This window comes from Pelagibacterium lacus, assembly GCF_003345525.1.
Lineage (GTDB): Bacteria > Pseudomonadota > Alphaproteobacteria > Rhizobiales > Devosiaceae > Pelagibacterium > Pelagibacterium lacus.
The window spans coordinates 56649-112664 of record NZ_QQNH01000003.1 but is presented as its reverse complement, the minus strand read 5'-3'; the positions used below and the strand labels follow the sequence as shown (position 1 = coordinate 112664).

At 66.4% G+C, this 56016-nt stretch carries 56 protein-coding genes and 1 riboswitch (1 of these 57 cut by a window edge); of the genes, 18 read left to right on the top strand and 38 right to left on the bottom strand.

What is annotated here, in order from left to right; genetic code table 11:
* Nucleotides 1-285: 285 nt before the first annotated feature.
* The 4 genes from DVH29_RS03515 (at nt 286) to DVH29_RS03500 (ending at nt 2702) form a co-directional block, all read left to right on the top strand.
* Nucleotides 286-753 (top strand): pilus assembly protein N-terminal domain-containing protein, encoded by a 468-nt coding sequence (locus DVH29_RS03515; protein WP_114644779.1) that lies wholly within the window; start codon nt 286-288, stop codon nt 751-753.
* A 136-nt stretch (nt 754-889) separates the two neighbouring features.
* Nucleotides 890-1447: a TadE/TadG family type IV pilus assembly protein gene (locus tag DVH29_RS03510; protein ID WP_114644778.1), complete on the top strand. Its 558-nt coding sequence runs from the start codon at nt 890-892 to the stop codon at nt 1445-1447.
* Complete coding sequence (locus DVH29_RS03505) at nt 1444-1992, top strand: TadE/TadG family type IV pilus assembly protein (RefSeq protein ID WP_158541544.1); 549 nt, start codon at nt 1444-1446, stop codon at nt 1990-1992. Before DVH29_RS03510 ends, DVH29_RS03505 begins: the two co-directional genes overlap by 4 nt.
* A gap of 83 nt (nt 1993-2075) precedes the next feature.
* The gene (locus DVH29_RS03500) at nt 2076-2702 is read left to right on the top strand and encodes an HAD family hydrolase (protein WP_114644776.1); all 627 of its coding nucleotides are present in this window, start codon (nt 2076-2078) and stop codon (nt 2700-2702) included.
* Nucleotides 2703-2763: 61 nt separating this feature from the next.
* On the opposite strand, the gene upp is transcribed toward DVH29_RS03500, so the two are convergent.
* From upp to DVH29_RS16335, 14 genes are all read right to left on the bottom strand, one after another.
* Nucleotides 2764-3393: a uracil phosphoribosyltransferase gene (gene upp, locus DVH29_RS03495; RefSeq protein ID WP_114644775.1), complete on the bottom strand. Its 630-nt coding sequence runs from the start codon at nt 3391-3393 to the stop codon at nt 2764-2766.
* A 19-nt stretch (nt 3394-3412) separates the two neighbouring features.
* Nucleotides 3413-4630, bottom strand: a complete 1218-nt coding sequence (locus DVH29_RS03490) for a phosphopentomutase (RefSeq protein ID WP_114644774.1) — start codon at nt 4628-4630, stop codon at nt 3413-3415.
* A complete protein-coding gene (deoA, locus tag DVH29_RS03485) occupies nt 4630-5949 on the bottom strand; it encodes a thymidine phosphorylase (protein WP_114644773.1) in 1320 nt (439 codons plus the stop codon). Before deoA ends, DVH29_RS03490 begins: the two co-directional genes overlap by 1 nt.
* Nucleotides 5946-6374, bottom strand: a complete 429-nt coding sequence (locus DVH29_RS03480; protein WP_281270799.1) for a DUF5615 family PIN-like protein — start codon at nt 6372-6374, stop codon at nt 5946-5948. Before DVH29_RS03480 ends, deoA begins: the two co-directional genes overlap by 4 nt.
* On the bottom strand, nt 6325-6552 hold the full coding sequence (locus DVH29_RS03475; protein ID WP_114644771.1) for a DUF433 domain-containing protein: 228 nt from the start codon (nt 6550-6552) through the stop codon (nt 6325-6327). The genes DVH29_RS03480 and DVH29_RS03475 overlap by 50 nt, the downstream gene beginning before the upstream one ends.
* 61 nt (nt 6553-6613) lie before the next feature.
* On the bottom strand, nt 6614-8983 hold the full coding sequence (locus DVH29_RS03470; RefSeq protein ID WP_114644770.1) for an aldehyde dehydrogenase family protein: 2370 nt from the start codon (nt 8981-8983) through the stop codon (nt 6614-6616).
* 15 nt (nt 8984-8998) lie between these two features.
* The gene (deoC, locus tag DVH29_RS03465) at nt 8999-9988 is read right to left on the bottom strand and encodes a deoxyribose-phosphate aldolase (protein ID WP_114644769.1); all 990 of its coding nucleotides are present in this window, start codon (nt 9986-9988) and stop codon (nt 8999-9001) included.
* On the bottom strand, nt 9985-10776 hold the full coding sequence (locus DVH29_RS03460; protein WP_114644768.1) for a purine-nucleoside phosphorylase: 792 nt from the start codon (nt 10774-10776) through the stop codon (nt 9985-9987). The genes deoC and DVH29_RS03460 overlap by 4 nt, the downstream gene beginning before the upstream one ends.
* Nucleotides 10777-10811: 35 nt before the next feature.
* A complete protein-coding gene (locus DVH29_RS03455; RefSeq protein ID WP_439331610.1) occupies nt 10812-11222 on the bottom strand; it encodes a cytidine deaminase in 411 nt (136 codons plus the stop codon).
* A gap of 8 nt (nt 11223-11230) precedes the next feature.
* On the bottom strand, nt 11231-12193 hold the full coding sequence (locus tag DVH29_RS03450; protein WP_114644766.1) for an ABC transporter permease: 963 nt from the start codon (nt 12191-12193) through the stop codon (nt 11231-11233).
* Nucleotides 12194-12196: 3 nt separating this feature from the next.
* The gene (locus DVH29_RS03445) at nt 12197-13321 is read right to left on the bottom strand and encodes an ABC transporter permease (protein ID WP_245944864.1); all 1125 of its coding nucleotides are present in this window, start codon (nt 13319-13321) and stop codon (nt 12197-12199) included.
* On the bottom strand, nt 13318-14919 hold the full coding sequence (locus tag DVH29_RS03440) for an ABC transporter ATP-binding protein (protein WP_114644764.1): 1602 nt from the start codon (nt 14917-14919) through the stop codon (nt 13318-13320). The genes DVH29_RS03445 and DVH29_RS03440 overlap by 4 nt, the downstream gene beginning before the upstream one ends.
* Before the next feature lie 26 nt (nt 14920-14945).
* Nucleotides 14946-15953, bottom strand: coding sequence for a BMP family lipoprotein (locus DVH29_RS03435; RefSeq protein WP_114644763.1), 1008 nt, complete (start codon nt 15951-15953; stop codon nt 14946-14948).
* 170 nt (nt 15954-16123) lie between these two features.
* Nucleotides 16124-16594, bottom strand: a complete 471-nt coding sequence (locus DVH29_RS16335; RefSeq protein WP_158541543.1) for an SRPBCC family protein — start codon at nt 16592-16594, stop codon at nt 16124-16126.
* A 157-nt stretch (nt 16595-16751) separates the two neighbouring features.
* Between DVH29_RS16335 and DVH29_RS03425 the strand changes: the two genes are divergently transcribed.
* The 3 genes from DVH29_RS03425 to DVH29_RS03415 are packed head-to-tail and all read left to right on the top strand — an operon-like array spanning nt 16752 to nt 20472.
* Nucleotides 16752-17990, top strand: a complete 1239-nt coding sequence (locus DVH29_RS03425; RefSeq protein WP_245944863.1) for a cell surface protein — start codon at nt 16752-16754, stop codon at nt 17988-17990.
* Between the two features lie 36 nt (nt 17991-18026).
* Entirely contained in the window at nt 18027-18959 is a 933-nt protein-coding gene (locus DVH29_RS03420; protein ID WP_114644760.1) for a DUF6384 family protein, read from the top strand.
* A 31-nt stretch (nt 18960-18990) separates the two neighbouring features.
* Entirely contained in the window at nt 18991-20472 is a 1482-nt protein-coding gene (locus tag DVH29_RS03415; RefSeq protein WP_147275995.1) for a coiled-coil domain-containing protein, read from the top strand.
* Nucleotides 20473-20504: 32 nt separating this feature from the next.
* Here the strand turns inward: DVH29_RS03415 and DVH29_RS03410 are convergent, their stop codons facing one another.
* The 3 genes from DVH29_RS03410 to DVH29_RS03400 are packed head-to-tail and all read right to left on the bottom strand — an operon-like array spanning nt 20505 to nt 23501.
* Nucleotides 20505-21551, bottom strand: a complete 1047-nt coding sequence (locus DVH29_RS03410) for a sensor histidine kinase (protein WP_114644758.1) — start codon at nt 21549-21551, stop codon at nt 20505-20507.
* A 4-nt stretch (nt 21552-21555) separates the two neighbouring features.
* The gene (locus DVH29_RS03405; RefSeq protein WP_114644757.1) at nt 21556-22002 is read right to left on the bottom strand and encodes a response regulator; all 447 of its coding nucleotides are present in this window, start codon (nt 22000-22002) and stop codon (nt 21556-21558) included.
* A 5-nt stretch (nt 22003-22007) separates the two neighbouring features.
* A complete protein-coding gene (locus tag DVH29_RS03400) occupies nt 22008-23501 on the bottom strand; it encodes a sensor histidine kinase (RefSeq protein WP_114644756.1) in 1494 nt (497 codons plus the stop codon).
* Between the two features lie 136 nt (nt 23502-23637).
* Here DVH29_RS03400 and DVH29_RS03395 point away from each other — a divergent pair, with 136 nt between their 5' ends.
* A complete protein-coding gene (locus DVH29_RS03395; RefSeq protein WP_439331605.1) occupies nt 23638-24363 on the top strand; it encodes a VWA domain-containing protein in 726 nt (241 codons plus the stop codon).
* On the top strand, nt 24360-25091 hold the full coding sequence (locus DVH29_RS03390) for a DnaJ domain-containing protein (RefSeq protein WP_114644755.1): 732 nt from the start codon (nt 24360-24362) through the stop codon (nt 25089-25091). Before DVH29_RS03395 ends, DVH29_RS03390 begins: the two co-directional genes overlap by 4 nt.
* Here DVH29_RS03390 and DVH29_RS03385 read toward each other — a convergent pair.
* From DVH29_RS03385 to DVH29_RS03365, 5 genes are all read right to left on the bottom strand, one after another.
* The gene (locus DVH29_RS03385) at nt 25085-25519 is read right to left on the bottom strand and encodes a GNAT family N-acetyltransferase (RefSeq protein ID WP_114644754.1); all 435 of its coding nucleotides are present in this window, start codon (nt 25517-25519) and stop codon (nt 25085-25087) included. The two genes, DVH29_RS03390 and DVH29_RS03385, sit on opposite strands and share 7 nt — an antisense overlap.
* Nucleotides 25519-27333 (bottom strand): phosphogluconate dehydratase, encoded by a 1815-nt coding sequence (edd, locus tag DVH29_RS03380; protein ID WP_114644753.1) that lies wholly within the window; start codon nt 27331-27333, stop codon nt 25519-25521. Before edd ends, DVH29_RS03385 begins: the two co-directional genes overlap by 1 nt.
* A gap of 48 nt (nt 27334-27381) precedes the next feature.
* Complete coding sequence (pgl, locus tag DVH29_RS03375) at nt 27382-28080, bottom strand: 6-phosphogluconolactonase (protein ID WP_114644752.1); 699 nt, start codon at nt 28078-28080, stop codon at nt 27382-27384.
* Between the two features lie 131 nt (nt 28081-28211).
* Entirely contained in the window at nt 28212-29693 is a 1482-nt protein-coding gene (zwf, locus tag DVH29_RS03370) for a glucose-6-phosphate dehydrogenase (protein ID WP_114644751.1), read from the bottom strand.
* Nucleotides 29694-29708: 15 nt separating this feature from the next.
* Nucleotides 29709-30596 carry a glucosamine kinase nucleotide-binding domain-containing protein gene (locus tag DVH29_RS03365; RefSeq protein ID WP_158541542.1) on the bottom strand — a complete coding sequence of 296 codons (888 nt, stop codon included), beginning with the start codon at nt 30594-30596 and terminating at the stop codon, nt 29709-29711.
* 170 nt (nt 30597-30766) lie between these two features.
* On the opposite strand from DVH29_RS03365, the gene cobU reads away from it, so the two are divergent.
* The gene (gene cobU / locus DVH29_RS03360) at nt 30767-31297 is read left to right on the top strand and encodes a bifunctional adenosylcobinamide kinase/adenosylcobinamide-phosphate guanylyltransferase (protein ID WP_114644749.1); all 531 of its coding nucleotides are present in this window, start codon (nt 30767-30769) and stop codon (nt 31295-31297) included.
* On the opposite strand, the gene cbiB is transcribed toward cobU, so the two are convergent.
* Genes cbiB through cobA form a run of 4 tightly spaced genes read right to left on the bottom strand, consistent with a single transcriptional unit; the run spans nt 31294 to nt 35837 of the window.
* Nucleotides 31294-32250, bottom strand: a complete 957-nt coding sequence (gene cbiB, locus DVH29_RS03355) for an adenosylcobinamide-phosphate synthase CbiB (protein WP_114644748.1) — start codon at nt 32248-32250, stop codon at nt 31294-31296. The two genes, cobU and cbiB, sit on opposite strands and share 4 nt — an antisense overlap.
* Nucleotides 32247-33716 (bottom strand): cobyric acid synthase, encoded by a 1470-nt coding sequence (locus DVH29_RS03350; RefSeq protein ID WP_114644747.1) that lies wholly within the window; start codon nt 33714-33716, stop codon nt 32247-32249. Before DVH29_RS03350 ends, cbiB begins: the two co-directional genes overlap by 4 nt.
* Entirely contained in the window at nt 33713-35011 is a 1299-nt protein-coding gene (locus tag DVH29_RS03345) for a cobyrinic acid a,c-diamide synthase CobB (protein WP_114644746.1), read from the bottom strand. The genes DVH29_RS03350 and DVH29_RS03345 overlap by 4 nt, the downstream gene beginning before the upstream one ends.
* On the bottom strand, nt 35004-35837 hold the full coding sequence (gene cobA / locus DVH29_RS03340; protein WP_439331609.1) for a uroporphyrinogen-III C-methyltransferase: 834 nt from the start codon (nt 35835-35837) through the stop codon (nt 35004-35006). The genes DVH29_RS03345 and cobA overlap by 8 nt, the downstream gene beginning before the upstream one ends.
* Before the next feature lie 61 nt (nt 35838-35898).
* Between cobA and DVH29_RS03335 the strand changes: the two genes are divergently transcribed.
* Nucleotides 35899-36639 (top strand): cobalt-precorrin-6A reductase, encoded by a 741-nt coding sequence (locus tag DVH29_RS03335; protein ID WP_114644744.1) that lies wholly within the window; start codon nt 35899-35901, stop codon nt 36637-36639.
* On the opposite strand, the gene DVH29_RS03330 is transcribed toward DVH29_RS03335, so the two are convergent.
* From DVH29_RS03330 to DVH29_RS03320, 3 genes are all read right to left on the bottom strand, one after another.
* Complete coding sequence (locus tag DVH29_RS03330; RefSeq protein WP_158541541.1) at nt 36636-37625, bottom strand: cobalamin biosynthesis protein; 990 nt, start codon at nt 37623-37625, stop codon at nt 36636-36638. The genes DVH29_RS03335 and DVH29_RS03330 overlap by 4 nt on opposite strands.
* A 67-nt stretch (nt 37626-37692) precedes the next feature.
* Nucleotides 37693-38730: a LacI family DNA-binding transcriptional regulator gene (locus tag DVH29_RS03325; protein WP_147275994.1), complete on the bottom strand. Its 1038-nt coding sequence runs from the start codon at nt 38728-38730 to the stop codon at nt 37693-37695.
* Between the two features lie 63 nt (nt 38731-38793).
* Complete coding sequence (locus tag DVH29_RS03320; RefSeq protein ID WP_114644741.1) at nt 38794-39237, bottom strand: MerR family transcriptional regulator; 444 nt, start codon at nt 39235-39237, stop codon at nt 38794-38796.
* 88 nt (nt 39238-39325) lie between these two features.
* On the opposite strand from DVH29_RS03320, the gene DVH29_RS03315 reads away from it, so the two are divergent.
* Nucleotides 39326-39973, top strand: a complete 648-nt coding sequence (locus DVH29_RS03315) for a cation efflux transmembrane domain-containing protein (RefSeq protein ID WP_114644740.1) — start codon at nt 39326-39328, stop codon at nt 39971-39973.
* Nucleotides 39974-40017: 44 nt separating this feature from the next.
* Nucleotides 40018-40506, top strand: coding sequence for a hypothetical protein (locus DVH29_RS03310; protein ID WP_114644739.1), 489 nt, complete (start codon nt 40018-40020; stop codon nt 40504-40506).
* Between the two features lie 24 nt (nt 40507-40530).
* Here DVH29_RS03310 and cobO read toward each other — a convergent pair whose 3' ends face one another.
* Genes cobO through cobW form a run of 3 tightly spaced genes read right to left on the bottom strand, consistent with a single transcriptional unit; the run spans nt 40531 to nt 46055 of the window.
* Nucleotides 40531-41175 (bottom strand): cob(I)yrinic acid a,c-diamide adenosyltransferase, encoded by a 645-nt coding sequence (gene cobO / locus DVH29_RS03305; RefSeq protein WP_114644738.1) that lies wholly within the window; start codon nt 41173-41175, stop codon nt 40531-40533.
* Nucleotides 41172-44993 (bottom strand): cobaltochelatase subunit CobN, encoded by a 3822-nt coding sequence (gene cobN, locus DVH29_RS03300; protein WP_114644737.1) that lies wholly within the window; start codon nt 44991-44993, stop codon nt 41172-41174. Before cobN ends, cobO begins: the two co-directional genes overlap by 4 nt.
* Nucleotides 44994-44999: 6 nt before the next feature.
* Nucleotides 45000-46055, bottom strand: coding sequence for a cobalamin biosynthesis protein CobW (cobW, locus tag DVH29_RS03295; protein WP_114644736.1), 1056 nt, complete (start codon nt 46053-46055; stop codon nt 45000-45002).
* Between the two features lie 56 nt (nt 46056-46111).
* A riboswitch (cobalamin riboswitch) is annotated at nt 46112-46335 on the bottom strand.
* A gap of 83 nt (nt 46336-46418) precedes the next feature.
* Between cobW and DVH29_RS03290 the strand changes: the two genes are divergently transcribed.
* Both DVH29_RS03290 and DVH29_RS03285 read left to right on the top strand, forming a co-directional pair.
* Nucleotides 46419-47396 carry an aldo/keto reductase gene (locus tag DVH29_RS03290; RefSeq protein ID WP_114644735.1) on the top strand — a complete coding sequence of 326 codons (978 nt, stop codon included), beginning with the start codon at nt 46419-46421 and terminating at the stop codon, nt 47394-47396.
* Between the two features lie 96 nt (nt 47397-47492).
* Nucleotides 47493-47873 (top strand): DMT family protein, encoded by a 381-nt coding sequence (locus DVH29_RS03285; protein ID WP_114644734.1) that lies wholly within the window; start codon nt 47493-47495, stop codon nt 47871-47873.
* 4 nt (nt 47874-47877) lie between these two features.
* On the opposite strand, the gene znuA is transcribed toward DVH29_RS03285, so the two are convergent.
* Entirely contained in the window at nt 47878-48825 is a 948-nt protein-coding gene (gene znuA / locus DVH29_RS03280; protein ID WP_114644733.1) for a zinc ABC transporter substrate-binding protein ZnuA, read from the bottom strand.
* Nucleotides 48826-48921: 96 nt separating this feature from the next.
* On the opposite strand from znuA, the gene DVH29_RS03275 reads away from it, so the two are divergent.
* Genes DVH29_RS03275 through DVH29_RS03265 form a run of 3 tightly spaced genes read left to right on the top strand, consistent with a single transcriptional unit; the run spans nt 48922 to nt 50946 of the window.
* Entirely contained in the window at nt 48922-49758 is an 837-nt protein-coding gene (locus tag DVH29_RS03275; RefSeq protein WP_114644732.1) for an ATP-binding cassette domain-containing protein, read from the top strand.
* Nucleotides 49751-50554 (top strand): metal ABC transporter permease, encoded by an 804-nt coding sequence (locus DVH29_RS03270; protein ID WP_114644863.1) that lies wholly within the window; start codon nt 49751-49753, stop codon nt 50552-50554. The genes DVH29_RS03275 and DVH29_RS03270 overlap by 8 nt, the downstream gene beginning before the upstream one ends.
* On the top strand, nt 50551-50946 hold the full coding sequence (locus DVH29_RS03265; protein ID WP_114644731.1) for a Fur family transcriptional regulator: 396 nt from the start codon (nt 50551-50553) through the stop codon (nt 50944-50946). The genes DVH29_RS03270 and DVH29_RS03265 overlap by 4 nt, the downstream gene beginning before the upstream one ends.
* A 78-nt stretch (nt 50947-51024) precedes the next feature.
* Here DVH29_RS03265 and DVH29_RS03260 read toward each other — a convergent pair whose 3' ends face one another.
* The 5 genes from DVH29_RS03260 to DVH29_RS03240 all read right to left on the bottom strand — a co-directional run.
* Entirely contained in the window at nt 51025-51750 is a 726-nt protein-coding gene (locus DVH29_RS03260) for an SIMPL domain-containing protein (RefSeq protein WP_114644730.1), read from the bottom strand.
* 91 nt (nt 51751-51841) lie between these two features.
* Nucleotides 51842-53497, bottom strand: coding sequence for an ABC transporter ATP-binding protein (locus DVH29_RS03255; protein ID WP_114644729.1), 1656 nt, complete (start codon nt 53495-53497; stop codon nt 51842-51844).
* Nucleotides 53497-54435, bottom strand: a complete 939-nt coding sequence (locus DVH29_RS03250; RefSeq protein ID WP_114644728.1) for an ABC transporter permease — start codon at nt 54433-54435, stop codon at nt 53497-53499. Before DVH29_RS03250 ends, DVH29_RS03255 begins: the two co-directional genes overlap by 1 nt.
* A 1-nt stretch (nt 54436) precedes the next feature.
* On the bottom strand, nt 54437-55423 hold the full coding sequence (locus DVH29_RS03245) for an ABC transporter permease (RefSeq protein WP_114644727.1): 987 nt from the start codon (nt 55421-55423) through the stop codon (nt 54437-54439).
* 184 nt (nt 55424-55607) lie between these two features.
* Nucleotides 55608-56016, bottom strand: the 3' end of a protein-coding gene (locus DVH29_RS03240) for an ABC transporter substrate-binding protein (RefSeq protein WP_114644726.1). It continues 1169 nt past the right edge of the window; only the last 409 of its 1578 coding nucleotides appear in the window; the start codon falls outside the window, past its right edge; it ends in the stop codon at nt 55608-55610.

Here is a 56016-nt window from a genome sequence, read left to right as displayed (position 1 = left end):
GCGTCCACTGTGTGACGGCATCGTTCGACGCCTCACACATCGAACTTGGGGCCACGCTAGTCCCGAGCCCTTGAAATTGAGTTAATCGGCGGGCCAGGTTGCGGGGTTCTCGCCGAAATACTCCATATGACTATCAAGCGGTAAACTGAAGCGTTCAAAGTTTAACTATTCGCATACGGGTTTGCTTGAGCCCGGCAAGTCCAGCCCCGCCCGGCGCGTTTGCCAAATATAAACCATTGCCGGCCATATTCGGATAACCATGTTGTCTCGATACGGATCACGATCATGCCCCATTTTGTGCGCAGCGCTCTTTCGGTTGCGGTGCTGTCCCTCCTGGGAATGGCGCCGGTCATCCCCGTTGCGGCCCAGTCGGCGGCCGACGCGCTGGTCACCGTCAACGTCAACATGGCGCGTGTCCTGCGCATCAATGCCCCGGCGGCGACGGTGATCATCGGCAATCCCGGCGTGGCCGACGTCACCATACAGGACCCCCAGACCCTGGTGCTGACCGGCAAGAGCTATGGCCGCACCAATATGATCATCCTCGATGCCAATGGCGATCCGATCGCCGATACCGTGGTCGAGGTCGCCCAATTGGCGTCCGACACGGTGACGGTCTTCATGGGCTCGGCGCGCACCTCGATCGCCTGCGCCCCCAATTGCCAGCCCGTCATCATGATGGGCGACGATACGAGCTTCACCACGGAGGCGCTCACCTCGAGCTCGGTCGTGCAGTCGATGGCGGGACAATAGGCATTTTGCACTTTCGGTTAAGTCCTGGTTTACGCTGGTTTCAAGCCGTTCGCGCCGGCGCGCTTTCCTAACGTTCGGTTAGGGTTGCCCTGCGTAGTCTATCCCCGTTTCCGCCATCACCGGGATTCAGGGCCGCATGCGTATCGGGACAGCGTCATCCAGCTCCAGAAAAACCAGCCTTTCAGGGTTGTTGCGCCGCTTCGCGCGCTCGACCCGTGGCGTGACGGTGATCGAATTCGCCATTGTCGGTCCCATTTTCTTCGGCCTGATCGGCGCCACCATCGAGACCGCCATCACCTTTTTCGCCGGCTATGCGCTGGACACGGCGGTCATCGACAGCTCGCGCCTGATCCGCACCGGGCAGGGCAGCTATACCCATACGGCGAACGATTATCGCGCCGCGCTGTGCGGCCAGCTCTATGGCATGTTCGATTGCGACGAAATCCGCATCGGGGTAAGTAAAATCGATAACTTCTCCGATTTTTCGGCGACCTACCCCATCGACCCTAATTCCGGCGCATGGTCCTATTCCCAGCCCTATGAAGTGATCGGCGACGACGCCTATGTGATGATCGAGGCCTATTATAAATGGCCGACCTTCTTCAACATTCCCGGCCTCAATGCCGGCCAGACCGCGGATGGCAAGCGCCTTCTGGCGGCGGCGCACGTCTTCAGGACGGAGCCCACGCTATGAGCTGCAACCCGCTGTTTTCCCTTCGCCGGCTCCTTCGCAATCAGGCTGGCATCGCCGCCGTCGAATTCGCGCTCATCGCGCCCCTGATGCTGCTCACCTATCTGGGCGCGACCGATCTGACCCAGGCCATCGCCATAGATCGCAAGCTCGGCCAGGTCGCCTCGACGGTCAGCGATCTGGTGGCGCAGGAAGCCGCTCCCATCTCCCAGCAGAAGGCGCAGAGCTATTTCAATGCCGGGCTGGCCATCATGCGGCCCTTCGATTTCGACAGCACCGAATTGCGGGTCGTGGTCGTCCCGGTGAACGCCGCCGGAGCCCCCGGCAATGTGACGCACGCCACGTCCTCCAACTGGACGGGCGGCGCGGTAGCCGGGCTCGAAGATGACGTCTACAACCTCGCCGCCGGGCGATATGCCGTTATCGCGACCGCACGCTACGACTACACACCGATGTTCGCGACGGTGTTCAACGCGACCATGACGCTCGAACAGCGCTCGGTCCACATGGTCAGGCGCGACCTGGACACGTTCAGCATCATCCCCTAACGGCGCTTTCCAGCCGGCCATTGCAACCTTGGCCCGGGTCTGACAAGAGGGAACCATCGTTACCCCTTGCGGAGGTCTCCCCCATGTCAGAACCCCTCATCCCCGTTTTCGATCTGGGCGGCGTCTTCGTCGACTGGGACCCCATGTATCTGTTCCGCAAACTGTTCGAGACGGAAGAGGAGGCACGCTGGTTCGGGGAAACCATCTGCACCAAGGACTGGAACCTCGAATTCGACGCCGGCGACATCTTTTCCGAAGGGGTTGCCAAGCTCATCACCCGCTTCCCCCGCTATTGGCGCGAGATCCAGGCCTATGACACGCGGTGGAAGGAAACCCTTGGCGGGGTGTTCCAGGGCACCATCGATATCCATGACGAACTGATCGCCGCCGATATCCCCACCTTCGCCATCACCAATTTCTCCTGGGAGAAATGGGTGTCGATGCTCGACGAGTGGACCTTCCTCGAAAAGTTCGACGGCGTGGTGGTGTCGGGGCTGGAAAAGCTGGTCAAGCCCGATCCGCGCATCTTCCGGCTGTTCTGCGACCGCTATGCGCTGGCGCCCGAATCCTGCGTGTTCATCGATGACAACCCGGCCAATATCGTTTCGGCCCGGGCCGTGGGGATGGAGACCATCCACTTCTCCTCCCCCGAGGCCCTGCGGGCCGAACTGATCAGCTACGGCCTGCCGCTCGCGGAGAGGGCGTCCTGAGCGTTTCCAGAATTAGTGGGCACCACTTATTCGGTTCGGGAACGCGACAAAACAAAGCGACCTAACGCGTGCCGTACATGCGGTCCCCGGCATCGCCCAGGCCGGGGACGATATAGCCGTGATCGTTGAGCTTTTCGTCCAGGCTCGCGGTGAAGATCGGCACGTCCGGGTGGATCCTGGTGAAGCGCTCGACGCCTTCGGGCGCCGCGAGCAGGCACAGGAAGCGCAGATTGTTGGCGCCGCGATCCTTGAGCTTCTGCACGGCGGCGATGGCCGAATTGGCCGTCGCCAGCATGGGATCGACGACGATGATCAGCCGGTCGGCGGCGTCGGAGGGCATCTTGAAATAGTATTCCACCGCCTCGAGGGTTTCGGGGTCGCGATAGAGCCCGATATGGGCCACGCGCGCCGAAGGCACCAGGTCGAGCATGCCTTCGAGCAGCCCTTCCCCGGCTCGCAGGATCGAGGCGAACACCAGTTTCTTGCCCTTGAGCGCCGGGGCCTTGGTGGGACCAACGGGGGTCTCGATATCGATCTGCTCGGTCTCGAGGTCGCGGGTCACCTCATAGCACAGCAGATGGGCGATCTCGCGCAGCAGGCGGCGGAAGCTCGCCGTCGAGGTATCCTTGCAGCGCATGATGGTCAGCTTGTGCTGGACCAGCGGGTGATCGACGATGGTCAGGTTCTGCATGCCGGGTCTCGTTGTGGTTTCAGAGGGCGCTGGTGCCATGCTTGCCCGGGGCGAGCCCGAGCCAATGGGCGATGGTTTCGCCAATATCGGACAGAACCGGGCGCAAGCCAATGCTGCCCTTGGGGAGTCGGCGGCTGAACAGGAGGATCGGCACCTGCTCGCGGGTATGGTCGGTGCCCTTCCAGGTCGGGTCATTGCCGTGATCGGCGGTGATGACCAGCAGGTCGTCATCCCGCAGCCGCGCGATCAGTTCCGGCAACCGCCGATCGAACTGTTCCAGCGCATCGGCATAGCCGCCCGGATCGCGGCGATGGCCGAATTCGGTGTCGAAATCGACGAAATTGGTGAAGATCAGCGCGCCGTCCGCCGCCATGTCCAGCGCTTCCAGGGTGCGGTCGAACAGGACCATATTGCCGGCGGCCTTGATCTTGTGGGTGACGCCGCGCCCGGCATAGATGTCGGAAACCTTGCCGATGGCATAGACCTGCCGCCCCGCCGCCTTGGCGCGGTCGAGCAGCGTCTCCTCGGGCGGGTCGATGGCGAAATCGCGCCGGTTGCCGGTGCGCTTGAAGCTCGCCGCGTCCTCGCCAAGGAACGGCCGGGCGATGACGCGGCCGATTTTCATGGGCGCGGTGAAGCGGAACACCGTCTGGCACAGCTCATAGAGCCGCTCGAGGCCGAAATGGGTTTCATGCGCGGCGATCTGGAACACCGAATCCACCGAGGTGTAAAAGATCGGCTTGCCGGTCCGCAGCGATTCCTCGCCGAAATCCTCGATCACCTGGGTGCCCGAGGCATGGGTATTGCCGAGCGAGCCCGTGATGCCCGCCGCCGCGTAGATCCGATCCAGCAGGTCTTGCGAGAAAGCCGGATCCTTATCGGGGAAATAGCCCCAGGCGAAGGGCACCGGCACGCCGGCGATCTCCCAATGGCCCGATGGCGTGTCCTTGCCGATGGACACCTCGCGGCCCACGCCCCAGCGGCCGCCGAGCGGGATATTGCCCAGCCCGGGAGGAACCCGCCCGGTCGAGAGTTCGGCCGCGGCGCCCAGCCCCAGCCCGTCGAGATTGGGCAGATAGAGCAGCCCGGTGCGAATGCCCGCGACATCGCCCCGCCCCTGGGCGCAAGCCTGGGCAATATGGCCCAGCGTATCGGCGCCCTCATCGCCGAAATCGGCGGCATCGGGGGCGCCGCCAATGCCGAAACTGTCGAGAACGCAGAGAATGGCGCGCGGCATCACAAATCTCCTTGGGGAGCGATATACTGGTAGAGAACGGGCCGGGCGGCGTGGGGTTCGCCGATGGCATAGGCCTTGCGCAGCCGGGCTTCGGCGGCGTCGGCGCTCGCCGCGTCGCGCGCGTGGAGACGCGCGATGGGAGTGTGCGGGTCGACCCTGTGGCCCAGCCCGGCCAGCCGGTCGAAGCCAACGTGATAATCGATGCTGTCGCCGGGATTGACTCGCCCGCCGCCGAGGACCACCACCGCCATGCCCACCCCGCGCGTATCGATGGCGCGGATATGGCCCGAGGCCTCGGGAAAGACGTCGCGGACGATGGGGGCCGGGTCGGGCGCATAGCGCGCCAGATCATGCGTCGCGCCCAGAGCGCGGGCCATGGCAAAGAATTTCTCCGCCGCCTTGCCGCTATCGAGCGCCGCCCGGGCCTGCGCATGGCCGGCATCGGCGTCCGATGCCATGCCGGCCAGGGCCAGTCCTTGCCCGGAAAGGGCCAGGGTCACCTCCTCGAGGCGGGGATCGCGCCGGGCGCCGGTAAGGAAATCGATGGCGTTCTTTACCTCCAACCAGTTGCCGGCGGCGCTGGCCAGCGGTTCGTTCATGTCGGTGATCAGCGCCCGGGTCGTAAGGCCCGCCCCATTGGCCACCGCCGTCAGGCTCTCGGCCAGACCGACCGAATCGGCGAGGGTCTTCATGAAGGCGCCCGATCCGGTCTTGACGTCGAGGATCAGCGCGTCGAGCCCCGCCGCCAGCTTCTTGGAGAGGATGGAGGCGGTGATCAGCGAGATATTTTCTACCGTCGCGGTGACATCGCGAATGGCGTAGAGCCGGCGGTCGGCCGGGGCGAGGTCGTCGGTCTGCCCGATAATGGCGCAGCCCACCTGCCGCACCACCCGGCGCAGGGTGTCGATATCGGGATTGGTGGTGTAGCCGGGGATGGAATCGAACTTGTCGAGCGTGCCGCCGGTATGGCCGAGCCCGCGCCCGGAGATCATCGGCACATAGGCGCCGCAGGCGGCAAGGATGGGGGCGAGCATGAGCGAGACATTGTCGCCCACCCCGCCGGTGGAATGCTTGTCGATGGTCGGCCCGTCGAGCCCCGACCAGTCCAGCACCCGCCCGCTATCGCGCATGGCGAGGGTCAGCGCGATGCGCTCGTCGATATCCATGTTGCGGAAATAGACCGCCATGGCAAAAGCCGCCGCCTGGGCATCGTTGACCCCGCCATCGGTCAACCCGGCGATGAAGCCGGCGATCTCCCCGGCCGTCAACGTCTCCCCATCGCGCTTGCGGGCGATGACTTCCTGGGGGAGAAGGGTCATTGGACGTCCTCACCATGATCGATGGGCAATGTGGTGACGCGGACGCGCTTGGCGCCGATGGTCACCCAAGCCCCCGTTTGTAGCTCATGCTCCGTCCGGGCGACCGTGCGGCGGAAGGTCTCGAGCAGGGTGGCCGGCCGCAGATCGCCAAGCCGCAATTGAATGACGCTAGGCAATCGGGTGCGATCCGCGGCGAGGAGCTTGCCGAAATCGAGGTCGGCGGTCACGAGAACATATCCATGCTCCCGTGCATAATCGGCAATGTCGCCATCGGGCGCGGACGCCTTTCCCAATACGCGCCAATGCACCGCATCATATCCGGCTTCGCCTAAAGCATCGATCCAGGCGGGAGAGAGGTTCATGTCGAACAGGAACTCATGCGATCTCGAGATCGATCTCGCGGTCTTCGGTTCGCCATGCGGCATAGCGCAGGGCCTGCAAGATGTCCTCGCGCTCCAGATCGGGATAGAGCTCGAGCAGTTCCTCTATGGTCACGCCCGCGCCGATCTGGCCGACGATCATGCCCACAGTCAGCCGCATGCCGCGGATGCAGGCCTTGCCACCCATGAGACCCGGCCTCCGGGTAATCCGGTCAAATGTCATTCAACCTCTCCAAAAGCCCAATATAGGCGGCAAGCGGCCGTCCCACCAGTTTCCAGCCCCCTCACGCCCCATAGGGCACCCAGACATTCTTGATCTGCGTGGCCTTTTTCAGGAGGTAATCGCCGGCCAGTTCGGGAGCCGACCAGTCATAGGCGAGGCCGCGCGTCGTCCAGCTCTGCTTGACATTGCCTGCCGAGAGCCGCTCGATATCGGCGCAATCGCCGAACGATCCGGCGAACCAGATGCCGTCCACCCCGTCATGTTCGGCGAGGACCTTCGCCAGATCCGGCGCGGGGCCGGTGACGATGTTGACGACGCCGGCCGGCATGTCGGAGGTCTCCAGCACCTGGTAGAAATCAGTCATTGCCAGCGGGTGGGGACTGGAGGGGATGAGAACCACCGTATTGCCCATGGCGATGGCCGGGGCCAGCAGCGCGATGGCGCCGAGTAGCGGGCTTTCGGCCGGGGCGGCGATGCCCAGCACGCCCAGCGGCTCGACCATGGCCACCGCCATCATGCGGACCGGGGGATTGTGCACCGCGCCGTCGAACTTGTCGGCCCAGCCGGCAAAGCCGAACAGGCGCTCGACCGAGAGATCGACCTCGCGGGCCGCAGCCTCGGCCGAACTCCCGGTCATGGCCTGGATGCGATCGGCGAACTCAGCCCGGCGATAATCGAGATTTTCCCCGAGATAATAGAGGATCTGCGCGCGGTTGTGCGCGGTTGTGCGGGCCCAGTTCAATCCGTTGCGCGCCGCTTCCACGGCATTGCGGATATCCTTGCGGTTGCCCTCGCCCACTTCGCCCAGATGCCGCCCATCGGCCCCGACAACGCCCATGGCATAGCCGGAATCCGGGCGCGCCTGCTTGCCGCCGATATAGAGCTTGGCGGTGCGGTCGATGCCCGCCGCCTCGCCCCGTCCAGCCGCGGCGGGCAGCTTGGGCGGCTTGGCGGCGGAAAGTTTTTTCTCCCAGCCCGGCTTGAGGTAGGCGCCCATGCCTTCCTTGCCGCCCTCGCGCCCGAAGCCGGATTCGCGATAGCCGCCAAAGCCCACGGCGGCGTCGAACTGGTTGGTGGAATTGATCCACACCACGCCCGCCTTGATCTGCGGTGCGATATCGAGGGCGAGATTGACGTTTTCGGTCCACACCGAGGCGGCGAGGCCGTATCGCGTGTTGTTGGCCAGCGCCACGGCCTCCTCGGGGGTCCGGAAGCTCATGGCGACCAGGACCGGGCCGAAAATCTCCTCGCTGGCCAGCGAATGGGCCGGGGAAATGCCGGTGACGAGCGTCGGGCGCAAATAGCAGCCATCGCCGGGGATTTCGGTATCGGGGGAATAGAAGTCCCCGCCCTCCAGCCGGCCGGCCTTCAGGAGATCGAGCACCCGCTCGACCTGTACCGGGGCGACCAGCGCGCCGATATCGATGGATTTGTCCAGCGGATCGCCGGTGCGCAAGGTCTGCATGCGCGCCTTGATCTTGGCGATGAAGCGTTCCTCGATCGATTCCTGCACCAAGAGGCGCGAGCCGGCGCAGCAGACCTGCCCCTGGTTGAACCAGATGGCATCGACCAACCCCTCGACGGCGCTGTCGAGATCGGCGTCCTCGAAGACCACAAAGGGCGATTTCCCCCCCAGCTCGAGGCTGAGCCCCTTGCCCGAACCGGCCGTGGCGCGGCGGATGATCTTGCCCACCTCGGTGGAGCCGGTGAAGGCGATCTTGTCGATATCGGGATGGGCCGTGATGGCCTCCCCCGTCTCGCCGGCGCCGGTGACAATATTGACCACGCCCTCAGGCAGGCCGATGCGCTGGCAGATTTCGGCGAACAGCAGCGCGGTGAGCGAGGTGAATTCGGCCGGCTTGAGCACCACCGTATTGCCTGCCGCCAGCGCCGGGGCAATCTTCCAGGCCAGCATGAGCAGCGGGAAATTCCACGGGATGATCTGCCCGCACACCCCATAGGGAACATGGCCGGGGAATTCGGTCCCGATATGCTGGGCCCAGCCCGCATGGTGATAGAAATGCCGGGCGACCAGCGGGATGTCGATATCGCGCGTCTCGCGGATCGGCTTGCCACTGTCGAGGGTTTCGAGCACGGCGAACAGCCGGCTCTCCTTCTGAATCTGCCGGGCGATGGCGTAAAGATATTTGGCGCGCTCAAATCCAGAAAGGCCCGACCAGCCGGCAAAAGCGGCGCGGGCGGCCTTGACGGCCTTGGCCACATCCGCCGCCGTGCCGTCGGTCACGTCGGCGAGCTTTTCGCCATTGGCGGGATTGACCGAGGCGAAGGTCTTTCCCGGCTTGGTGAACCCACCGCCGATGAAATGCCCGAACGTCCTGCCGTGCCTGTCCAGCCACTCCAGCGCCGGGCCGGCGGCCTCGGGGGCCGGGCCGTATTCGAGGGTCTGGAAGATTTCAGCCACCTTGCTCATGATTTGCACAATCCCTCAGGCCATCGCGAAGCGGTAATCGGCGGCGTAGTGGCCGGTGACGCCATGTTCGATCTGCCGCTCGATATCGGTCAGGAGCGACGAGGCCCCGAAGCGGAACAGGTGCGGCTGCAGCCAGCGGGCGCCCAGTTCCTCCTTCATCAACGCCAGATAGACCAGCGCGTCCTTGGCCTTGGAGATGCCGCCGGCCGGCTTGTAGCCGATCTCGATGCCGGTCTCCTCGAAAAACCAGCGGATCATGCGGATCATGGCCAGCGAGGTCGCCAGCGTCGCATTGGTCTTTTCCTTGCCGGTCGAGGTCTTGATGAAATCGGCGCCGGCCAGCATGCAGACCAGCGAGGCCTTGGCCACATTGGTGAGGGTGGCCAGTTCCCCCGTCCCCAGAATGGTCTTGATATGAGCCTCGCCGCAGGCGGCCCGCATGGCCTTCACCTGGTCGTACAGCCCCCGCCAGTCGCCATTGAGCACCATGCCGCGTTCGATGACGATATCGATTTCCCGCGCCCCGTCCTCGACCGAGGCCTCGATCTCGGCCAGGCGGATTTTGAGGGGCGTCAGCCCGTGCGGGAAGGCGGTGGAGACCGCGGCCACCGGGATCGCCGTGCCCTCGAGCGCCCGCACGGCGGTGGCGACGAAATTGTGGTAGACGCAGACCGCGGCCGGCGTGATGCCGAGATGGCGCACGCCCATCGCCTCGACCAGGTCGGCGCGGATGGGATTGCGCGCCTTGGCGCATAAGCGCTCGACGCGGCCCGGCGTGTCGTCGGAATTGAGCGTGGTGAGGTCGATCAGCGAGACGGCCTTCAACAGCCAGGCAAGCTGATAGTCCTTCTTGACGGTGCGGCGGGTCCCGATGGTCGCCGCGCGGCGTTCGAGGGCGGAGCGGTTCATCCGCACGCGCTCGACCCAGTCGAGATCGAGCGGGAAGCCGGGATTGCGCTTGTGGCTCACGGCCTGCGCCTTGGTGTCGACGACCTTGAGACTCATATCTCCTCCACCAGCGCCGGGATGAGGCGCTTGAGCTTTTCCGCCCCCAGCCGGGCCACCTCCTTGGTCTGGGCGTGCGAAATGGTTTCCTGCGCCATGCCGGCGCCCATATTGGTGATCGAGGAGCAGGCCCAGACCCTCAGGCCCAGGAAACGCGCCAGGATCACTTCGGGCACCGTTGACATCCCGACCGCATTGGCGCCCAGGGTCTGGGCCATGCGGATTTCGGCCGGCGTCTCGAAGCTGGGGCCCGAGAACCACATATAGACACCCTCCTTGAGGGCGATTTCGAGGCGGGAAGCGGCCGCATGGGTCGCGGCGCGCAATTCGGGGTCATAGGCGTCGAGCATGTTGACGAAGCGGCGGTCGGTCTCTTCCCCGATCAGCGGATTGGGCCCGAAGGCGATGTGGTCGGCCAGCAGCATCAGGCTGCCCGGCGGCACGTCATGGTCGAGCGAGCCGGCCGAATTGGTGAGCAGCACCGTCTTGGTGCCCAGTTCGGCGAGGGTTTCCAGCGCCGGCCGCATGGCGGCGGCGTCTCCCTGCTCGTAATAATGCTGCCTTCCGGTGAGGATGGCGAGGCGCTTCTCGCCCATCTGTCCGATCAGCAGGTCCTTGCCATGCCCCGACACGCCGCCGCGGGGAAAGCCCTTGAGCTCGGCAAAGGGGATCGCGACCGTCTCGGCCAGCAGGTCGCCGACCTCCGAAAGGCCCGAGCCGAGGATCAGCGCTGCGTCGATCGGCGCCTCTCCTGCCTGGTTGCGGATGGTTTTCAGAGCTTTGGCCATCTCTTTGGTGCCTTGTTTTCCAGTGTGTCGCGCCGTCAGCGCGGGCGGTCCAGGAATTCCGGACCGAAAGAATGCGGCAGCAGCGCGCCCAGGGTGGTGAACAGCGGCTCGCCCTCGACCCCGAGGCAGATGACCGGGGTAGCGTCGGAGGCAAATTCGCGGATGCGCTGGCGGCAGCCGCCGCAGGGCGTGACCGGCATCGCCCCGGGTCCGGTGACGAAAATCTTCTCGATCCGCTTGCCCCCGCCGGCCAGCATGGCGGCGATGGCCGAGGGCTCGGCACAATTGCCGACCGGATAGGCGGCGTTTTCCACATTGCAGCCGGCATAGACCCTGCCGTCATCGGCGAGGATGGCCGCGCCGACCGAAAAGCCCGAATAGGGCGCATAGGCCCGGGCCCGCACCGCCTCGGCCGCCTCGAACAGGGTCCTGTCTTCCGCCGTCAGCCTGTCCATCACCGCTCCTTCACATAGGGCTGGCCCGACGCCTTGGGCGCGATGGCGCGGCCAACGAAGCCGGCGAGTAACAGGATGGTGAGCACATAGGGCAGCGCCTGCATGGCCTGGGTCGGCACCGGCCCGATGACCGGCAGCGACACCCCTTGCAGGCGATATTGCAGCGCCTCGAGAAAGCCGAACAGCAGGCAGGCCCCAAGGGCCGGATAGGGCTTCCACTTGGCAAAGATCAGCGCCGCCAGCGCGATATAGCCGCGCCCCGAGCTCATCTCGCGCGAAAAGCTCGCCGCCTGTGCGGTCGAGAGATAGGCCCCGCCCATGCCGACCAGGACGGCGGTGATGGCCAGCGCCTTGTAGCGCAGCCAGGAGACCGACATGCCGGCGGTGTCGAGCGCCTTGGGGTTTTCCCCCACGGCACGCAGCCGCAGCCCGAACCGGGTCCGCCACAGGACGAAGGCGGTGAGGGGCACGGCGAGGAAGGCGATATAGGTGAGGATGGTGTGCCCCGATATCAGCCCCGAATAGATCGGGCCGATGACCGGCACCCCGGCCAGTTCGCGCGCGAAGGGCAGTTGAATGGCGTAAAAGCGCGCGCCGCCCGACAGCGGCGGGGTGTTGCCGCCCCGCCCGAACCACGCAGCGCCCAGGAACACCGTCAGCCCGGAGGCGAGGAAATTGAGCGCCACGCCGGAAATGATCTGGTTGCCGCGGAAATTGATCGAGGCGAGGCCATGGATGCCGGAGAAAACCAGCGATACGCCGATCCCCGCCAGCAGGCCGAGCCAGACATTGCCGGTGACCGCGGCGACCACGGCAGCGCCGAAGGCCGATCCCAGGAGCTTGCCCTCGAGCCCGATATCGACGATGCCGGCGCGCTCGGAATAGAGCCCGGCGAGGCAGGCCAGGATCAGCGGGGTCGAAACGCGGATCGTGGTGACGAGGATGGAGATGAGGTCTTCCATCGCCTATGCCCTCTTCTCTTCGGCCGGCGACCCGGATCGCTCGGCCCCCGATTGCGCCGCCATGAAGGCCAGTTCCACGGGCCGGCGCAGCATGTTGCTCATGGCGCCGGTAAAGAGGATCACCAGGGCCTGGATGGTGACGATCATCTCGCGCGTGATGGCCGGCATGGTGAAGGCCAGTTCCTGCCCGCCCTGGTAGAGCACGCCGAACAGCAGCGCCGAGAGTCCCACCCCGATCGGATGTGCCTTGCCCATGAAGGCGACGGCGATGCCCACGAAGCCGGTGCCCGCCACATAGCCCAGCAGCAGCCGCCCATGGGCGCCGGCGGTATCGTTGATGGCGACCATTCCGGCCAATGCGCCCGAGATGGCCATGGTGATCATGATCAGCCGGGCATTGGACATGCCGGCGTAATGGGCCGCGGTACCGTTATGGCCCATGGTGCGCAGGGCGTAGCCGAACTTGGTGTGCCAGATCAGCCAGTAGACCCCGACCAGCGCCAGCAGCGCGATGAAAAAGGAGATGTTGACCGGGGTGTTCTTGAGCAGGGGCACCCATTCGGAGAGAAAGGGAACGCGGGTCAGCGGATCGATGCGCGCGCTCTCGTCGGAATTGACGTTGGCGGGCTTGAGGATGCGCGAGATGATATAGCTCATCATCGAGGTGGCGATGAAGTTCATCATGATGGTGGTGATCACCACATGGCTGCCGCGCTTGGCCTGGAGATAGCCCGGGATGAACGCCCAGACCCCCGCGAACAGCGCCGCCGAGATCATGATCAGCGGCAGGGCGAAGGCCCAGTGCAGGCCGCCGACCGCCAGCGCCACCAGGATCGCCCCCAGCCCTCCGACATAGGCCTGCCCCTCCCCGCCGATATTGAACAATCCCCCGTGATAGGCCACCGCCACGGCGAGGCCGGCGAAGATGAAATTGGTGGTGTAATAGAGGGTGAAACCGAAGCCATAGCCATAGCCGAAGGCGCCATAGAGCATGATGCGCACGGCCTCGATGGGGTTTTCGCCCACGATCATCACCACGACGCCGCCGATCAGGAAGGCCAGGGTGACGTTGAGCACCGGCAGGAGGGCCACATCGACCCAGCGGGGCAAGGGCATGGCAGAACTCATGGATTGGCCTCGCTTGACTGTGCCGCGCCCTTCTGGCTGACCCCCGCCATAAGCAGGCCCAGTTCGCCCTCGTCGGCGGTCCTGGGATCGGCTTCGCCCACGATATGGCCGTCGAACAGCACCACGATGCGGTCGGACAGCGCCCGGATCTCGTCGAGCTCGACCGACACCAGCAGGATGGCCTTGCCCGCGTCGCGCATCTTGATGATCTGGTTGTGGATGAATTCGATGGCCCCGATATCCACCCCCCGCGTCGGCTGGCCGACGATCAGGACGTCTGGATCGCGCTCCATCTCGCGCGCCAGGACGATCTTCTGCTGGTTGCCGCCCGAGAAATTGGCGGTCTTGAGGTCGGTATTGGCAGGGCGGATGTCGAATTTCTCGATATGGCGCTGCGCCTCGGCCCGCGCCGCCTTGACGTCGAGGGAGAGGCCCTTGCCGTATTTGGGCAGGTCGTGATAGCCGAGAATGGCGTTTTCCCACTCGTAGAAATTGGTCACCAGCCCCATGCGGATGCGGTCCTCGGGCACATGGGCCAGGCCCTTGTGGCGCAGCAGGGCCGCGCTCTCGTCATTGACCGCGGTCACGTCCTCGCCATTGAGGCGGATGGTGCCGGATTTGGCGGCGCGCATGCCCGAAAGCGCTTCGAGCAGTTCGGACTGGCCATTGCCGGCCACCCCGGCGATGCCGAGGATTTCGCCGGCCCGCACATGCAGCGAGACGCCCTTGAGCCGTTCGGTGCCCAGATCGTCGGCCACCACGAGGTCCTTGACGTCGAGCAGCACCGCACCGGGCTTGGCCTCTTCCTTGTGCACCCGCAGGAGCACCCGGCGCCCGACCATCAGCTCGGCCAGTTGCTCGGGGCTGGTGCTGGCGGTGGCCAGCGTCTCGACGATCTGGCCCTGGCGCATCACCGACACGGTGTCGGTGATCGCCATGATCTCCCGCAGCTTGTGGGTGATGAGGATGATGGTCTTGCCTTCCTCGCGCAGGGTGCGCAGCACGCGGAACAGATGATCGGCCTCGGCCGGGGTGAGCACGCCGGTCGGTTCGTCGAGGATGAGGATATCGGCACCGCGATAGAGGGCCTTCAAAATCTCGACCCGCTGCTGCTGGCCTACCGAGAGGTCCTCGATCACCGCATCGACGGGGACGTTGAGGCCATAATCGTCGGCGAGGCGCTGCAATTCGCGGCGCGCCTTGTCGACGCTGGGTTTCAGGAGCGCCGAATCCTCGGCGCCGAGAATGACGTTCTCGAGCACGGTGAAATTGTCGACCAGCATGAAGTGCTGGTGCACCATGCCGATGCCGAGCCGCAGGGCGTCGGAGGAATTGTGGATGGTGACCGGCGCGCCGCCTACGACGATCTCGCCGCTGTCGGCATGGTAGAAGCCGTAGAGGATCGACATCAGGGTCGATTTCCCGGCCCCGTTCTCGCCGACAATGCCGTGAATCGTGCCGCGGGCGACCGCGAGGTCGATATCCTTGTTGGCGTGCACCGGGCCGAAGCGCTTGTTGATCTTCCTCAGCTCGATGGCCAGCGACTCCCCAGCGGCCGGAACCGGCCGCCGGGTGTGATCGGATTGCACTGCATCCATCGGTGGACCTCCCCTTTCAGGGGTGATTAAACCGGGCAGGATTCGTCGGTGCGGTAGTCGTGGACCACGACCTCCCCGGAGATGATCTTGGCGGTGGCGTCGTCCACCGCGGCACGCATCTCGTCGGTGATCAGGCTGGCATTGTTGTCGTCGAACGCCGCGCCGACACCGTCTTCGGCCAGGCCCAGCACCTGGACGTCATTGGTCCATGTGTCGTTGGCGAAGTCCTCGAAGGCGTTGTAGACGGCGACGTCCACGCGCTTGATCATCGAGGTGAGCACGCTGCCCGGGTGCAAATGGTTCTGGTTGGAGTCGACGCCGATGCCCAGCACGCCGGAATCGGCCGCCGCCTGCAGCACGCCCACGCCAGCGCCGCCGGCCGCGTGATAGATGACATCCGCGCCGCGATCGATCTGCGACAGGGCGACTTCCGTGCCGCCGCCGGGATTGTTGAAGGCGTCAAAGCCGGTGCCGATGGCCGTCTCGATGATCTGGACGTCGGGGTCGATGTAGCGGGCGCCCTGCTTGTAGCCGCAGCCGAAGGACTGGAGCAGCGAGAAGTCGAAGGCGGGGATGAAGCCGATGGTCCCGGTTTCGGTCGCCATGGCGGCGAGGACACCGACCAGGAACGAGCCCTCGTGCTCCTTGAAGACCACCGAGCGCACATTGTCGAGATCATCGACCACCGTGTCGATGATCAGGAAGGAGGTGTCGGGGAAATCCGCGGCCACGGAGCGCAGGGCGGTTTCCCAGGAAAAGCCCGGCAGGACGATCGGGTTGTTGCCGCGCGCGGCAAACTGGCGGATGGCCTGCTCGCGCTGCGCGTCGCCGGAAATCTCGAGATCCTGGTAATCCTGGCCGGTATCAGCCTTGAACTGCTCGGCGCCGTTATAGGCGGATTCGTTGAACGAGGCATCGAACTTGCCGCCGCCGTCATAGACCAGCGCCGGGTCGGCCAGCGCCGTGCCGGCCATGAGCGTGGTAAGGGCGATACCGGCGACAACGGCAAAGCCTGCGGTTTTTGTCTTGGACATGGATTGATCCTCTCCCTATTCGCGGGCTGCAGGAAGCGGCACGGCACCGTGCCCGTGCATTCCCACGCGCGCTTGACTGCGATACAATCGTGCAAAACAGGCGGACGCAATAGCCAATTTCGCGTTTTTGACCATTTGGGCAAAATTTGCGCCCTTGCCGGCGCTACAATCTAGCGTCCCGCGCTCGGCAGGGGCGTCACATCGGCCCCCATCGCCGCGCCAAAGCGCTCGAAAAAGCCGTCGATGATCTTCTGGGCCGAGTTTCCGATCACCGCCTTGCCCAGCTTTACGAGCTGCCCCGAGGCGCCGCCGGTCGCGTCGAACACCAGGAGCGTCGCCGCATCGCAATCGGAGAGCGTGATGTCGGCAAAGGCCTGCGCCTTGCCCAGAAGGCCGCCCCGTCCCCTGCCGGTCAGCCGGTAGCGTTGTGCCGGCTCCACGTCGGAAAGGGTCAGATCGCCGGTGAAGGTGGGATGGACGATGCCCAGATTGACCGCCACCTCGATCTCGAGCCCGCCCTCGGCCACCCATTCGATCCGCTTGCAGCCGGGAATGCAGGCCTTGAGGACATCGGCATCGTTGAGCGCCTGCCACACCGCCTCGCGGCCGGCCTCCACCCTGTAGCGTCCACCAAACTCCACGCTGGCTCCTTTTGTATCAACGCCTTCCGTGTATGCGGCTTTTTGGCACCAATGGGAAGAAAAGACGACAGCGCGGGGTCGTGGTCGATTGTCTTCTGCCTTGTCACGCGGAATCATGTCACCAAATGGCCAGAAGATGCAACAGGGACGTGCGCACATGACCACAGAACCAAACCCGGCAGTCGACCCCTCCACCGTGTCCGCCACACCGATCACCAACGCCCAGTTGCTGGACCGGCCGCTGCAATATCTCGACCGCGCCGTCGCCGCGATCAAGGAGCTCGGCATCTGGCCCGAGGGCGAGCCGCAGGAAGCCCCGATCACCGGCCTTTTGTCCCAGATCACCCATCTGGACGACACCAAGGTCATCCTGATCGGCCGCGTCCTGACCCAGGCCAGCGCCTTCAACGAAGTGGTGCGCTCCCAGGTCGCCGCCATGAATGTCGGCGAGCGCTACGAAGACATCACCAAATCCTTCAATTCGATTCGCGACGACGCCAAGTCCATGGTCGATCAGCTCGACGATGGCCGGCTCGATATCTTCGAGCGCGCCTCCAATGTGTGGATGAAGGTATCGCGCGGCGACATCGCCAGCCGCTTCGACAAGATCCGCGACACCTATCTCGACGTCTCCAAGGACACCAAGGACCAGATCGACCGCGAGCACACCATCCTCGAAGCCTATCGCGATTTCCGCGGAGCGCTGAAATCGGCCGAGGTGATGGCGCTCGAAGTGCTCGAGATCGCCCAGGCCCAGCTGGAAGGCCGCAAGACCGAACTCGGCCAGGCCACCGAGGCGCTCAACGCCTTCACCGATGGCACGCCGGCCGACCGGGCCCGGCTGGAAATGGCCCGCGACGAGCGGCTGCGCGATCTTCAGAACGAGGAGCGCCGCTACCAGATCGCCAAGGACCTGTCGGACAACCTCACCATTTCCTATTCCACCTCGGAAGTGATCATGGCGCGTCTGATGCAGACGACCAATGCCAAGGAACGGGTTTATCAGCAGTCGATTTCGTTCTTCTCCACCAATGAGACCGTGCTGACCGCACTCTCGGCCTCGTTCACGGGCCTGTTCGGCCTGCATGAATCCACCGAGACCCTCAACGCCATGAAGGAAGGGATGAGCCAGAGCCTCGAAACCCTCTCCGAGATCGGCGGCAAGGTGCAGGAAGAGGCGCTCAAGGCCGGCTACGGCCCCACCATCCGCGCCGATGCGGTCAAGAAGCTGGTCGACAGCGTGGTCAACTTCCAGGAAAAATCCTACACCATCATCGGCGAGATGCGCGAGCAGGCCACGAAGAACTCGGCGGAGATCCGGGACGCCGTCGAGGATGGCAAGAAGCGGCTGGCCACGCTGGCCGCCGAAGGCAACGCGCTGCTCTCGGCGGGGTAAGACGCGGTTGGAACATATGAGAATTGGGTCGGGCCGATGATGGGGCAAGCCGGCAAGGCGCCTCTCGACGATGTCATGCTGGCCATGGACGTGGTGGACACGCTGCGCCATGAGGACAATCTCGTCGCCCGTGAACTGGGGGCTTCGGACCGCGAAGCCCAGCTGATCGAGCGCCTGCGCAAGATCTATCATGACCAGGGCATCGAGGTGCCCGACCGCATTCTCAAGGAAGGCGTGGCGGCGCTGGCCGAAAGCCGCTTCACCTATGCCCCGCCCCCCGACACCCTGCAGACGCGCCTCGCCAGGCTCTATGTGCGCCGCGGCCAATGGGGTCGGCCGGTGCTGCTGGGACTGTTGGCCATCGCCCTCGTGCTCGGCGGCTATTTCCTCGTCTACCGGCCGTTCCAGGCCAGCCAGGTCGAGGCGGGACGCATCGAACTGGCCGAGACCCTGCCGGCCCGGATGGATGCGCTCTACACCCAGGTCTATAACGAGGCCAAGGTGCAATCGGCCATCGAGCAGGCCGAGGGCTGGGTCGAGCGCGGCAAGGCCGCCGCCGAGCGGGGCGACCGCCCGGCCGCCCTCTCGGCCATTGGTGAGCTCGAAACCCTGCGCGACCGCCTGCTGGCCGAATACTCCATCCGCATCGTCAACCGGGCCGGGGAATCCACCGGCATCTGGCGCTTCCCCGAGGACAATACCGACGCCACCAACTATTATCTGGTGGTCGAGGCCATCGGACCGGACGGCGATCTCGTCACCCTGCCGATCGAGAGCGAGGAGACCGGCCAGACCGAGACCGTCACCAGTTGGGCGATCCGCGTCCCCGAGGTCACCTATGAATCGGTGCGGGTCGACCGGCAGGATGACGGCATCATCCAGCGCAATATTCTGGGCATCAAGCAATATGGTTTCCTCGATACCGATTTCGCGATGCCCGTGCTCGATGGAGCGATAACCCAGTGGTGAGGCGGCTATGAGCGTCAGCGGTCCGAAAGCCATGCGCGCACTGGATGATGCGCTGCGCGACATCAGGCGCGAGGAAGACGACATCACCCGGCGCATCGCGCGCACCAATGAGCGGATCGGCAAGCTGCGCGAGACGGAGCTGACCCATTTGCGCGATCTGGCGCGCATCCGGCTCGATCCGGAGACCCAGGCGCAATTGTCGGGCACGCTCAGCCGCGCCGAGGAGCAGGCCCGTACCATGCTCAAATCGCATGCGGCGGCCATGGCCGAAAACGAAAAGGCGCTGGCCGAGAAGGAAGCCACCCTCACCCGCCTGTCGCGGGAACGCGAGGAGCGGCTGGCCGAGGCCGGATCGGCCCAGGCGCAGATCGACGCGCTGGCCGAAGCGGTCGAGGCCGGACTGGGCGCCGATGCCGAGTTCCGGGCGCTCACCACGTCCTTTGCCGAAAGCGAGACGATTGCCATCGAGGCCGACCGCAAGGCCGACAAGGCGGAAGCCGATCGGGAGGAAAAAGGGCGCCCCTATCGCGAGGACCCGCTGTTCCTCTATCTGTGGGAGCGTGGCTATGCCACCCCCGACTACAAGGCCGGCAATATCACGCGGCTTCTCGACAATTGGGTGGCCCGGCTGGTCGACTTCCACAAGGCGCGGCCCAATTACGCCATGCTCAACGCCATTCCCGAAAGGCTGCGCGAGCATGCCGACCGGGTCGAGGCCGATGTGGTGGCGATCGAAACCGCCATGGCCGATCGGCGCCGCGCCGCCCTAGACCAGGCCGGCGGCAAGCCGGCCCGCGAGACGCTGGAGGCCGCCAGCGCGCGGCTGACGGCGATCGACGCGGAAATCCTCGCGATCGAGGACGAGCGGGACACGCTGACCGCCGAGCAGAAGCGCCTGGCCGACGGCACCGACCCCGCGTTCGGCGAAGCGGTCGAGGTGCTGTCCGGAGCCATCCGGGATACCGATGTGGAGCGGCTGATTGCCGACGCCCGCGCCACGCGCACGCCGGAGGATGACGCGATCGTCGCCAGGCTGCAGGATTCCCGCCGCCGCATGGCCGAGGAGCAGAGCGAGCTCGAGGAAGAACGCACCCGCCTCAAGACCCTGGAAAGCCGCCGGCGCGAGCTCGAGGACATCGAATTCGAGTTCAAACGCTCGCGCTATGACGATCCGCGCTCGCGCTTCGGCGACGAGAAACTGGTGGGCGATTTCCTCACCGATTTCCTCAAGGGCGGGATGACCGCCGCCACCTATTGGGACAAATGGCACCAGTCCCAGGACTGGTCCGGCACCTCCGGCCCCATCGTGCCCAGCAGCCGGCCTTCCGCGTCGCGCAAATCCGGTGGCGGGTTCACCCTGCCGCCGGGCGGGTTTTCCCCGCGCCCGTCATCGGGGGGCGGCCGAGGCGGATTTTCCCGGCCGCGCAGCGGCGGCTTCGGCGGCAAGGGGTTCAAGACCGGCGGGGGCTTCGGCGGCAAGGGCGGCGGCTTCAAGACCGGCGGCGGGTTCTAGGAGACCTGCTGTTCTGCGGTCCACCGCGCCGCTCAGTGGATTTCGATATCGAGCTGCAGCCGGGCCCGGGTTCCGCGCGCCACCGTGTCATAGGCGAGGGTGGCCCCCAACCCGGTGGCGGTGGCGGCGATGACCCGCGTACCGATGCCGGTCCCCTGAATATGGCCCTCTCCATTCCAGCCGATCCCATCATCCTCGACGATGATCTCGATCTGGGCCGGACCGGTGCGGCTGGCCAGCACGCGGATTTCGCCCACCGTCCTGTCGCGATAAGCGTATTTGGCCGCGTTGGTCACCAGTTCGTTGACGATCACCCCGACCGAGACGGCCTTGTCGGTGGGCAGGCGCAAGGGTTCGGCCCGCAGCTTGATATCGGCCACGGCGCCATCGAGGCTCATCGACGCCTGGATATCGCTGGCGAGATTGCTCAGATAGGCGTCGATCTCGACGAAACGGACGTCATCGGTGGTGTAGAGCCGCTTGTGGATGCCGGCGATGGCCGAAATCCGTCCCTGGGTCTCGGCCAGCGCGTCCTTGGCGGCGGGATCGCTGACCGCCGAGGCCTGCATCCGCACCAGCGCCGCCACCAGCGCCAGGGAGTTGGCGACCCGGTGGTTGACCTCGGCCAGCGCCAGCTCGGCCCGCTCCTTGGCGGCGCGCAATTCGCGCTCGGCCTGTTCGCGCGCCTTGTGCAGCCGCGAGGTCTGGATGGCCTGCTCGACGGCGCTGTTGAGCAGTTCGAGGAAATCCTCGCCCACGGTCTTGAGCACGTAGTCCGAAGCCCCGGCCTTGAGCGCCGCCACCGCCACCGATGCTTCGGTCGAGCCGGTGACGTAGACGATGGGGGGCGCGTCGGGCCGGGCCGAGACCTGTTCGAGCATGGCCAGCCCCGTCCGGTCGCCGAGATAGTGATCGAGGACCAGGACGTCGATGTCGCCGTCCTCCAGGCGCCTGTATCCCGCATCGGCGTCGGTCACATGGACGATATCGCGTCCCCGGCGTCCCAGCACCTTCTGGACGAGGCGCCCCAGCGCGGGATCATCATCGACATAGAGGATCTTGGCGGGGTTTTCGGGCATTTGCCTATGCGGTCTCCGGAACCTGCATGACGGAAAAGAACAGGCCAAGCTGCCGGATGGCATTGGCAAAGCCATCATAGTCGACGGGCTTGGTGATGTAGACATTGGCCCCGAGATCGTAGCAGCGCTGGATCTCGCGCTCGTCGTCGGTGGTGGTCAGCACCACGACGGGGGTACGCTTGGTGTGCTGGTTGGCCTTGACCTTTTCGAGGATGGCGACGCCGGTGGTGTCGGGCAGGTTGAGGTCGAGCAGGATCAGCAAGTGGCGATGGGCGCTCACCTCCCCGCTTCCATCCTCGCCGAACAGATAGGTCAGCGCGCCATTGCCGCTGGTGAAGGGGATGATCTCGTTGTTGACGCCGGCGCGCCGGATGTTCTTTTCGATGAGGCGCGCATGGCCCTCATCGTCTTCGACCATGATGATGGTGACGGGCCTGGGATCGATTGCCATGGATGTTAAGCCTTGTGCCTTGCGATGACCCGCAGATCGGGTGCGATCGTCACGATGAACGTGGTCCCATGATCGGGATTTGACTGCAATGTAATATCTCCGCCCAGGTTGCGCGCCATGATGCGCACATGCGCAAGCCCGATGCCCTCGCCGGGGACGTCCGGATTGCCCGAGCGCCGGAAGAGTTCGAACACCCGGTCGTGGTCCTCGCCGGGAATGCCCCGGCCATTGTCGCGGATGGAAATGACGATGCGTCCATTGCTCTCCTGCCGTCCGTCAACGTCGATATGGATCGGGCGGTCCGGGTGCCGGTATTTTATCGCGTTGTCGAGAATATTTCCCAAAATCTGCTCCAGCGCCAGCCGGTCGGTGAAAATGGGCGGGGCGGGCAGGTCGATCCTCGCCTCGCCCCCGGATTCGTCGATCTGGTGATGCACGGCGGCGACGGCGGATTCGACCAGGGCCTGCAGGTCGATGCGCTCGGCCTTGAGCTCGCGCCGCCCCTCGCGAGAAATCTTGAGAATGGCGTTGATCAGCCCGTCCATCTTGCGGGTCGAGGAGCGGATGAAGCCGATGGCCTCGGGCAGGTCCTCGGTGGCCGTCTGGCGCGCGGCCACCACGATGGGGTCGTCGCTGTCCTCGGGATATTGATCGACCAGCGCGTTGACCGGGTCGAGAGCGGCATCGAGCTCGGAGGTAAAACCCATGATGTTGACCAGTGGCGCGCGCAGGTCGTGGGTCACGATATAGGCGAAGCGCTGCACCTCCTCATTGGCCCGCATTAGGTCGACGGTACGCTCGGCGACCCGATCCTCCAGGTCGCGGTTGAGGATTTCGACCGCATCGGTGGCCATGTCGAGCTCGCGCGTATAGCGCAGGACGAGAAGCACCGCCCCGCCGATCACCGCGATGATGACCAGGGCCCCGATCAGCGCCACGACGCGCAGCGCCGTGGCCGCGCCGCGCTGTTCGACCACGCCGTCATAAATCCGCATGTCGCCGACATCGATCACCGTGTCGAGCATGGAGCGAATCCGTCCCATGGTCGTTTCACCCGCATCGGTGCGCACGATGTCGATGGCGGCGGCGACATTGCCCTGTCGGGCCAGCGCGATGGTCTCGGCCAGTTCGGTCAGCTTGGCGTCGATATCGGCGCGCAGGCCGCGGACCGATTGTTCGGTCTGCGGATAGGGCGCCAGTACGCCCTCGACGCGCTCATAGGCGGCATCGATCGCGCCGATGGCCGCGCCATAGGGTTCGAGATAGGCTTCGTCCAGGGTCAGCAGATAGCCGCGCTGGCCCGATTGGGCGTCCTGGAGCAGGTTACGCAGGTCGACGGCCGCCTGCCGCGTCTCGCGGGCTTCGACCACGGCCTCGAAATGGCCCTGGGTGCGCTCGACCAGCCAGATGGCGGTTCCGACAATGCCGACAAGGGCGATCAGCCCCACAATGATCAGCGCAAGACTGGTCCGGGCGAAGCCCTTAGACGAAATCGGCATGTATGGTTTTGAGCCCGGCTGTCGGTCTGGATACGTTCTCTTGTGCCGTAAATTTGACTAGGGCACAAGTTGCCACGCGGCCTCTGCTTGCACACATTCGGGACCTCTCCCATATTTGCAGGACAAAGGAGACATTTTGGCCACCAAACAGCCCACAACCAAGCCTACCACCCCGCCGCAAACCGAACAGTCGAGCGGCGCCGTCGCCGATTTCGTCGCCAGGGTCAACGCGATGACGCACGCGCGCGCCCATGAACCGACCGGCAAGCGGGGCCGGCTCCTGTTCGCCATGGACGCCACCATGAGCCGCCAGCCCACATGGGACCTGGCCTGCCAGCTGCAGGGCGAAATGTTCGAGACCGTGGCCCGCACGGGGGGACTTGACGTACAATTGATCTATTTCCGCGGCTTCGGCGAATGCCAGGCCTCCAAATGGGTTTCCGACGCGCGCGCTCTCGCCGATTTGATGAGCGGGATCGATTGCCGGGGCGGGCACACCCAGATCTCCAAGGTGCTGTCCCATGCCCGCGCCGAGCACAACAAGGAGCCCGTCAACGCGGTGGTCTATGTGGGCGACGCCATGGAGGAAGATATCGACCGGCTGGCCCAGAAGGCGGGCGAGCTCGGCCTTCTGGGCTGTCCCATGTTCCTCTTCCAGGAAGGCCATGACGTGGTGGCGGAGCGCGCCTTCAAGGAATTTGCCCGCCTGACCAAGGGCGCCTATGCCCGGTTCAATGCCGGGGCGGCCGCCGAGCTGGCGGCTCTCCTGCGGGCCGTCGCCGCCTTTGCCAGCGGCGGGCGCTCGGCCCTGAGGCTGCAAAAGAGCGGGCCGGCACGGCTGTTGCTCGAACAGCTGCGATGATCTGGTGGCTGGCTGCCGGGGCGGCAGCGGGGTTCGGCCTCTATCTCCTCGCGCTCTTTATGTCCGGCGAGATCCGCAAGCTGGTGCGCATGCTGCGCTGGGTGGTGGGCGGCGGCATGGTGGCCGGCGCGCTGTTTCTCGCCCTGCGCGGGCAGATGATGCTGGCCAGCCTTCTGGGCGCCGGCGGCTTGGGCGTGCTGATGCGGGCCCGGCTCGGGCCGATCGATTTCGGCGCCGGCATGTCCAGCCCCCACAATAGTTCCACCGTGCGGTCGCGCTTTTTCGCCATGCGGCTCGAACATGAGACCGGACAGGTGGAGGGCGGGGTCCTGGCCGGCCGCTTCAAGGGCCGCGACCTGGCCGAATTGTCGGCCGAGGAGTGTTGGGAACTCTATAACGAGGTCGCCGAGGACCCCGATTCCCTCGCGCTCTATCGCAGCTGGCTCGACGTCAACCGCGCGGGCTGGCAGGACTATTTCACCGCCCAGTTCGGCATGGAGGCGGAAGACGACGAGCCGTCGCAGCAATCGGGCGGCGCGGCGGTCGGTTCGGTCGCCGAGGCCTATGAGGTGCTCGGCCTCAAGCCCGGGGCCTCCCGCGAGGCCATCCGCGCCGCGCATCGGGCCCTGATGAAGAAGGTGCATCCCGATGCCGGGGGTTCGGCCTTCCTCGCTGCCCGCATCAACCAGGCCAAGGACCTGCTGCTGCGCCAGGCCGGCGGTCAGTAATTTTTCATCCGCACATGGGCAATGCCGGCGTCGAGGAATTCCTCCCCATAGGCGACAAAGCCGAGCCGGGCATAAAATTGCGTCTTGTCCGCCTGGCTTTCGAGATAGCAGCGGCTTTCCCCCTTCTCGCGCGCCGTCGCGACCGCGAAGGCGATCAGCCTGGCGCCGAAGCCGCGCCCACGCGCCGTGCGGGCGATCGCCACCCGGCCGATCTTGGCATGGTCGGGCTTGAGCACCACCCGCGCCACGGCCACCACCGCCCCTTCGGCGATGCCCACCAGATGGGTGGCGATCATGTCGTCGGCGTCATGCTCGAGTTCGGGCGGCACGTTCTGCTCGAGGATGAACACCTCGCGCCGCAGCGCAAAGCCCAGATTGGCCAGCGGCGAGAAGGCCGGCACCTCCAGAAGGGTCAGCGCCGGCAGCATCAGGCAAAGACGCTCGCGCCGCGATCGGCGGCGCCGACCAGCTGGCGGAACCCGGCGAACAGCTCGCGGCCCATGCCGAAATGCTCCCCTTCGAGGTTTTCCGTGGCCGGCGTGCGGGCGAGGAACGCCACCTCGTCGCCGAGATAGTGCAGGGTTCCCGCCTCGGCATCAAGCCGCAGCATGTCACCTTCGCGTATCTTGGCGATCGGCCCGCCATCGGCCGCTTCGGGAGTGAGGTGGATGGCGGCCGGCACCTTGCCCGAGGCCCCCGACATGCGCCCATCGGTCAGCAGCGCCACCTTGAGGCCGCGATCCTGCAGGATGCCCAGCGTCGGGGTGAGCTTATGCAGTTCGGGCATGCCCACGGCCTTGGGACCCTGGAAGCGGATGACGGCGATGAAGTCCGAGGTCAATTCCCCCGCCCTGAAGGCGTCCTGCAGGCCCTGCTGGGTGTGGAACACCCGGGCCGGGGCCTCGATCACCCGGTTCTCCGGCTTGACGGCGGAGACCTTGATCACCGACTTGCCCAGATTGCCCGAGAGGAGCTTCAGGCCGCCGGTGCGCGCGAAGGGCTCGGCGGCCCGGGCCAGCACCTTGGGATTGCCGCTTTCGGCCGGGGCGGGCTCGAAGGTCAGCTCCCCGTCGATATAGCGCGGTTCGCGGGTATAGGCGTCGAGCCCCTTGCCCCAGACGGTGGTGACGTCGTCATGGAGATAGCCGGCATCGCGCAGCTCGCGGATGAGGAAACCCATGCCGCCCGCCGCGTGGAAATGGTTCACATCGGCCAGCCCATTGGGATAGACCCGGGCCAAAAGCGGGACCACCTCGGACAGGGCCGACATATCGTCCCAGGTGATCTTGAGCCCCGCCGCATTGGCCATGGCGACCAGGTGCAGGGTGTGATTGGTCGATCCGCCAGTGGCCAGCAGTCCCACAAGGCCGTTGACGATCGACTTCTCGTCGATGACGTGGCCGGCCGGGGTATATTCATTGCCTTGGGCGGTGATCGCCAGCGCCCGCTTGGTCGCCGCCCGCGTCAGCGCGTCGCGCAAGGGCGTGCCGGGATTGACGAAGCTCGCCCCGGGCAGGTGCAGGCCCATGATCTCCATGAGCATCTGGTTGGAATTGGCGGTGCCGTAGAAGGTGCAGGTGCCGGGACCGTGATAGGATTTGCTCTCCGCTTCGAGCAGTTCGGCGCGGCCCACCTTGCCTTCCATAAAGAGCTGGCGCACCCGCGCCTTTTCGTCATTGGGCAGGCCCGTAGTCATCGGCCCGGCGGGAATGAACACCGCCGGCAGATGCCCGAAGGACAGCGCCGCGATGACGAGGCCGGGGACGATCTTGTCGCAAATGCCCAGGAACACGGCGGCGTCGAACATGTTGTGGCTCAGCCCCACCGCCGCGGCCATGGCGATGACGTCGCGGGAAAACAGCGACAGGTCCATCCCCATCTGGCCCTGTGTGACCCCGTCGCACATGGCAGGCACGCCGCCGGCCACCTGCGCCACTCCGCCCGCCTCATGGGCCGCGGCGCGAATCAGGTTGGGATAGGTCTCATAGGGCTGATGCGCCGAGAGCATGTCGTTATAGGCGGTGATGATGCCCAGGTTGAGCGCGGTCTCCCCGGCGAGGCTCGCCTTGTCGGCCGGTCCGCAGGCGGCAAAGCCATGGGCGAGGTTGCCGCAGGACAGCGCGGCGCGATGCACGCCGCGGGCGCGGGCCTTGTCCAGCCGGTCGAGATAGTCGCGGCGCGAACGCTCCGAACGCGCCGCGATGCGGTCGGTGACATCCTTGATGGCAGTTTTGACGGTCATGGTCGCCTCCTGAGCGAGGAATTTGGAGGACAGGTTGAAAGAAAAATCCTAGGGGCACCAATAGAGCGAGACCGGGACGTGGCCCTGCGACAACACGGCCCGCACCGGCATGTCGGCGACCGGGCCGGTCTCGAGCGCCTTGTCGAGGGTCCGGGCCTTCTCGTCGCCTTCGATATGGAGATAGAGGGCGCGAGTGTCGAGGACGCGGGGCAGGGTCAGGGTCACGCGAGGCTCGCCAGCCCCGGGCGCGCGGATGGCGAGGGCCGGGCCGTCATCGCCCAGCGCCGCCTCCAGCGTGTCGCCGCCGGGAAAGAACGAGGCCGTGTGCCCGTCATTGCCCATGCCCAGGATCACCACGTCGAAGGGGCGGGGCAGCTCGGCGAGCCGTGCATTGGTGCGCGCGATGGCCTCGGCGTCGGGCGTCTCCCCGCCGGCATAGAGGGGCACGAATTGCGCCACGGCGGCCGGCCCGGCGAGGAGGTGGTCCTTGACCAGCGCCGCATTGGAGCGGTCCGAGCTTTCGTCGACCCAGCGTTCGTCGACAAGGGTGATGATAACGTTCTCCCAATCCACGTCGTCGCGCGCCGCCAGCACCTCGAAGAACCTCTTGGGGGTGGAGCCGCCCGAAACGGCGAGCACGGCGCGGCCGCGTTCATCGAGGCCGGCATTGAGGGCATCCAGCACCGCATCGGCCAGCGCCTCGGCCAGCTTGTCCTTGTTGGAAAACACGTTGCGCTCGACAGTCATCTTGAAAAATCTCCACTCACCGACCCACAGCCCCAAGCCGGTCCGTCAGGGGCCTGCTGGGTGCGTCGGGGTCCTTATTCCTATCACCTTCCCCCTGTAGGGAAGGTGGGGTTGATGTCGCAGGCCCGGGCTCAGTAATCGCCTTCGTGCCAGGTGCGCCCGTCGCGCTCGATAAGCGCCACCGAGCCGGTCGGGCCCCAGGTGCCGGCGGTATAGGCCTGCGGGGCGTCCGACCCGCTCTCCCAGGCGGCGCGGATCGGATCGATCCAGCGCCAGGCGGCCTCGAGCTCGTCGCGGCGCATGAACAGGGTCTGATTGCCGCGGATGACGTCGAGCAGCAGGCGCTCATAGGCCTCCGGCGTCCGCTCGTGAAACGTCTCGGCGAAGGAGAGGTTCAGCGGCACCTCGCGCAGGCGCATGCCGCCCGGCCCGGGGTCCTTGATCATCAGGAACAGCTTCACCCCTTCGTCGGGCTGCAGGCGGATCACCAGCTTGTTGGCGCGGGGGGCGCCTTCCGCGTGGTCGAAGATCGAATGGGGAATGGCCCGGAACTGGATGACGATTTCCGAGACGCGGCTGGCCAGCCGCTTGCCGGTGCGCAGGTAGAAGGGCACCCCCGACCAGCGCCAGTTCTCCACCTCGGCCTTGATGGCGACGAAGGTCTCGGTCCGCGAGCCCTTCTTGTCTTCCGGCAATTCGTCCTGATAGCCGGCCACCGAACCACCATTGACGGCGCCGCCCTTGTATTGCCCCCGCACCGTGCATCGGGCCACCGCATCGCCGGTGATCGGTCGCAGCGAGCGCAGCACCTTGAGCTTTTCGTCGCGCAGGGCGTTGGCGTCGTCCGACGCGGGAGGCTCCATGGCGACGAGGCACAAAAGCTGCATCAGATGGTTCTGCACCATGTCGCGCAGCGCGCCCGATTCATCGTAATAGCCGCGCGTTCCCGCCCCCACGTCCTCGGCGACGGTGATCTGCACATGGTCGATATGGGCCGCGTCCCAGATGGGCTCGAAAAGGATATTGCCGAAGCGCAGCGCCAGAAGGTTCTGCACCGTTTCCTTGCCGAGATAATGATCGATGCGATAGACCTGATCTTCCGCGAACACCTCGGAGATGGCGTCGTTGATCTCCATCGAGGATTCGAGGTCGTGGCCCAGCGGCTTTTCCACCACGACCCGCGCATCGCGGCGCCAATAGCCCTTGTGGTCGAGATAGTCGCAGATCGGGCCGAACAGCGACGGGGCCACCGCCAGATAGAAGGCGCGCACGATGTCGGGATCGGTGCGCAGGGCGTGGTCGAGATCGGCCCAGCCTTCCTTTTTGGTCACGTCGCTCGCGACATAGGAAAAGCAGGCCACGAACTTTTCGATTCTGTCCTTGTCCTGATATTCGGGCCTGACGAATTCGGTCACCGCCTCGCGGGCCAGCTTCTGGAAGTCCGCATCGCTCATCGCGGTGCGCGACACGCCGATGACGCGCGAGCGCGCGTCGAACTGGCCATCGGCGAAGCGATGATAGAGCGCCGGAATCAGCTTGCGCCGGGTGAGGTCGCCGGTGGCGCCGAACACCACATAGTCGAAGGGCTGGACCGGGATGATGCGTGCGGACAAGGACGGGCCTCCGTCTTAGAGAATCTGGTCTAGGGTTGCGTTCTGCCGGGCAAGGATCACCGCGCCGTCGAGGGGTTCGCCGCGCGGCAGCGTCACATAGCCGCCATAGCGGATTTCGAGCAGCGGCATCAGCCTTTGGCCGAAGCCCCCGACCACGGCCAGCCGTTCGGCGCCGCGGGATTTGAAATAGGACACATAGCGGTCAACATGGTCCAACTCGCGCTCCATCAAGTCGAGCGCCACCGGGTCGCCCATCTCGAAATGTTCCATGAACAGCGGCATCAGCGCCCCATAATCGGCCGGCTGGCGCTTATCGAAGCTCCAGGCCATCACCGCATCGAGATCCCCGCCCAACTGGGCGATCACCGCGCGGGTGAGCGGGGAGGTTTCGGCCAGCCCGTCCTCGGCCTCGACCGCCTGGCGCACGAGGTCGCGCCCCAGAATGGCCCCCGACATCTGGTCGCCGATATGGAAGCCCCAGCCACCGACCTGAAAGCGCTGTCCCTTGACTAGCGCCAGGCCCGCCGACCCGGTGCCCACGATGATCACCGCCCCGTCCTCGCCCGCATGGGCGCCGGCGCGGGCGATATCGATATCGTCATGGACAGTGACGCGGGCGAAGGGCCAGGGCCGCGCCGCAAAGGCGTCGCGCGCCGAAGGCAGCCGGCCGCCCGCCATGCCGAAACAGGCCTCGGTCCGGGCGGTCTCGGCGTAATCGAGCCCGGCCATGGCAAAGACCTGCCGCGTCCCTTCCTGGATCGAGGCATAGGCGGGATCGCCGCCTTCGAGCTGGAGATTGGACCGCCCGCCCCTTGCCTCGGCCAGGGTCATGAGAGTGGCATCGGCCAGCCGAATCCGGCAATTGGTGCCACCCCCGTCCACGCCGAGAAAATATTTGGCCACGATCGCGAAAACTCCGGATTGGTCTGGCGCCGCCTATGGCACAGCGGCATAGGACGAAAGTATAATGAGGTCAAATCGTAATTGGGTCCCATTGAGCCGCCACCACTTGTGGAACCGATCGCGAGGCAGGATATTTGTCCGCTCGGTGACGCACAGGGAGGGCGGCGATCTTGACAGGACATATTCTGGTATTGGGCGGGGCGCGTTCGGGCAAGACGGCGCTGGCCGAGCGTCTGGCCATCGCCGGCAGCACCGCCCCAGCCTACCTCGCCACCGCCGAGGCGCTGGACGACGAGATGATCGAGCGCGTCTCGGCCCATCAGCGCAGCCGCGAAGGCCGGTTCACCACCATCGAGGAGCCGCTGGAGCTCTCCCAGGCGCTGTTCGCCGCCTCGCACGCCCATGACGTGATTCTCGTCGACTGCCTCACCCTGTGGATCACCAACCTGCTCAGCATGGAGCGCGACGTGGCCGAGGAGGTCGATACGCTGATCGAGACGCTCGAGGCGATCACCACGGCCCGCATCATCGTGGTGTCCAACGAGGTGGGGCTGGGGATCGTCCCCGACAATGCCCTGGCGCGCACCTTCCGCGACCTCACCGGCGCGGCGCATCAGGAATTGGCGGCGATTTGCGAGCATGTCTATTTCGTCGTCGCCGGCCTTCCCATGGTGGTCAAGGGCGCGCCGCCGGCCTTCTAGACGACCATCAGGACGAGAGCCCAGACCGCGAGGCCCGCGAGGGCGAGCAGCATGGCCCGGTCATAGAGCCTGATGGCGATCTCGATATCGGCCCGTTCGAGGATGCGCCGGCCTTGGCCCATGCGGGGCAGCTCGACGATCTCGCCCTCATAGCTGCGCGGCCCGCCCAGGCCAAAGCCCAGCGCCCCGGCCAGCGCCGCTTCCGGCCAGCCGGCATTGGGCGAGGCATGGCCCGGTGCATCACGCCGCGCCGTCTCCCATGCCGCCCGGGCATCGGCCTCCGGCATCGACCGCGCGGCGGCGGCGAACAGCGCCGCGGTCAGCCGGGCGGGGATCAAATTGGCCCAATCGTCAATGCGCGCCGCCGCCCAGCCGAAGGCGGCATATCGTTCGCTGCGGTGCCCGATCATCGAATCAGCGGTATTGATGGCCTTGTAGACCGCCGCGCCGGGCAGGCCGAACAGGGCCAGATAGAACAGCGGCGCGATGACCCCATCCGAGGCGTTCTCCGCCAGGGTTTCGATCGCCGCGCGCGACACGCCGGCTTCGTCGAGCTGGCTGGTGTCGCGCCCCACGATCCGCGCCACGGCCGTGCGCGCCCCGGCAATGCCCTCGGCGCGCAGGGCATCGGCGACCGCCATCACCGCGTCGCGCAGTCCCTTTTGCGCGATGAGCGAGGAGGCCAGCACCGCCTCGGCCACCCAGCCGAACGGCAGCAACCGCAGCAGCGCCTGGAGGCCCAGCGCGATGACGAGCACGGCCAGCACCAGCGCCGCAATGGCATACACCCCGCGGGCGCGCCGGGCGCCATAGGAGCGCTCGGCGGTGTTGTAGCGCCGGTCGAACCGGTCGAGCAGCGTCCCCATCCACATCACCGGATGGCCGATCCGGTCGACCAGCCAGGCGGGATAGCCGACGAGGCGCTCGATCACCGCGGCGAGAAGGGCGATCATTCCCGCGGCTCCCGCGCCAGGTCGAGCAGGGCGTCGAGATCCACATGGGCGGCGATATGGCCGGCCAGCGCGTCCAGCGTCGCCTCGATATCGGCCTCAAAATCGAGGGCCGGATCGGTGGCGATGCCCAGCCGGCCGAGAAAATCGCGGCGGAACGCGTCGGCGGCGAAGAGGCCATGCAGATAAGTGCCCATCACCCGGCCATTGGCCGAGCGCGCCCCTTCCGGCGCCCCGGCCACATGGGCGAAGGGACGCGCGGCATCCTCGCCCCGCGTCACCCCCATATGCATGTGATAGCCGGTGAGCGGCAGGCCGGAGACCGCATCCCGCGCCGCCTCGCTGCGCAATTGCTTCTGCCCTTCGAGCACCGTGTCCACCGCGAGATGCCCGAGCCCCGGACTGGTGCCCGGTTCGCCCTCGACGCCCCCGGGGTCAGCGACCGACCGCCCCAGCATCTGGTAGCCGCCGCAAAGCCCCAGCACATGCCCCCCCGCCCGGATATGGGCGGCGAGGTCGATGTCCCAACCCTGTTGGCGGAAAAAATCCAGATCGGCCCGCGTCGCCTTGGAGCCGGGGAGGATGACTAGCCTCGCGTCCCGCGGCAGCGGCTCGCCGGACTGGACGATGCGCAGCCGGACGCCCGGCTCGCGCTTCAAGGGATCGAGATCGTCGAAATTGGCGATCCGCGCCAGACGGGGCACGGCGATCAGCATATCGCCTGTGCTTTCGGCCGGCGCTTCGAGGGCCAGCACGTCCTCGGCCGGCAGCCTGTGGGCCAGGTCGAAATGCGAGATCACCCCGAGGCAGGGGCGTCCGGTGCGTTCGGCGATCATCGCCCGGCCGCTGGCGAACAGCTCCGGATCGCCATGGAATTTGTTGATCAGCGTCCCCACCACCAGATTGGCATCGGCGGCATCGATCACCGCGAAGGTCCCCACCAGCGCCGCGATCACCCCGCCGCGATGGATGTCCCCGGCCAGCACCACCGGCACGCCGGCCGCCTGCGCGAAACCGAAATTGGCGAGGTCCCCCTGCCGCAGATTGATCTCCGAGGCACTGCCGGCCCCCTCGACGATCACCAGGTCATTGTCCGCCGCCAGTTCGTGGAAGGCCGCCAGCACGTCGGGCATAAGGGCCGCGCGGCGGGCGAAATAGTCGCGCGCGCTCATCGAGCCGATACGTTGGCCACGCACCACCACCTGGCTGCCGGTCTCCTTTTCCGGCTTGAGCAGCACCGGGTTCATCGCCGTCACCGCCGGGCGCCGGGCCGCGCGGGCCTGCAAGGCCTGCGCCCGGCCGATCTCCCCGCCATCGGTGGCCACCGCCGCGTTGTTGGACATGTTCTGGGGCTTGAACGGGGCGACCTTCAAACCGCGATTGGCGAAGGCCCGCGCCAGCCCGGCGACGATGAGCGATTTGCCCACATCGGACCCGGTCCCCATGATCATCAGCGCCCGCGCCGTCATCGCGCCGCCTCGATCACATGGGCATAGGACCCCATGACGCGTCCGAGTCGCATGCCCATGGCCCCCAGCGGCGCGCCCGCCGCGTCGGCAGCGTTAAAAAGCGGCGGCATATCCCCCGCTGCCGCGCTGGAATAATGGAATTCATGCCCCATCAGCCGCTCCGGCCACGGAAGGGCTCCGTCATGGGACAGGCGGCGATAGCCCAGCACACGGCGCGGGCGGTCGATGCGCGTCTCGAGCGGCAACAGGCCCGCCATGGCATGAGTGACGCCCTCGCGATCGGTGAGGGCTTCCCCCAGCACCATGAAGCCGCCGCACTCGCCATAGATCAGCGCCCCGCGATTCCGAGCCGCGATCAGCCCCGCGCGAAATCGGCCCGCCGCCGCCAGCGCCCCGCCATGGAGCTCGGGATAGCCCCCGGGCAGGAACACCGCATCGGTATCGGCGTCGGGAGCTTCATCGGCCAAAGGCGAAAAGAACGAGAGACTCGCTCCGTCCTGCTGCCAGCTTTCCAGAAGATGGGGATAGGCAAAGGCGAAAGCCCCATCGCGGGCTATGGCGATACGCTGGCCGAGCGGGGGCAACGCGGCCACCGCCGCCGCCGGGGCCAGCGGTGCCGCCATGGCCCGAAGCAGGTGGAAATCGACATGGGTGGCCATGATCGCCCCCATTCGGCCGATCCGGTCCTCGATCCCCGCCACATCCCCGGGCAGCACCAACCCCAGATGCCGCTCCGGCAAAATCATGTCGGCCCGCCGCGGCAGGGCGCCGAGACAGGGGAGTCCGGTGGCGGCGAGCCCCTGGCGCAGCATGGCCTCGTGCCGTTCGGACGCCACCTTGTTGAGGATCACCCCGGCGATATTCACGTCCTCGCGCCAGGTGGCGAACCCATGGACGAGGGCGGCGACCGACTGGGCCTGCCGCTCGCAATCGACCACCAGCACCACGGGAAGCGCCAGCGCCGCCGCCAGGTCGGCGGTCGCGCCGGTGCCGTCGCGCGCGGCATCGAACAGTCCCATCACCCCCTCGATCAGCAAAAGCTCGTGCCCCTCCGCATGGGCGAAGGCGCGGCCCCGCAGGGTCGGCGCATCCATGGCCCAGGGATCGAGATTGATCGCCGCGCCTGTTCTGGCTGCACGGGCGAGGAAGGCGGGATCGATATAATCGGGGCCGGTCTTGGCCGGGGCGACGGCATGGCCCTGGTCGGCCAGCGCCCGCGCCATGCCGAGGGTGACCGCCGTCTTGCCCGATCCCGAGCGCGGCGCGGCGATCACCAGCCCGCGCGGCTCAGCCAAGGGAGTTCTCCCGCAGCGCGCCCCTGTACCAGTCGAGCGCGGCGCGATAGTTCGACACCGGCCCCAAGACCACGATGGCCGGGGTCGGGATGTCGGCGAGGATCAGTTGCCCGATATCGGCCAGCCGGGTTTCGATCACCGACTGGGCCGGCGAGGCGGCGTGGGAGATGATCGCCACCCGATCGTCGCCGCTCCGCCCGGCGGCCAGCAGCCGCTCGGCAATGAGCGCCAGATGCTTAACCGCCATGTAGATGACGATCACCGGCACGGCCCGCGCCACCGCGTCCCAGTCCACCCCTTCGGGCACGCCACCCTTCTCGTCATGGCCGGTGAGGAACATCACCGCGTGATTGGCGTCGCGATGGGTCACCGGGATGCCGGCATAGGCCAGCCCGCCAATGCCGGCGGTGATGCCGGGCACGATGCGGAAGGGGATGGCGTTGCGGGCCAGGGTCTCCGCTTCCTCGCCGCCGCGCCCGAACATCATCGGATCGCCGCCCTTGAGGCGCAGCACGCGTTTGCCCGCCCTGGCGTGCTCGATGAGCTTGAGGGTGATATCGGCCTGTTTCGGCGAGGGCTTGCCGCCGCGCTTGCCGGCAAAGATCGTTTTGGCCCGGGGATTGGCCAGCTCGAGCAAGCTCGGCCCCACCAGCGCGTCATGGACGATCACATCGGCCTCGCTCAGCGCGTGATAGCCGAGCAGCGAGATGAGCCCCGGCGCGCCAGGGCCGGCCCCCACCAGCCATACCGAGCCGGGCTCGAAGCGGGGGAAGGCCGCCGAATCGAGCCGGGCGAAATGCCCTTTTTCCCGCCACTTGCGCCTCAGCCAGCCGAACACGCGAATCCCCGCTGCACACCATTAGAACTTGGTTGTATAAAGCCCGGCCATGGGCAACGGCAACGCAGATCGCGGCGGCATCCTGATTCTGGGCGGAACCGGCGAGGCGCGGGCGCTGGCCGCCGCCCTCGTGGCCCGTGGCCATGAGGTCACCACCTCGCTGGCCGGGCGCACCAGCGCCCCGAGCCTTCCGGCCGGCGCCGTGCGGAGCGGCGGCTTCGGCGGGGCGGAGGGGCTGGCGGCTTATCTCGCCGCCCAGCGGCCGCATCTGGTCATCGACGCCACCCATCCCTTCGCGGCCCGCATCTCGGCCAATGCCGCTGCCGCGTGCCGCAGGACCGGCACGCCGCTGGTCCGGCTCGAACGCCCGGCCTGGTCGGCGCCGCCCGACCATCCCTGGATCGAGGTCGCGACCATCGAGGCCGCCGCGGCCATCTTGCCCAGTGGCGCGACGGGCTTTCTCAGCATCGGGCGGCAGGAGCTGGCGCCGTTCTTTTCCCGCCCCGATTGCCGTTTCGTCGCGCGGATGATCGAGGTGCCGTCCGGGCTTCCCGCCGACTGGACGGCGATCGCGGCCCGAGGGCCGTTTTCCCGCGACGACGAGCGCGCGCTGTTTTCGGCCCGGGGCATCACCCATCTGGTCAGCAAGAATTCCGGCGGCGATCAGACCCACGCCAAGCTCGATGCCGCGGCCGATCTGGGAATCGCCGTCATCATGGTCGCCCGGCCCCCGCTGCCGCCGGTGCGCAGCTTTTCCAGCGTCGCGGCCCTGCTGGCGGATTTGATCTAGGCGGATTTGCCGAAGTGGGCCGGATCGATGGGGGTATCGGCCCGTCCCAGCGCGCAGGTGGCATGGGCCGAAACCTGCTTGCCCAGGATCAGATTGCCGGCCTTGAGCGCCGCCGCCTCGCAGACTCCGGCCAGCCCGGTCGCCGCCTCGACGATGGGAGAGGGCGTCAGCAGGCGCTTTTTCTCCTTGTCCAGCTCGCGGCGTGAAAACACCCGCAAGGGGACCCCGAACCGCTCGGCCACCGCGCGCAGCGCCGGAGTCTTGGCGTGCTTTTCGAGGCTGGCCAGCAGCGCGATGGCGCCGGCAGCGACCCCTGCCGTCTCCAGCGCCCCGGTGATCAAGGCCTCGATCTCGTCCGCCGTCGCTGCGGAGGTGCAGCCCACGCCCACGGCAATCGTCCTCGGGTGAACCAGCAGGCCCGGCCCCGGCGCCGGACTTTCGCTCAGGCGCAGGAGTTGGCTGCCCTCGGGCGAGACCGGATAGCCGGCCAGTTCCAGCCAGCCCGACAGCCCCTCGACGCGGAGCTTTTCGCCATTGAGCAGCGCCGCCATCAGCGGACGCACCGCTTCGGGATTGGCCACCACATAGCCCGGGGGCGGATCGTCGAGCGAGAAATCATAGAGCGTGTCGGAGGTCGAGGTCACCGCCGCAAACCCCTTGAACCCGTCCGCCACCCAGCGGGCCAGCGCATTGGCGCCGCGATGGCCGCCGAGCAGCGGCACCGCCACCTTGCCATCGGCGGAAACCGCGAGGACCGGCGGCTCGGAGGCGCGCTCGCCCAGGCTCCCCCCCAGGAGGCGAATCAAGACCCCCGCCGCGCAGACCCCGACGATGGGCACGCCCTCGGCATAGGCCGCCTGCACCAGCGGCGCGGCATCCTCGCGGCCCGCCCCGCACAGATGCACGGGAGCCCCGAGCAATTGGGCCACATGGCGGGCGATCTCGTCGCCGCGGGGAGAGGTCGAAAATATGAGCGGTGTCTTCACGCCGGATGATTTAACTTGAGTGAGGCAGTTTGGTTTTCGCCTAGCACGAAACTTGCCGCCTTCACAATCATTGCTTGCCGCTGCCGTCATCGAATGCCCGCACGCTGTCGCGCGGCACCAGATGCACCGGGAGTTCAACGACCGGCACGGGATCGGCGAGGCGCTTTTCGATGATGTCGAGCAGGAGGCCCATGGCCTCCCGCCCCATCTCCTCGCGCGGCTGGTGCACCGTGGTCAACGCCGGCACATAGGTGTCTGCCAGCGCGATGTCGTCGAACCCCATCACCGAAAGATCCCGTGGCACCGCGATGCCGTGGTGGTGCAATTGCGCGATGAAGCCCATCGCCGCCTCGTCATTGGCGCAGAACACCGCCGTCGGCCGCTCCTCGAGCGTCAGGAAGCGCTCGGCCGCTGCCCGCCCGCCCTCGGCGTTGAACCCACCTTCGAAGAGATGATCGGCGTCGAGGGAAAGCCCGGCCTCGGCCAGGGCCCGGCGCAGCCCGTTGCGGCGGGCCCGGCGCACCGGGGTATCGTGCGGCCCCTGGACATGGCCGATCCGCTTGTGGCCCATAGCGACCAGATGCCGCCCGGCCAGACAACCGGCGCGCTCATTGTCGATCAGCACATGCGGGATTTTCAGGGAACCGCGCTCCTCGCTGAGGGCGACGAGCGGCGGCGGACCGGCATAGAGCTGGCGCAACAGCCCCAGATCGGCATCGGCGATCTGGTGGCCCGAGAGAATGATCACCCCGTCCACCCTGGCGGTGCGCAGGGTGGAGAGAATCATCTCCCTCGTGCCGCCGGGGCTGGGATTGGCGATGGAGATGGCATAGTTCGAGGCTTCCGCCCGGCGCTGGATGCCCCGAAAGATCTCCGAATAATAGATATTGCCGATATCGCTTGCAACGACCAGCACGGCGCTGGCGCGCTGCTTCTTGAAATTGCGCGCCGTTTCCGATTGCACGTAATGCAGCGCGTCAACCGCCTGCTGCACCTTGCGGCGGGTCTTTTCCGCCACGGTCCCAGGGGCGTTGAGGGCGCGCGACACCGTGGCGGTCGAAACCCCCGCATGCCGCGCCACATCGCCGATCGATGGTCTTTTCACATCATGGCCCCTGCCAGAAGATCGATTTTTCGTCCCTAGCACGATCGAGCCGGTCCAGCGCTTCTATTCCATGGGCAAGTCGTGCTTGTGCCCGGGCGCGCACAGGCTGTGGTCGGAAAAGGCCTCGATGATGCGGCATTCGCCCACCGTGCCGTGCTCGTGCCCGGCGAGGAGGCCGGAAAGCTCGTCGCGCAGCCGGGTCAGCCCCGAAATGCGCATCTCCACCTCGATCAGCCGCTCGGCGACCAGGGCGTCGATATCCTCACAAGGGCGTTCGGGATGGGCAGCGATGTCGAGCAGATGGTGCACCGACTTCATGGGAAAGCCGAAGGCCCGCGCATGAGCGATGAAATTGAGCGTGTCGAGTGCGTCGCGGCCATAGCGGCGCTGATTGCCCGCCGTGCGGTCCGGCTCCGGCATCAGGCCGATGGATTCGTAATAGCGGATGGTGGGCACCTTGATGCCGGTGCGGCGCGCCAGGTCGCCAATGGAAAAACTTTCAGCCATGCCGCATTTCCCTCTTGAACCTCTAGTGACTAGAGGCCCTATGTGAGGGGTCCGAACCCTATTGGCAAGAGCAACGGACGCTTCTCCCATGGCCTGCGCGCATACTCACGAGCCCCAATTCGACGGCATGTCCGCCGATTACAAGCGGCGGCTGATCGCCGTCATGATCATCAATTTCGCCGGCTTCGCGCTGGAGATGACCGCCGGCGCCCTGTCGGGCAGTCAGGCGCTCAAGGCCGACGCGCTCGATTTCTTCGCCGATGGAGTCACCTATCTCATCTCGTTCCTGGTGATCGGGCAGGCCCTGTGGCTCAGGGCCAGCGCCGCGCTGGCCAAGGGGATATCGCTGCTGCTCATGGGGCTGTGGGTGGCCGGTTCCACCCTCTACCAGCTGTTTTTCCTCGGCATGCCGCAACCCGAGGTGATGGGCGTGGTCGGCTTCATCGCCCTTCTCGCCAATGTGGCCAGCGTATTGCTTCTGGTGCGATATGCTGAAGGCGACGCCAATGTGCGTTCGGTGTGGCTGTGCTCGCGCAACGACGCCATCGGCAATGTCGCGGTGATGGGCGCCGCCGGGCTGGTCTTTGTGTTCAATTCCGGCTGGCCCGACCTCGTGGTCGCCGGCATCATGGCCGGCCTGTTCCTCCATTCGGCCAGCCGGGTGATCACCCAGGCGCTGGGCGAGCTGCGGCAGGGCGAGCCGGCCGGGCACGGGCATCCCCATCACCACCATTGATATTGGCCTTGCGCCGGTCGCAATCGCAGGCACAGTGAGGCGTCATGATTCGCCTGTGCGCCTGTCTCGTCCTGATCTTCGGCTGCGCGTCGCCCCTATGGGCCAGCGACTGGCACCGCTATGTCAATCCGCGCTTCGGCACTGCCGTCGACATCCCCGCCGACTACCGGGCCGATGGCGCGCCGGCGGTGGCGGGGGACGGCAAGCTGTTCCGCGCTGGCAATGGTCGCTCGACCATCGCCGTATGGGGCGGGCCGAGCCAGATGGGGGATTTCATGGGCGAGATCCGCAGCCGCATTTCCGGCGACGAGGCCCAGGGCTGGACCATCACCTACCGCTCCGAAACCCCCGACTGGGCCGCCTGGGGCGGCACGCGGGGCGGGCACATTTTCTACGCCAAGGCGATTTCAACCTGCGACGGGCGGCAGACGGCCAATGTCCGGCTCGACTATCCGGCCATGGACGTCCCCAATTTCGACGCCATCGTCAACCGCCTCGGCCAGAGCCTCGCCCAGGATGGCGGCTGTTTCTAGCCAGAGGGCCGTCAAGCAATAGGGCTAGAACTCGATGCCGGCCTGCGCCTTCACCCCCTGTTCGCGGAACGGGTGCTTGACGAGGGTCATTTCGGTGACGAGGTCGGCGATCTCGATCAATTCGTCCTTGGCATTGCGGCCGGTGACGATCACGTGCTTGTCTTCCGGCCTGGCCTTCAGCGTCGCGATGACCTCGTCGAGCGGCAGGTAGTCGTAGCGCAGGCAGATATTGAGCTCGTCGAGCAGCACCATCTGGTAGTCCGGATCGGCGATCAGTTCCTTGGCGCGCTCCCAGGCCTTCCGCGCTGCGGCGAGATCGCGCTGGCGGTCCTGGGTTTCCCAGGTAAAGCCGTCCCCCATGGCGTTGATCGACACCTGGTCGGGGAAATGCTCGAGGATATCGCGCTCGCCGGTGTGCCACTTGCCCTTGACGAATTGCACGATACCCACCTTGAACCCATGGGCGATGCCGCGGAACACCATGCCGAAGGCGGCGGTCGATTTGCCCTTGCCCTTGCCGGTATGGACGATCAGCAGCCCCTTCTCGGCCTGGTTGGCCGCCACGAGCTTGTCGCGCGCCGCCTTTTTCTTCTTCATCTTCTCGGCATGATACGCATCGCGCTCCGCCTCGCTCATCAGATCGGTCTTTTTGGGCTGGCGGTCGGTCATCTCTCATCCTCGAGCAGGGCATGGGCAAAATTGGAGCGCGGCGCCCAGAAGCCGCGCTCGCGCGCTTCACGAAATCTATCGATCAGTTCGTCAAAACCGAACCGGTTGGCCGATTGCAGGAAATCCCGCACCGCGCCGTCCTCGACGAAGGCCGCGAAGGCCAGGTCGAAATGGTGCGATTTGACCGCCCCCGTGGTCGCCGCGAAGCCGAACATGAAATCCACCGTCGCGATGATCTCGAACGCCCCGCGATAGCCGTGCCGCATCATGCCGGCGATCCATTTGGGATTGACCACGCGGGCCCGCATGACGCGGGCGATCTCTTCCTCCAGCGTGCGCGCGACCGGGCGCTCGGGACGCGAGGTATCGAGGTGATAGGCGGCCGGCCTTCGCCCCGACAGCACTTCGACCGCCGCCGAAAGCCCGCCCTCGAACTGGTAGTACTGGTCGGAATCGAGCAGGTCGTGCTCGGCATTGTCCTGCACGTGCAGCACAGCGTCGGCCCCCTTGAGCCGGTCGGCGAACAGGACCTTTTCGGCGACGCCCTCCACATGGGCGCCATAGGCATATTGCCCGCTCTCGACCACGGCCCGGGCGAGATCGGCCTTGTCCTGCCAGCGTCCGGTTTCGACCAGCTTGCCCACCCCGGCCCCATAGCCCCCCGGCGCGGCGCCGAAAATCCGGTGCCCGGCCCGCAGCGCCGCCTCGGCCTCGCGGGCGCCCCCGTCCATCAGCCCCAGCGCGTCGGTCCGCATACGGGCGGCGATCGGGTTGTCCTCTACCGGCTCGTCCAGGGCGCCGATGGCCCGCACGGCGCGGTCGAACAGGGCAATCTGGTTGGGGAAGGCATCGCGGAACAGGCCGGAAATGCGCAAGGTCACGTCGACGCGCGGCCGCCCCAGCCGGGCGAGAGGGACGATCTCATAGCCCGAAACCTGCAGCGAGGAGCCTTGCCACACCGGCCGCGCCCCGATCAGCGCCAGCGCCTGGGCGATATCGTCGCCGCCGGTGCGCATATTGGCCGTGCCCCAGACGCTCATGGCGATGGCCTGCGGATAGGCGCCGTGATCCTGGAAATGCCGCCGCAACAGATTGTCGGCCGCCTTCTGCCCCAGCGCCCAGGCGGTCTGGGTGGGGATGGCGCGGTTATCGACGGAATAGAAATTGCGCCCTGTGGGGAGGGTATCGAGCCGCCCCCGGCTCGGCGCCCCCGACGGCCCGGGAGCGACAAACTTGCCGTCGAGCCCGTCGAGAAGGGCCCGCATCTCATTGGGCCCGCACGCGGCCAGCCGGGGCCGAATCACCGTCTCGATGGTTTCGAGCACGGCGCGGGTCGCCCGCCAGTCGGGTTCCGCCGCGCACCCGCCGACCAGTTCGGCCGCCAAGGCTTCCAGCCGCTCGATGGTGTCCCCGCCCGTGCGCCATACGCCGCCAGTCTCCAGAATCTCCGGCCGCGGCCCGGTCCAAGGGGCGGCGAGGTCGAGGGCCAGCGGGTCAATCCCCAGCCGCAGGTCGTCGGCCAGCGCCCGGACCAGCGAGGCATCGCCGCCCTCTCCCTCCCCGCGCGGCACGCGGGCAAAGGCCACCAGCAGGTCGCGCTCGAACTGGCCCCGGGGCGATTGCCCGAAGACGTGCAGGCCGTCGCGGATCTGGCTCTCCTTGAGCTCGCAGAGGAAATTGTCGATGCGGTTGAGCGCCACCGCCTCGTCCTCGGGCAACGGCACATCGGCATCGAGCCGCGCGTCGCGGGCGAAGTCGAGGATGCGCCGGGCGAGGCTTTCCAGGCGACGCTGGTCCATGCCCATGGCGGCATAATATTCGTCGAGCAGCGCTTCGAGATCCTTGAGCGGCCCATAGGTCTCCGCCCGGGTCAGGGGCGGCACCAGATGGTCGATGATGGTGGCACCCATGCGCCGCTTGGCCTGGGTCCCTTCGCCCGGATCGTTGACGATGAAGGGGTAGAGATGGGGCACCTGCCCCCACAGCACCACGGGATAGCTCAGGCTGTCGAGCGCCGTCGCCTTGCCCGGCAGCCATTCGAGATTGCCGTGCTTGCCATTGTGGATGAGTGCATCCATCCCGAAGTCGTGCCGCAGCCAGAGATAGGCCGCGACATAGGCATGCGGCGGCACCAGGTTGGGATCGTGGAAGCTTTCCTCCTCGGCCCCGTCATAGGCCCGCGCGGGCTGGAGCAGAATGGCGACATTGCCGAAGCGCTTGACCGGCAGATGGAACGCGCTGCCGCGGACGAACGGATCAGCCCCGGGCGCCCCCCAGCGGGCCGTAATCGCCTCCGCCATCGCAGGGGGCAATGCGGCCAACAGCTCCTCATATCGCTCCAGCTTCATCACCGCATCGGACATCCCCCGCCCCGGCCGCGCATTGGTCGGGCCGGTCTGAAGATATTGGACGAGGGCGGTGCCCGACGACAGCGCGTCGCTCCGGAGAGGCTCACCGCCCCCAAGGTCATACCCCGCCCCGGCCAGCGCCTTCAAAATCTCCACGGTGGATTGCGGCGCGTCATAGCCGACGCCATTGGCCAATCGCCCGTCGCGCAGGGGGTAATTGGCCAGCACCAGCCCGATCCGCCGCTCTTTCGGCGCCCGGGCGCGCAGCCGGGCATAGTTCCCGGCCAGTTCCACGGCACGGGCGATGCCCTCGGGCTCCGGGGCAAAGGCGGCAAGGGGGCATTGGGTGCGCGCGTGCCACACCGCCTCGGCCTTGTGCCCTACGATCAGCGCGGCGACCCGTCCGTCGATCTCGGGCAGCACCACCTGCATGGCGAGGTCCTTGGCGGTCAGTCCGCGCGGATCGTCATGCCACAGGGCCGGCGGGCGCGAGCCCTGCACGAGCTGGATCACCGGCGCGTCGGTCAGGGCGAACGGATTGCGCTCGGGCGCCAGATCGCCCACCCCCAGCGCGAAGCCGGTGAGATTGAAGATCGCCGCCGGTTCGAGCGCCCCCAGCGCCTCGCGCACGAAAGCGGCACAATCGACCGATTTGAGCGAGGAGATGACCATGGGGACGGGGAGGAGGCCCTTGCTCTCCAGCCCCGCGATCAGCGCTTCCAGGGTCGCGGTCCCCGCGCCTTCGAGTACGGCGCGGTAGAAGAGGATGGGGACGGCAGGTCGGTGCTCTTGGCCCCACCCCACCCTCAATCCCTCCCCCTCAAGGGGAGGGAAGCCAAGCTGCGGGCTGAATTCCCCTCCCCCTTGAGGGGAGGGGCTAGGGGTGGGGGTGGGGGTGGCCAGGGAAGCTAACCCCTCCACGATCCCCCGCCGCCGGTCCCAGAACCCGAAGGCCGGGAAGGCCCGAGCTGCCTGGGGCACGCTTTCGCCCCGCGCCAGCGCCCCGAACGCCGTAAGGATCGCGTCGGCATTGTCCGGGCCGCCGGCCAGGAACAGATGGTGCAATTGGTACCAGTCGGCCTCGGACACCGTCGAGCGGGCCAGAAGCACCGGATCGGGGATGGCGTCGCCCGGCAACAGCGCCAGGGCAATGCCCTTCTGCCGGGCCAGCAGCTCGATCTCGTCGCAGCCATAGGGCCAATAGGCCGCCCCGCCGATCAGGCGGATGACGATCAGCCGCGCATGGGCGAGGGTATCCTCGCACCAGAGGTCGACGGAAAAATTATGGGCCAGCCGCATGAGATTGGCCAGCCGCAAGCCCTCTTCGCCGGCCCGGTCGGCGGCGGCGGCGAGCATGGCCAGCTCGCTGTCGGCGGAGGAGGCGAAGACCAGATCGCCCGGCGACTGGGCCAGGTCGATCGCCTCGCCCTCCTGTTGCAGGGCTCCGGCCTGTGCGGCAAGCAGGTGCATGGCGCGTTACGCCGCCTCGGCGACCTTCCTGAGCTCGGCCTCGATGGCCGGACGCGCCAGGGGGCTCTCCCCGATCACCACCAGCCGCGTCGCCCGCTCCTCGCCCTCGGCCCAGTCGCGGTCGAAATAGGCGTTGACGCGCGGTCCCACGGCCTGGATGGCCAGCCGCGCCCGTGCGCCGGGAATGGCGGCGAACCCCTTCAAACGCAGCACGTCATGGGTGGCGATGGTGCGCGAGATCGCCGCCAGCAGGTCGTCGCGCCCCGGTCCGGCCGGCAGGATCACGGAAAAGGAGTCGAAATCGTCATGCTCATGGCCTTCCCCGCCATGGTCCATCTCGTGATGGCTCTCGCGCCCCGAGAGATCGTCTTCCGAACCCATGCCCAGTCCCAGCAGGGCCACGGCATCCACATGCCCGTTGGCGGCGCGCACGATGCCGGTGCCCTTGCGCATGTGCCGGCGCAATTCGCCTTCCACCGCGTCGAGCGCTTCAGCGTCCACAAGGTCGGTCTTGTTGAGCACGATCATGTCGGCGGCGACCAGCTGGTCTTCGAACAATTCGCCCAGGGGGGTGTCGTGATCGAGCATCTCGTCGAGCCGGCGCTGGGCGTCGACCGCCTCCTCGTTGGCGGCGAAGCGCCCCTCGGCGAGGGCGGCGGCGTCGACCACGGTCACCACCCCGTCAATGGTCACCTCGGCCTTGATCTCGGGCCAGTTGAAGGCCCGGATCAGGGGCTGCGGCAGGGCCAGGCCCGAGGTCTCGATGACGATATGGTCGGGCCGCTCCGGGCGGGCGAGAATCGCCTTCATGGTGGGGATGAAATCGTCGGCCACCGTGCAGCAGATGCAGCCATTGGCCAGTTCGATCATGTCCTCCTCGCGGCAGGTCTCGTCCCCGCACCCGGCCAGGACGTCCTTGTCCACCCCGATATCGCCGAACTCGTTGATGATCAGCGCGATGCGCCTGCCCTTGGCATGGGCCAGCAGATGACGCACCAGCGTCGTCTTGCCCGCACCGAGAAAGCCGGTGATGACGGTGGTCGGAATCTTGACTTGTGACATAGCTCTGGCTCCCTGCACGTCCGCCCGACGTGCCGAATTGTCGTTCATGGGGATGGTCCCCGGCCTGCGTGCTGGCAGGTCTCCTGGCTCATCGCTCGGGCGGACCGTTCCGCCTTCCCGGCCATTCGGCCAGTGGCTTTGCGTGGAGGGTCCATCACGACTTACAGTTGCGGGGGCAGCCACGGCATTGGCCCCGTTCCGGGTCGTCCGCACCGTGTTCCCTTTTGCTCCCGCCCTCGACTCTTGCAACGAAAGCGGAACCAGCACGGTTTAACCACTGGCACGCCCGACGCGTCGAAGTCAATTGCATCGCCGGGCGGGCTCGCCTATCACCGAAACCACGGCACGGGAGAAACAACGATCATGAACACGCGGCGCTTGGGCAAGACGGGGTTCGCGGTCTCTGAAATCGGGCTGGGCACCTGGCAGCTTGGGGGCGAGTTCGGACCCATGGAGGACAATGAGGCCTCGACGATCCTGGCCAATGCCGCGCGGCTGGGGGTCAATTTCTGGGATACGGCGGACGTCTATGGCAATGGCCTGTCCGAGCATCGCATCGGGACCTTCTACGGCAAGCCCGACCCCCTGGTGGTGGCGACCAAGGTGGGGCGGTCAAGCGCGCTCTATCCGGACAAATACACCAAGGGCGGCCTGCGCGAGAGTCTCGAAGAGTCCGCGCGGCGCCTGTGCGTCGAAACCCTCGATCTCGCCCAGCTCCATTGCGTGCCCCGCGCTGTGCTCGAGGAGGGGCAGATCTTCGGCTGGATGGACGAATTGCAGGCAGAAGGCCTGGTCCGCCATTGGGGCGCCAGCGTCGAGACCATCGCCGAGGCCGAGCTCTGCCTGCGCCAGCCGGGCCTCGCCACCCTGCAGATCATCTTCAACATCTTCCGCCAGGACGCTGCCGACACCCTCCTCGCCAAGGCCGCGGCCGCCGATGTGGGGATCATCGTCCGCCTGCCGCTCGCCTCGGGCCTGTTGACCGGTAAGTTCTCCGGCGACACCGAATTCTCCCCGTCCGACCACCGCAGCTACAATCGCGACGGCGAAGCGTTTTCGGTGGGCGAGACGTTTGGCGGCATCCCGTTCGAGACCGGCGTCGCACTGGCCGAAAAGGTGCGCGCCATGGTTCCCGAGGGTTTGGACATGGGGCTCTTCGCCCTGCGCTGGATTCTCGACCACCCCGAGGTCTCGACGGTCATTGCGGGCGTCTCGCGCTCCGACCAGATCGCCGCCAATGCCGAGGCCAGCGCCCTTCCGCCCCTGCCCCGCCCGGTGCATGAGGCGCTGGCCGCCTTCTACAAGGACGCGGTGCGGCCCCATATCCGCGGCGCGATCTGAGCACGCGCAAAATCCCCTTGCTTTCGGCGCCGGTGCGCGCTCTGGATGGGGAATGGCCCGTCCGCGTCCGGCGGGCCGTTTTCACGAGATTTCCCCATGCCCAGCGCCCTTGCCGCCACTCCTTCGCTGTTTTCCCTCGCCGCGCCGATCCTGCTGCTGGTGGCGTCCAATGTGTTCATGACCTTCGCGTGGTATGGACACCTCAAATTTCCCGGCGCGGCGCTCTGGGTCGTGGTGCTGATAAGTTGGGGCATAGCCTTTTTCGAGTACTGGCTGGCCGTGCCGGCCAACCGCATCGGCTACGGCCCCTATAGCGCCGCCGAGCTCAAGACCATCCAGGAGGTGATCTCGCTCTCGGTGTTCGCGCTGTTCGCCATCTTCTATCTGGGCGAGCGGTTCACCATCAACCACGCGCTGGGCTTCGCCCTCATCGCGCTGGGTGCCTTCTTCATCTTCCGGGGGCCGATCCGGCTCTGAGCCTTCACACGTCGGCGAGGCAGTCCGAAAGGCTGTCGGCCATGGCGCGCAGCAGGGTGAAATAGAGCTCGGGCCCATCCGCGATCTCCGCCCCCAGCGGGTCGAGCGTGCCGATCCGCGCGCCGGTGCCCTCGGCCACGGTCTCGATCACCTGGGGCGAGAATTGCGGCTCGGCGAAGATACACACCGCATCGGCGCCGGCCACCACAGCGCGGATTTCGGTGAGCCGTGCCGCGCCGGGCGCGATATCGGGATTGACCGTGAAGCTCCCGGTCGCCGCGATGCCGAACCGGTGCTCGAAGCCATGATAGGCGTCGTGGAAGACAAAGAAGGGCCGGTCGCGGATCTCTGCCATCTCGGCGCCGATCTCGCCTTGCAGCGCCTCAAGATCGGCGGCCAGCGCCTGGCCGTTGGCGTTGTAGGTTGCGGCATTGTCGGGGTCGGCCGCGATCAGCGCATCGGCGATCGCCGCCACCATCAGGCGGGCATTCTGCGGATCGAGCCAGATATGAGCATCGCCGTGACCATGGTCATGGTCATGATCGTGGTCGTGCTCATCCTCATCCTCCCCATGGGCATGCGCCTCGAACAGTCCCCCTTCGCGCAAGGGGAGGATGCTCATGCCGTCGACCGCCATCATGCCGACCTTGGTCGCGTCGGCGGCGAGGGTGTCGAGCGGGCCGGTGAGGAAGGTTTCGAGGTCCGGGCCGATCCAGAAGACGAGGTCGGCGCCTTCGAGCCGTGCGGCATCGGAGGGCCGCATGGAGAAGGTATGCGGGCTCCCCGCCCCGGTGATCAGCAAGTCCGGCGTCCCGATGCCCTGCATCACCCCGGCCACCAGCGAATGCAGGGGCTTGATCGTCGCCACCACATTGGGCGCGGCGAGGGCGGGGCCGGCCGCAAAGAGCGCCAGGGCCGCCGGGGCGAGGAGGGAAAGCATGGTTTTGGCCATTGTCGTCGGCACTCCGGACGCTTATGTTACGACATTACGCCGCGATGTAATGCTGTAACATCCGCCGGCCTGTCAATCCGGAAACGGGATCGATCCATGGAAAACTTCGTTTCGCCCCGCCGCGACGAAATCGTGAGGGTGACCGGCGCCGGCGTCCGGCGCGACGGGCGCTGGCTGGTGCGCGGGGTCGACATGTCGATCGCCCGGGGCGAGATCCTGACGCTGATCGGCCCCAACGGCTCGGGCAAATCCACCACCGTCAAGACGGTGCTGGGCATCATCCGCCCCGACGAAGGCAGCGTCTGGCGCGCCGCCGGGCTCAGGGTCGGCTATGTGCCGCAAAAGATCGCCATGGACCGCTCGCTGCCCATGACGGTGGCGCGGCTGATGACCCTCACCGGCCGCCATTCGCGCGCCGCGATCGCCGAGGCGCTGGCGCTCACCGGCATCGGACATCTGGAACAGGCGCAGGTGCACGCGCTGTCGGGCGGCGAGTTCCAGCGCGCCCTCATCGCCCGCGCCATCATCGGCAAGCCCGACCTGCTGGTGCTCGACGAGCCGGTGCAGGGGGTGGATTTTTCCGGCGAGGTGGCGCTTTACGACCTCATCGGCGCCATTCGCGACCGCACGGGCTGCGGCGTCCTATTGATCTCCCACGACCTGCATGTGGTGATGGCGCGCACCGATACGGTCATCTGCCTCAACGGCCATGTCTGCTGCCAGGGCACCCCCGACACGGTGGCCGCCAGCGGCGAATATGCGGCGCTGTTCGGCCCTCGCGCGGCCCAGACTCTCGCCATATATCGCCATGAGCACGATCATGCGCACCTTCCTGACGGATCGGTGCGCGGCGCCGATGGACAGCTCCATTTCGACCACCACGCCCATGGGCCCCATTGCGACCACGACCACGGGGGCCATGGCCATGCTTGAGAGCTTTTTCACCCGGGCGCTGCTGGCCGGCATCGGGCTCGCGGCGGTCTCCGGTCCGCTGGGCAGCTTCATCGTATGGCGCCGCATGGCCTATTTCGGCGACACCATGGCCCATTCGGCCATTCTGGGGGTGGCGCTGGCGCTGTTTTTCTCCGTCAATCCCGTGGCCGGGGTGTTCGCCATCGCCGTTCTGGTCGCCGTGCTGCTGGGCTTTCTCGAGCGGCGCGGCACCCTCTCGGCCGATTCACTGCTTGGCCTGCTCAGCCATTCGGCGCTGGCGCTGGGGCTGGTGCTGGTCTCGCTGATGCCCCATATCCGCATCGACCTCATGGGCCTGTTGTTCGGCGACATCCTCGCCGTCTCGGTCACCGACCTGGCCGTCATCTATGGCGGGGGGATCGTCGTCCTCGGCGTCCTCGCCTGGCTGTGGCGGCCCATGCTGGCCGGCACCGTCTCGGAGGACATCGCCCGCGCCGAGGGGCTGGAGCCCGAACGCACCCGGCTGATCTTCATGGTGCTGCTGGCCGGGCTGATTGCCATCGCCATGAAGATCCTCGGCGTCCTGCTGATCACCGCCATGCTGATCATCCCCGCCACCGCCGCGCGGCGGCTGGCCACGACGCCGGAGCGCATGGCGCTCTATGCGGCCCTGGGAGGCATCGCCGCCGTCCTCCTGGGGCTCTGGGGCTCGCTGCACTTCGACACACCCTCGGGCCCCTCGATTGTGGTTGCGGCCCTCGGCGTATTTGCTATCACTTCGATCATTCCGCTTGGCGAGAAAGGGACAGCCCGATGACTGCGCATGCTGATCTCACCCGCAACCAATCGCTGGTGCTCGACCGGCTCGAGAAGGCCGAAGCGCCGCTCAGCGCCTATGCCATTCTCGACCAGTTGCGCGAGGAGGGCCTGCGCGCGCCGCTGCAGGTCTATCGCGCGCTGGACAAGCTCCTCGACATGGGCCTCGCCCACCGGCTGGAATCGCTCAACGCCTTCGTCGCCTGCGCCCGGCCCAATTGCCACGCCTCGGGGCTGATCGCCTTCGCCATCTGCGAGAAATGCGGCCAGGTGGCCGAGTTTTCCGACGACATCGTGCATGAGCGCCTGCATGACTGGGCCCATCGCGAGGGCTTCGTCGTCAGCCGCACCACCATGGAAATCCGCGGCTCCTGCCGCGCCTGCGCGGCGTAGACCGCCGAGCTTGTGGCGCGGGGAGACGGAGGATCGGACCGCAAGGTCCGAGACCGATGAGGGGCGCGCCCCACCAGTTCACTCCAGGAAATAGGTTATGGTGGTCACCACGCGCAACTTCTTTTCGATCTGCTTTTCGGCCCGCTGGTCGGGGATGTCGACGGCGGCGAGGATCTCGAAAACCCCCTGATTGGCCGTCTGGATGGTGCCCACCTCGGCATCGGCCTCCACCGCGAACTGGCTGGCCGCCTCGCGGGCCCGTTGCGTCGCTTCGGCCAGCATATCGGCCTTGTGTTCGTTGAGCGCGGTGAAGATGTAGCTGGGCCCGGCATTGTAGCTGTCGGACGAGAACACCACCCCAGCCCGCAGCAATTCGCCCACATCGCGCGAGGCCTGGGCGATGGCCGGCACGTCGCCGGAGGTGACGATGAATTCCTCGGTCAGAACAAAACGCGCCATGTCGGGTGTGTTGGAGGCGTTGTAGCCGGCCAGCCGGTCCTCGACGAGGATGTTCTGGACGCTCATCGCCTCCTCGGCAAAGCCCAGCCCAGCGAGGAACTGGCGCACCGAAGCGTCGGCGCGTTCCAGCTCGGCCCGTGCGTCTTCCAGCGTCGGGCCGGTGGCCACGAACTTGATCGGCCAATAGGCGAGGTCGGCGGTGACGTTGCGCTCCGACAGGCCCTTGACGGTGACGGTGCGGATCGGCTGGCGCGAGTCGATCAGCGCCTGCCCGGCCAGCGCCCCCGCCGCGGCCAGTCCGAGCGCCACGAGCAGCGCGGCGACGATACGGGAAATCGATTGCATGACAAAACCCCACAACAGGCACGCCCCCCGGCGCAGGGCCGATGGGGCGCTCAAATTGTGGTGGGTTTGGGGCAGTCCGCCGACAGGGTCCCTAGGCGACGTTGGAGATGTCGGGCACCGCGTCGAGCAGCATCCTTGTGTAGTCGGCCTGCGGATTGGCGAAGATCTGCTCCACCGGCCCGTTTTCGACCATCACCCCATTGTGCAGCACGCCCACCGAATCGGCCATCTGCCGGATCACCGCCAGATTGTGGCTGATCAGAAGATAGGTCAGCCCGAACTCGTCCTGCAGCCTTCGCATCAGTTCGAGCACCTGGGCCTGCACCGATACGTCGAGCGCCGAGGTGGGCTCGTCGCAGATGATGAATTCGGGCTGGCTCGACAGGGCCCGCGCGATGGCGATGCGCTGGCGCTGGCCGCCGGAGAATTCATGGGGGAATTTGCGCATCGCCTCGGGATCGAGCCGCACGCGTTCGAGCAGGTCGGCCACCCGGTCGGCGATCTCGGTGGAATTGGTGGAAATCCCCAGCGCCCGCATGGGCTCGGCGATGATCGCCCCCACCCGCCAACGCGGATTGAGGCTGGCATAGGGGTCCTGGAAGATCATCTGGATCTTGGAGCGCCGCTTGGCCGCCGCGTTGCGATCGCGCCAGATATCGGTGCCCTCGAGGCGGATTTCTCCGGCGCTGGGTTCGAGCAGGCCGACCAGCATACGGGCGCAGGTGGATTTGCCCGAGCCCGATTCCCCCACCAGCCCATAGGTCTTGCCCTTCTCGACGGCAAAGCTCACATCCTGGACCGCGTGGACCAGCTTGCGGTGCTTGCCCCCGAACAGGCGCGACACCAGCGAAGGCGAGAGGTCGAAGGTCTTGGAGAGGCCCTTGACCTCGACCAGCGCCTCGGCCGTCGTCTCGGCCTCGCCCCGGGCCACCGCCGCCGCATAGCGCGGGTTCTGGGTCTTGATGGAGGGAATGGCCTCGATGAGCTTTTTCGTATAGGGCTCGCGGGGGCGGTTGATGATGTCGCCCACCGAACCGGTCTCGACGATCTCGCCCTTGTTCATGACGATCATGCGGTCGGCGTTCTCGGCGATCACCCCCATGTCGTGGGTGATCAGCATCACCGCCACGCCGCGCTCGGCGCACAGGCGTTTGAGGACCTTCATGATCTGGGCCTGCACCGAGACGTCGAGCGCCGAGGTGGGCTCGTCGGCAACGATCATCTCCGGCTCGGCGGCCAGGGCCAACGAGATCACCACGCGCTGGCGCATGCCGCCCGAGAACTGGTGCGGATAGGAATCGATGCGGCTCTGGGGATCGGGAATTCCCGCATCGGCCAGCAGCTCGATGGCGCGTTTTTTCGCCTGGTCGTGGCTGAGCGGCAGATGGCGGCGGATGGTCTCGACCAATTGCTCACCCACCGTATAGAGCGGGTTGAGCGAGGTCAGCGGGTCCTGCATCACCATGGCGATGCGGCGCCCGCGGATGTGGCGCATCTTTTCCTCGGGCAGATTATCGATGCGCTCGCCCTTGAGGCGGATCTCGTCGACGATCACCTCGCCCGGCCGGTCGATGAGACCCATGATGGCGGTGCCGGTCATCGATTTGCCGGCCCCGGATTCGCCCACCACCCCCAGCACCTCGCCGGGCATGATGTCGAACGAAATACCGTTGACGGCGGTGAAATCCCCGCGCCTCAGATGAAAGACGACCTTGAGATTCTTTACGGAAAGAAGCGGTTCGGTCATCAGCGCAACTTGGGATTGAGGGCATCGCGCAGCCAGTCACCGAGCAGGTTGACCGAAAGCGCGAGCAGGATGAGGGTCATGGCGGGGAAGAACAGGATCCACCATTCGCCCGAGAACAGATATTGCTGACCGATGCGGATCAGCGTCCCCAGCGAGGGCTGGGTCGGCGGCACGCCGACGCCGAGATAGGAAAGGGTCGCTTCCTCGATGATGGCCAGGGCCAGCCCGATGGTGGCGATGACCAGCACCGGACCCACCACATTGGGCAGGATGTGCTTGATCAGGATCAGCACCGGATTGACCCCCATGATACGGGCCGCCGAGACATAGTCCTTCTGCCGCTCGACCATGGTGGCGCCGCGCACGGTGCGGGCGAACTGGGCCCAGTTCGACAGCCCGATGGCGAGGATCAGCACCATCAGCGCGGTGTTTTCCTGCTGGCTGGGCGGGATCAGCCCGCGCGCCACCCCGAAGATAAGCAGCGCGATGAGGATGGCGGGGAACGAGAGCTGCACATCGGCGATGCGCATGATCACCGCATCGGTGAGCCCGCCACGGAACCCCGCGACGAGCCCCAATCCAACCCCCAGCGTCATGGCGAACAGGGTCGCCGACAGCCCCACGAACAGTGAGACGCGGCTGCCGTGCAGGATGGTGGAGAGCACGTCGCGGCCCTGGTTGTCGGCGCCCATGACGAAGAAATTGCCGGCAAAGCTCTCGCTCATGGGCTTGGTAAAGCCGTCCATGAGATTGAGGGTTCGCGGATTGAACGGGTCATAGGGCGAGATCCAGGGCGCCAGCACGGCGGCGAGGATCAGGATGGCCGCCACGATGGAGGCGAGGATGGCCACCGGCGAGCGGCGATAGGAATAGAAGATATCGGAATCGATGATGCGGGCGAAGCGCGACTTGCGCGCCAGAGGCACGATTTCGCTCATGTCAGGTCCCCCGGGCCGAGCCGCCCACGCGCAGGCGCGGGTCGACGATGTAATAGAGAATATCGACAATCAGGTTGATCACCACGAACACGAAGGCGATGAACATCAGATAGGCGGCCATCACCGGCACGTCGACCACGGCGACCGAATTGACGAACAGCGATCCCACGCCCGGCCACTGGAACACCGTTTCGGTGATGATCGCGAAGGCGATCACCGAGCCCAGCTGCAACCCGGTGATGGTGATCACCGGCACCAGCGTGTTCTTGAGCGCATGGCCGAAATTGATCGCCCGCTTGGAGAGCCCGCGCGCCCGGGCAAACTTGATGTAATCCTGGCGCAGCACCTCCATCATCTCGGCGCGCACCAGGCGCATGATCAGGGTCATCTGGAACAGCGACAGGGTGATGGCGGGCAGGATGATCGAACGCAGGCCGGATTCGGTGAGAAAGCCCGTGCGCCACCAGCCGCCCAGGCTCACCACCTGGCCGCGCCCGAAACTGGGCAGCCATTGCAGCTCGACGGCGAAGATGTAGATCAGCCCGATGCCGATGAGGAAGGTGGGCAGCGAAACGCCGACCAGCGAAAAGGCCATGATGCCCGCCGAGGCCCAGCTCTTGGGGTTGAGGGCGGTGAAGACCCCGAGCAGGATGCCCAGCGTCAGGGCGATGACCACCGAGGTGAAGGCCAGCTCCAGCGTGGCGGGAAGGCGCGACAGGATGAGCTCGGAGACCGGGGTCTGCAGGCGGTAGGAAATGCCGAACTGGCCCTGGACCGCATTGCCGAGGAAGCGGAAGAACTGCTCGTGGACCGGATCGTTGAGGCCGAGGCGTTCGCGCAATTGCGCCTGGTCGGCCATGGTGGCCTCCTGGGAGACCAGCGAGGCCACCGGATCGCCCACATAGCGGAACATGATGAAGGAAATCAGCGCGACGACGAGCATCACCAGAACGGACTGCCCGAGGCGCTTTATGATGAAGGCCAGCATTTCGCGGTCTCCGTGAACGCGTGCGCGAAAGGGTCCGAAGCGCGCCTGTGCGGGACGCGACCGGACAGATAAAGTGTAGCGGAAAACGCCGTGGCGACAATCCTTGCGAATGCGGGATCAAAAAAAAGCGCTGCGCCACTGGCCTGAAGCCGGGAGTGGCGCAGCGCCTCGATCCATCGAAGACTTACTCGAAGGTGATCGTCGTCATATTCGGCTGGTTCTCCGGATGCACGGCGAGGGTCATGTCGTCACGCATCGCATAGGCCAGCATCTGGACATGGACGGTGAGGAACACATGATCTTCCTGCACCTGCTCCCAGATCTCGGCCACCACCTGGTCGCGGGCCTCGAGGTCCGTCATGGTGCCCAGCGAGACGATCTTGGCGTCCAGTTCGGGGTTGGAATAGAGCCCGATATTGTAGGTGCCGTAATCGTCGGTCTTTGTGTGGACGAGGTCGTTGAAGATATAGGCCGAGTCGAAGGTCGGCACGCCCCAGCCCAGGAGATAGAAGTCGGTCTCGTTGTTAAGGATCAGCGGGCTGTGCTGGGCGACCGGCCGCGAGGCGAGGGTCACGTCGATGCCGATCTGGCCG

Coding starts and splice junctions, on each gene's coding strand:
- DVH29_RS03515 (WP_114644779.1), top strand. CDS start 286: ATGCCCCATTTTGTGCGCAGCGCTCTTTCGGTTGCGGTGCTGTCCCTC.
- DVH29_RS03510 (WP_114644778.1), top strand. CDS start 890: ATGCGTATCGGGACAGCGTCATCCAGCTCCAGAAAAACCAGCCTTTCA.
- DVH29_RS03505 (WP_158541544.1), top strand. CDS start 1,444: ATGAGCTGCAACCCGCTGTTTTCCCTTCGCCGGCTCCTTCGCAATCAG.
- DVH29_RS03500 (WP_114644776.1), top strand. CDS start 2,076: ATGTCAGAACCCCTCATCCCCGTTTTCGATCTGGGCGGCGTCTTCGTC.
- upp (WP_114644775.1), bottom strand. CDS start 3,393: ATGCAGAACCTGACCATCGTCGATCACCCGCTGGTCCAGCACAAGCTG.
- DVH29_RS03490 (WP_114644774.1), bottom strand. CDS start 4,630: ATGCCGCGCGCCATTCTCTGCGTTCTCGACAGTTTCGGCATTGGCGGC.
- deoA (WP_114644773.1), bottom strand. CDS start 5,949: ATGACCCTTCTCCCCCAGGAAGTCATCGCCCGCAAGCGCGATGGGGAG.
- DVH29_RS03480 (WP_281270799.1), bottom strand. CDS start 6,374: ATGCCGCATGGCGAACCGAAGACCGCGAGATCGATCTCGAGATCGCAT.
- DVH29_RS03475 (WP_114644771.1), bottom strand. CDS start 6,552: ATGACATTTGACCGGATTACCCGGAGGCCGGGTCTCATGGGTGGCAAG.
- DVH29_RS03470 (WP_114644770.1), bottom strand. CDS start 8,983: ATGAGCAAGGTGGCTGAAATCTTCCAGACCCTCGAATACGGCCCGGCC.
- deoC (WP_114644769.1), bottom strand. CDS start 9,988: ATGAGTCTCAAGGTCGTCGACACCAAGGCGCAGGCCGTGAGCCACAAG.
- DVH29_RS03460 (WP_114644768.1), bottom strand. CDS start 10,776: ATGGCCAAAGCTCTGAAAACCATCCGCAACCAGGCAGGAGAGGCGCCG.
- DVH29_RS03450 (WP_114644766.1), bottom strand. CDS start 12,193: ATGGAAGACCTCATCTCCATCCTCGTCACCACGATCCGCGTTTCGACC.
- DVH29_RS03445 (WP_245944864.1), bottom strand. CDS start 13,321: ATGAGTTCTGCCATGCCCTTGCCCCGCTGGGTCGATGTGGCCCTCCTG.
- DVH29_RS03440 (WP_114644764.1), bottom strand. CDS start 14,919: ATGGATGCAGTGCAATCCGATCACACCCGGCGGCCGGTTCCGGCCGCT.
- DVH29_RS03435 (WP_114644763.1), bottom strand. CDS start 15,953: ATGTCCAAGACAAAAACCGCAGGCTTTGCCGTTGTCGCCGGTATCGCC.
- DVH29_RS03425 (WP_245944863.1), top strand. CDS start 16,752: ATGACCACAGAACCAAACCCGGCAGTCGACCCCTCCACCGTGTCCGCC.
- DVH29_RS03420 (WP_114644760.1), top strand. CDS start 18,027: ATGATGGGGCAAGCCGGCAAGGCGCCTCTCGACGATGTCATGCTGGCC.
- DVH29_RS03415 (WP_147275995.1), top strand. CDS start 18,991: ATGCGCGCACTGGATGATGCGCTGCGCGACATCAGGCGCGAGGAAGAC.
- DVH29_RS03410 (WP_114644758.1), bottom strand. CDS start 21,551: ATGCCCGAAAACCCCGCCAAGATCCTCTATGTCGATGATGATCCCGCG.
- DVH29_RS03405 (WP_114644757.1), bottom strand. CDS start 22,002: ATGGCAATCGATCCCAGGCCCGTCACCATCATCATGGTCGAAGACGAT.
- DVH29_RS03400 (WP_114644756.1), bottom strand. CDS start 23,501: ATGCCGATTTCGTCTAAGGGCTTCGCCCGGACCAGTCTTGCGCTGATC.
- DVH29_RS03390 (WP_114644755.1), top strand. CDS start 24,360: ATGATCTGGTGGCTGGCTGCCGGGGCGGCAGCGGGGTTCGGCCTCTAT.
- DVH29_RS03385 (WP_114644754.1), bottom strand. CDS start 25,519: ATGCTGCCGGCGCTGACCCTTCTGGAGGTGCCGGCCTTCTCGCCGCTG.
- edd (WP_114644753.1), bottom strand. CDS start 27,333: ATGACCGTCAAAACTGCCATCAAGGATGTCACCGACCGCATCGCGGCG.
- pgl (WP_114644752.1), bottom strand. CDS start 28,080: ATGACTGTCGAGCGCAACGTGTTTTCCAACAAGGACAAGCTGGCCGAG.
- cbiB (WP_114644748.1), bottom strand. CDS start 32,250: ATGATCGCCCTTCTCGCCGCGGTGATCGAGCGCCTCGTCGGCTATCCC.
- DVH29_RS03350 (WP_114644747.1), bottom strand. CDS start 33,716: ATGACGGCGCGGGCGCTGATGATCATGGGGACCGGGTCCGATGTGGGC.
- DVH29_RS03335 (WP_114644744.1), top strand. CDS start 35,899: ATGGGCAACGGCAACGCAGATCGCGGCGGCATCCTGATTCTGGGCGGA.
- DVH29_RS03320 (WP_114644741.1), bottom strand. CDS start 39,237: ATGGCTGAAAGTTTTTCCATTGGCGACCTGGCGCGCCGCACCGGCATC.
- DVH29_RS03315 (WP_114644740.1), top strand. CDS start 39,326: ATGGCCTGCGCGCATACTCACGAGCCCCAATTCGACGGCATGTCCGCC.
- DVH29_RS03310 (WP_114644739.1), top strand. CDS start 40,018: ATGATTCGCCTGTGCGCCTGTCTCGTCCTGATCTTCGGCTGCGCGTCG.
- cobO (WP_114644738.1), bottom strand. CDS start 41,175: ATGACCGACCGCCAGCCCAAAAAGACCGATCTGATGAGCGAGGCGGAG.
- cobN (WP_114644737.1), bottom strand. CDS start 44,993: ATGCACCTGCTTGCCGCACAGGCCGGAGCCCTGCAACAGGAGGGCGAG.
- cobW (WP_114644736.1), bottom strand. CDS start 46,055: ATGTCACAAGTCAAGATTCCGACCACCGTCATCACCGGCTTTCTCGGT.
- DVH29_RS03290 (WP_114644735.1), top strand. CDS start 46,419: ATGAACACGCGGCGCTTGGGCAAGACGGGGTTCGCGGTCTCTGAAATC.
- DVH29_RS03285 (WP_114644734.1), top strand. CDS start 47,493: ATGCCCAGCGCCCTTGCCGCCACTCCTTCGCTGTTTTCCCTCGCCGCG.
- znuA (WP_114644733.1), bottom strand. CDS start 48,825: ATGGCCAAAACCATGCTTTCCCTCCTCGCCCCGGCGGCCCTGGCGCTC.
- DVH29_RS03275 (WP_114644732.1), top strand. CDS start 48,922: ATGGAAAACTTCGTTTCGCCCCGCCGCGACGAAATCGTGAGGGTGACC.
- DVH29_RS03270 (WP_114644863.1), top strand. CDS start 49,751: ATGCTTGAGAGCTTTTTCACCCGGGCGCTGCTGGCCGGCATCGGGCTC.
- DVH29_RS03265 (WP_114644731.1), top strand. CDS start 50,551: ATGACTGCGCATGCTGATCTCACCCGCAACCAATCGCTGGTGCTCGAC.
- DVH29_RS03260 (WP_114644730.1), bottom strand. CDS start 51,750: ATGCAATCGATTTCCCGTATCGTCGCCGCGCTGCTCGTGGCGCTCGGA.
- DVH29_RS03255 (WP_114644729.1), bottom strand. CDS start 53,497: ATGACCGAACCGCTTCTTTCCGTAAAGAATCTCAAGGTCGTCTTTCAT.
- DVH29_RS03250 (WP_114644728.1), bottom strand. CDS start 54,435: ATGAGCGAAATCGTGCCTCTGGCGCGCAAGTCGCGCTTCGCCCGCATC.
- DVH29_RS03245 (WP_114644727.1), bottom strand. CDS start 55,423: ATGCTGGCCTTCATCATAAAGCGCCTCGGGCAGTCCGTTCTGGTGATG.